This window comes from Ectopseudomonas guguanensis (genome assembly GCF_900104265.1).
Classification (GTDB): domain Bacteria; phylum Pseudomonadota; class Gammaproteobacteria; order Pseudomonadales; family Pseudomonadaceae; genus Aquipseudomonas; species Aquipseudomonas guguanensis.
Genome location: NZ_FNJJ01000010.1, coordinates 57,672 through 115,342, shown reverse-complemented (window position 1 = coordinate 115,342; position 57,671 = coordinate 57,672). Strand labels below are relative to the sequence as shown.

Sequence of the window (57,671 nt, the reverse complement as noted above, 5' to 3'; positions counted from 1 at the left end):
AGAGCGCTGTCGACGAGTCGATGCTCACCGGCGAGCCGGTGCCCGTCACCAAGCGGGCAGGGGATACCCTCATCGGTGCCACCCTGAACACCCACGGCAGCCTGGTGATGGAAGCGCAGAAGGTGGGCGCCGAAACCATGTTGTCGCAGATCGTCCAGATGGTGGCTAAGGCCCAGCGTTCCAAGGCGCCCATGCAGCGTATGGCCGATGCCGTGGCAGGGTATTTCGTGGTGGGGGTGATCCTGATCGCGATCCTGACATTTTTTGGCTGGGGGGTGTTCGGGCCGGAATCAGGTTGGGTATTTGGCCTGATCAACGCTGTGGCCGTACTGATCATTGCCTGCCCATGCGCCCTGGGCTTGGCAACGCCGATGTCGGTCATGGTCGCGACCGGCAAGGCCGCCAGCAGCGGTGTGTTGTTCCGCGATGCCAGCGCTATCGAGAACCTCTGCAAAATCGACACCTTGATCGTCGACAAGACCGGGACACTGACGCAGGGGCGGCCGGCCTTTCATAGTGCAGAGGGAACCGGGCCGTTCGACTCGGTCGAGGTTCTGCGCTTGGCCGCAAGCCTGGACCAGGGCAGCGAGCATCCGCTGGCGCATGCCATTGTCGATCATGCGCGTGAACAGGGTCTTGCCCTGGTGAAACCGGAGACCTTCGAATCTGGCTCAGGTATTGGTGTACGCGGACAGGTCGATGGCCATCAACTGCAGCTTGGGAACACAGCGTTGATGGAGGAGGCGGGCGTCGATATTACTCCGCTGCGTAACCGTGCAGAGCAACTGCGCCTGGAGGGCATCAGCATCATCTATCTGGCCGTCGATGGTCGCCTGGCGGGTCTCCTGGCCGTTTCCGATCCAATCAAACCGACCTCCCAACAGGCTGTTGCTCAACTCCAGAACGCTGACGTGAAGGTCATCATGGCCACTGGCGATGGCCTCACCACAGCAAGAGCCGTGGCGAAGCAGTTAGGCATCGAGGAGGTGCATGGCGAGGTGAAACCGCAGGACAAGGAGAAATTAGTCGCCGAACTGCAGAGCTATGGCCGGCGTGTTGCCATGGCGGGCGACGGCATCAACGATGCGCCGGCCTTGGCCAGGGCCGACGTAGGCATCGCTATGGGCACGGGCACCGACGTGGCGATGAACAGCGCCCAAGTGACCCTGGTCAAGGGAGACCTGATGGGCATCCTGCGGGCGCGCACCTTGTCGGTGGCCACGGTGAAGAACATGAGGCAGAACCTTGCCTTTGCATTCCTCTACAACGCGATGGGAATCCCGCTAGCGGCCGGGCTGCTGTATCCGCTGACAGGACATCTTCTGTCGCCCTTGATCGCTGCGCTGGCGATGAGTGTCAGCTCCGCGTCCGTGGTGTTTAACGCCTTACGGCTGCGGCAGTCACGGATCGATTAGACCTTGCGGTAGCTAACATCGTTTGCCTCGGTCGACGAAGGGCAAGCTGACGCCATTTCATCGTAGGGGCATTCCCCATCGCCCACGACATAGCAATCTAAGAGCCTCGCCATCAGGCGAGGCTCCTCTTGGGGCTAGCTCAGAGTATCGGCAGGCTGTAGCTGACGATCAGGCGGTTCTCGTCCTGGTCGGCGGCGCTGGTGTTGCCACGCAGGCTGGCGTTACGCCAGGAGAAACCGAGGCCTTTGAGGGCACCGTCCTGAAGCACGTAGTCGAGGCGGAAGTCGCGTTCCCATTCCTTCTTCTCGCCGTCGGCCGAATCGATGTTGTCGCCGGATAGATAGGTGACAGTGGCCTTCAGACCTGGTACGCCGGCCTTGGTGAAGTCGTAGCCGTACTCGGCCAGCCAGGTGCGCTCGCCGGCACTGGCGAACTTGCCGATCTGCCGGTCGGTGATCAGGTAGGCGGTGGCGCCGTCGCCCTGGTTCAGGTAGGGGAAGTTGCTGTCGCCGGAGACTTCCTGGTAGCCGGCGCTCAGCCCGTGGCCGCCGAGGCTGTAGGTGAACAGGGCGCTCCAGGTGTCGTTGTCCACTTCGCCCTTGGTGATCGCCTTGCCGGCCGCGTTCAGACCGTAGTAGCCAGTGCTGGCATAGCCTTTGGCCACCCCGGCGGCGCTGTCGTTCTTGCCGTCGGCGTCGCTCTTGAAGTAGCGCAGGTCGGATTTCAGCGCGCCCGGGCCGATGGCCAGGCTGTGGGTCAGGCCGAGGAAGTGCTGGCGGTAGAACTCGTTCAGCTCGCCGTAGTAGTACTGCGCCAGCAGGTCCTTGCCGATCTTGTAGTCGCCACCGGCGTAGTAGAACTTGTTGCTGAACTGGCCGGTCTTGGCGTTGTTGGCTCCGGAGATGGACAGGCCTTCGTTGTTGCTCGAACTGCGCCCCTTGGCGTGTTCCAGCTGGCCGCCGACCAGGGTCAGGTTGTCGATCTCGGCTGAAGTGATCTGGCCACCCTCGAAGGTCTGCGGTAGCAGGCGACCGTCGCTGAAGGTGACCACCGGCAGCTTGGGCTGCAGGGTACCGATGCGTGCCTCGGTCTTCGACAGACGCACCTTGCCGGTCAGCCCCAGGCTGCCGAAGTTGTCCACCGCGCGACCGTTCTCGTCGGTGGGGAACACGGTGCCGCCGTATTTGCTGGAGTCGGGGTTGTAATGGCGACCCTTGCCGGAATCCAGCTTGACGCCGAGCAGGCCGAGAGCGTCGACGCCGAAGCCGACGGTCCCCTCGGTGTAGCCGGAGATGTAGTTGAACTGGAAGCCCTGACCCCATTCTTCCTGGGTGGCGCCGTCCGCGTTGCGGGTGTCCTGGTTGATGTAGAAATTGCGCAGGCCGAGGCTGGCCTTGCTGTCTTCGATGAAGCCGGCGGCGTATACATGCTGGCTCAAAAGTCCCAGTGCTAGGGAGGCACTTATTTTTTTCATGGTGATGCTCCGGGGTAAAGGCGGCTCAGCCGTATGTGAGATCACAGCGGCTAAGGCGATAGAAGTCAGCTCAGCTGTCTTCTCTGCTTTCCGATTCCGGCACGCACCAGGCTCGTTGGAGTTTCTGGCGCGCGAGGGAACAACAATCGGAAAACGGTGTAGTTGCCCGGCACGCTGGACACATCGACGGTGCCTTGGTGCAGGCTCATGATGGAGCGCACGATGGCCAATCCCAGGCCCGTGCCTCCCTCTGCTCGGGATCTACTGGTATCTACTCTGTAGAAGCGCTCGAACAGATGAGGAATGTGCTGGGCTGGGATACCAATCCCTGGATTGCCAACAGACAGCGAGACCGTCTCATGCTGCTTTTCAATCAGCAGCGAGATGCTGCTGTTGCGGGGGCTGTGACGTATGGCGTTCGACAAGAGGTTCGAGACGGCCCTTTGGATCATCAATCGATCACCGAAGGTGTGGCCTGCCCCACTGATGTCTATCGCAATCTGCTTTTCCTCGGCGGAGATAGAGAAGAGGTCTACAACTCGCCGTGCTTCGTCGTCTAAATCAATTCGCTCGAAAGGCACCAACGAAGCGGGGTGACTTACCTGAGCGAGGAAGAGCATGTCCGAGACAATGCGTGTCACGCGCCCAAGCTCCTCGGTACAGCATTCAAGGACCGCCTTGTACTCTTCTGGTGGACGCTCTCGTGAAAGCGTTACTTGAGCCTTACCCATCAGATTGCTGATGGGGGAACGTAGCTCGTGGGCCAGGTCGTCAGAAAACTGCGAGAGCTGTTGAACGCCACTGTCCAGGCGATGGAGCATGAAGTTGATGCCGTGTGCCAGCTCGCTTAGCTCTTGAGGCAGTCGATCTATTGGTATGCGATGGGTCAGGTCCTGAGTGGAAACCTGTGACGCTATTTTTCTGAACTGGCGCAGCGGTGACAATCCGCGTTGGACAATCCACCAAGCTCCAACGCCAATGAAGAGCAGAAGAAAAGGCAAGGCGATCATGGTGGATCGCAGGTACGCCGTTAGCAGTGCGTCGTCTGCAGAGCGATCTATAGAGAGCTGGATCGTGACTTCATTGCCATCTTTCAAGCGCACATGCTTCGAGGCCGTCAGAAAACTGTGCTTGGTGCTATCCAGCCATTCGTGGAAGAAAACGCCCACGGCGCCTTCAGAATGCAGTTTCGGAGCGTTCGACCTGTTGCTAACGCTCAGCAGCTTCTTCCCTTCAGGCCCTCGCTCATAGATGGCAAGTTGTAGGTTGTCGTGGCCTACAACAAGGTCGAGCAGTCCATGCGGTTGCTTGGCGATGTCGGCACTCGATATCGAATCTTCTTTGAGTCGGTGCTGGATCTGCTCAAGCTTGCCGTTCAGGCTGCTTCGGGCCAGCGAGGCCAGCTCGTGCGTCAGCGAGAAGTAAGCAAGGGCGGCCAGGAGCACCACCAATGCGGCTCCCATCAGGGCGACAGATAGCCCTAATCGCATGGAGAGGCTGGCAGGTTTCATTCCCGCTCCTCGAGTACATAACCAACCCCTCTGAGGGTATGGATGAGCTTCCTTTCAAAGGCGTCATCGATTTTGGCGCGCAAGCGGCGGATGGAGACTTCGACCACATTGGTGTCGCAATCGAAGTTCATGTCCCACACCAACGAAATGATCTGAGTGCGTGAAAGCACCTCACCCGAACGCCTCATCAACAAGTGCAGCAGCGCAAACTCTTTGGTCGTCAGGTCTATCCGTTGCTCACCGCGGAAGGCTCGATGTCTGGCAGGGTCCAGCTCTAGGTCTGCTACACGTAGAGTTTCTGGTGCCGGAGCCTGCTCGCTGCGACGCAGAAGGGTGCGAACTCGGGCCAGCAGCTCAGGAAACTCAAAGGGCTTCACCAAGTAGTCATCCGCACCTAGGTCCAGGCCCTTGATCTTGTCTGCCAGCCTTCCTCTGGCGGTGAGCATCATGACCCTTGTGTTGTTATCACGGCGAAGGTTTTCTAATACGCCCCAGCCATCTATCTCTGGAAGGTTTACATCCAGAATGACCAAGTCGTAAGTGTGTTGGCGCACAAGATGAAGACCATCTAATCCAGTAGAGGCCTTGTCGACTACATAGCCACTCTCGGTCAGTCCTTGATGCAGATATTCGGCAGTTTTGGGCTCGTCCTCGATAACTAGGATTCGCATATTAAATTTACCCAGGCAGGCGGCATATTGTTGTTTATTGGGCCGCGTAAAGTTTCATAAATTAATAATGACGTGGCATGAAGAGGCTTTTAGCGCACGATAGGAGTAGACAATCCTAAAGCCTGTAGCGGCTACAGGGTCAATGCGCAAGCCTTGCTGTGACTGGCATTGCGACAAGCTGTCACATTTAGCGAGTATTTCAGGCAGATTTCCCTGGTGGGGTTACTGATTTCCCTAAAGGTTCCTTCGCTGACGCTATATTTGTATCAGCATGTAACTTCACAGGACTCTCTGATGGGGGCATCTTAATACAGCGAAATAGCCTGTAGGCCTTGATTACATATTTGTAATTTTCCAGTCACCTTGGCGATATGAACTGATATCTAAATTCTGCGGCTAACTCATTTCCTGTCTTCATCAGCTGACCGCTACTGCCGGGTCGAGCCGTTTTAGTCAGGGATGATCATTGGTTGCGGAGGATTAACCCTTGCTCTCTTGCGATGGTGGTGTTGCAGGTTTTTATCGGAAGTTGCTTCCGGTGTTACTGGTGTCCCTATGGGTGGTTGGCCGGCCAGCAGTCGCTGCGTCCTCGGAGCTGTCGCTGGCTGAAGCATTGCGCCAGGCGCAAGACAACAGTCCGACTCTCTCGGCTGCGAGCCGATTGGTAGACATCTCTTTGGGCGAGCGGCAGCAAGCCGGCCTGCTGCCAAACCCAGAGCTGTCATGGGAGGTGGAAGACACCCGCAGCAACACGCGGACCACTACCACCCAGATTACGCAGCCGATTGAGCTTGGGGGAAAGCGAGGGGCACGCATCGAGCTAGCGGAGAAGGGGCAGAGTGCGGCATCGGTCGAGCTAGAGCGCAGCCAGAATGAGCTGCGCGCCGATGTCATCCAGTCGTTCTACGACAACCTGCAAGCAAGGATGCGCGTCGAGCTGGCGGAGCAATCTCTCGCGCTGGCTGAGCGAGGAGTTCAGGGGGCCGAGGGGCGAGTCAAGGCGGGCAAGGTTTCACCAGTTGAGCTAACTCGGGCCCAGGTGCAGCTCTCTGAGGTCCGACTTGAGCTACGTCGAGCTCAACGGGATCAGGCTAGAGCCCATTCTCGACTGCAGGCTGTCATCGGTGGCAACGCAGACATCAGGGTTGTTGGGAGTGCGACCAGCATCCCAGAACCGCCAACAGTCAATCAGCTGTGGTCTGCCTTGGAGACAACCGCAGAAATGCGCCTAGCCCGGCTGTCTGTGGATCAGCAAGAGGCTTCATTCGAGCTGGAAAAGACCCAGCGCATTCCAGACCTGAATGTGAGCCTGGGCAGCCAATACAGCGCTGAAGATCGGGAGCGAGTCAACGTAGTTGGCCTATCGATGCCGATCCCTCTCTTCAATCGTAACCAGGGCAACATTCTCTCCGCTGCACGTCGCGCCGACCAAGCCCGCGACCTGCGCAACGCGACCGAGCTACGCCTCAGGGCAGATGTAGAGCAAGCCATGGATCAGTGGGTCGTTGCGAAGGAGGAGATCAACTCGTTCGACCAGACGATTCTCCCATCGGCCAAGAGCGCTGTTGATAGCGCTACCCGCGGATTTGAGATGGGCAAATTCGCTTTTCTCGATGTGCTGGATGCTCAGCGCACGTTGATTGGTGCCCGCACGCAGTATGTCGACGCCCTGGCCTCAGCCACCGCGGCATGGGTGCAGTTAGAGCGCGTGTATGGCGATGTATCAGCCATCCCCGCTGCACGTTGAGCCGCCGAGTTCCTACCGACCGTCTTGGTGACCCGCATCTGGAGTGCGGGTCGCTGCATTTCCTTTAGGAGTTGCTTATGAGCAAAAAATTACCCCTCGTACTCGCGATCATTGCGGGCATAGGGCTTATTGGTGGCGGAGTAACCCTCATGAATGAGGAGAAAGGCCATGAATCGGATGAGCACGCCGAGACAAGCAGCCATCAGGACACAGAGCACCATGGCGAAGAAGCAAAGCAGGGTCACGGCGATGCTGATGAACATGGAGATACCGAGCATCACTCTCGCGGTCCAAACGGAGGAACGCTGTTCAGTCAGGACAACTTCAGTGCCGAGCTAGTTGCGCCAGAGAGTCAGGATGGAAGTGCTCCCATGTCGCTGTATCTAGCACAGGAAGGGCAGCAGATTGTGCCCGGGGAGAATACCCGGGTGTCCATGGAGGTCAGACGTCCTTCAGGTGAAGTGAATACGCTCCGATTCGAGCCCAAGGGCGATGCCTTTGTCAGTGCCATGGGTATCGCCGAGCCGCACTACTTCGAGGCTCGCATTCTGATTGAGCGAGAAGGAAGGGCCTATCGTTTCAGCTACGCCAAAGAGGAGGGACTCATCGAGCTCAGCAACGAGCAAATCGATGCCGCCGGAATCCAGTTGGTGAAGGCTACTGCCGGAGCTATGAGCACTACCATCAGCCTTCCCGGTGAGATTCGCTTCGATGAGGACCATACGGCTCACGTGGTTCCTCGAACTGCTGGTGTCGTGGAAAGCGTCCAGGTCAACCTGGGAGAGTCAGTTAAGAAGGGGCAACTCCTGGCTGTTATCGCAAGCCAGCAAATATCAGATCAGCGTAGTGAGTTTGCTGCGGCCCAGCGCAGGGTCGAACTGGCCCGCACAACCTTTGAGCGAGAGCAGCAACTGTGGAAGGAGATGATTTCTGCAGAACAGGATTACCTGCAGGCCCGCCAGGCGCTACAGGAGGCAGAAATTGCTCTCAGCAATGCTCGTCAGAAAATGGGAGCCCTGGGCGAAAACGTTGCTCTTGCGGGGGGGAACCGCTACGAGCTAAGGGCCCCGTTCGATGGCATCGTGGTGGAAAAGCACCTAGTGCTTGGCGAGGTTGTGAACGAGGCGAGCAACGCCTTCACCATTTCAGATCTCGGCCGTGTCTGGGCAACCTTCAGTGTTGCACCGCGGGACTTGGGCAAGGTCCAGGTCGGCAAGCCGGTCAAGATCAGTGCCCCGGAGCTGGAGGCTGAGGTTGTAGGCAACGTTTCGTACGTGGGTAACTTGCTTGGCGAGCAGACACGCACGGCGACTGCCCGCGCCACTCTCGAAAATCCAAATGGCGCATGGCGCCCAGGCCTCTTCGTATCCGTCGCGTTGTCAGCCGACTCCCGCCAGGCCAACGTCACCGTTCCAGTCCAGGCAATTCAGACCATCGAAGAGAAACCCACGGTTTTCGTTCGCGTGGACGATGGATTCGTGGCGCTTCCCGTGGTGCTAGGCGCCCGTAGCGAAGGGGCTGTGGAAATTACCCAAGGCTTGGCCGCCGGAGCGCAGGTAGCGACAGAAGGGAGCTTCATCCTCAAGTCCGAGCTGGGCAAAGGCTCCGCCGACCACGCCCACTGACCTGCCATTGACGGGAAATTCGTATGTTCGAACGCATAATTCAGTTCGCTATCGAGCAGCGCATCATCGTGATGCTTGCCGTACTGGCGATGGCTGGCTTAGGTATTGCCAGCTACCAGAAGCTCCCCATAGACGCTGTCCCTGATATCACCAACGTTCAGGTACAGATCAATACCGCAGCAGCAGGCTTCTCACCTCTAGAAACCGAGCAGCGCATTACCTTTCCGATCGAGACGGCCATGGCCGGCTTACCGCACCTCAAACAGACCAGGTCGCTATCGCGCTCTGGTTTGTCGCAGGTGACCGTAATCTTCGAAGACGGCACGGATCTCTACTTTGCCCGCCAGCTCGTCAATGAGCGCCTGCAGGTTGCCCGCGAACAACTGCCAGAAGGAGCAGAGGCAATCATGGGCCCAATCTCGACAGGATTGGGTGAGATCTTCTTGTGGACGGTCGAGGCTAGAGAGGGGGCGTTGAAGGAGGACGGCACGCCATACACGCCCACCGACCTGCGGGTAATCCAGGATTGGATCATCAAACCTCAGCTGCGCAATGTTCCAGGCGTGGCCGAGATCAACACCATCGGTGGCTTCGCGAAGGAATACCAGATCGCCCCGGACCCCAAGCGTTTGGCCGCTTATAAGCTCACCTTGGGAGACCTGGTCACTGCGCTTGAACGCAACAATGCCAACGTTGGTGCCGGTTATATCGAGCGCAGTGGCGAGCAGCTGCTGATTCGGGCTCCCGGTCAGGTCGCCACTGCAGCGGACATCGCCAACATTGTCATTAGCAACGTCGACGGGACCTCCATTCGGGTCAGCCATATTGCGGATGTGCAGATTGGCCGAGAGTTGCGTACTGGCGCTGCCACCGAGAACGGTCGCGAAGTTGTGCTCGGCACGGTGTTCATGCTCATTGGCGAGAACAGCCGCAGCGTCTCGCAGGCAGTTGCCGCCAAGCTGGAGCAAATCAATCGATCGCTCCCTGATGGGGTAGTAGCCATCGCGGTCTACGACCGAACCGATCTGGTGGACAAGGCCATCGCCACGGTTAAGAAAAACCTCATCGAGGGCGCGATCCTGGTAATCGCCATCCTCTTCCTGTTCCTCGGCAATATTCGTGCAGCGATCATCACCGCGATGGTGATCCCGCTGTCGATGCTCTTCACCTTCACTGGCATGTTCACCTACAAGGTGAGCGCTAACCTGATGAGCCTCGGTGCTTTGGACTTCGGCATCATCGTTGACGGCGCGGTGGTCATTGTCGAGAACGCCATTCGCCGGTTGGCTCATGCACAACAGCACCATGGCCGGATGCTTACCCGCTCCGAACGCTTGCATGAAGTGTTTGCCGCCTCACGAGAGGCGCGCAGAGCCCTGATCTTCGGCCAACTGATCATCATGGTGGTCTACCTTCCGATCTTTGCGCTGACAGGGGTTGAAGGGAAGATGTTCCACCCCATGGCGTTCACTGTGGTGATTGCTCTGTTGGGAGCGATGATTCTTTCCGTGACCTTCGTTCCAGCTGCGATTGCGCTCTTCATCACCGGCAAGGTCAAAGAGGAAGAGAACTTCGTTATGCGTGCCGCCCGCAAAGGCTACGAGCCGGTACTGGGCTGGGTCATGGGCAACCGAACCGCAGTATTTACCGGTGCAGTTACCTTGGTGGTGTTGTCCGGTGTATTGGCAGGTCGCATGGGCAGCGAGTTCATCCCTAGCCTCAGCGAGGGGGACTTTGCTTTGCAGGCGTTGCGGGTACCAGGAACTAGCCTGACGCAGTCGGTGGAGATGCAGGCGCGCTTGGAAAAGAGACTGGTAGAGAAAGTGCCGGAGATCGAGAGGGTATTTGCCCGGACCGGTACCGCTGAGATCGCCTCTGACCCAATGCCGCCGAATATCTCGGATGCCTACGTCATGCTCAAGCCCAAGGACCAGTGGCCTGATCCGGACAAGTCGCGAGAAGAGTTGATAGCTGACCTGCAGCGTGTGAGTGCGGAAGTTCCAGGTAGCAACTACGAGCTTTCTCAACCCATCCAGTTGCGCTTCAACGAGCTGATTTCAGGTGTGCGCAGTGACGTCGCGGTGAAGGTGTTTGGTGACGATATGGGTGTGCTCAACAGCACTGCTGCTGAGATTGCGGAAACCTTGGAGAAAGTAGAGGGCGCTTCCGAGGTAAAGGTGGAGCAAACCACTGGGCTGCCCGTGCTGACCATCAACATTGATCGTGACAAGGCTGCTCGCTTTGGCCTGAACGTAGGCGATGTTCAAGACACTATCGCTTTCGCGGTGGGAGGCCAGCGTGCAGGCACCTTGTTCGATGGCGACCGCCGCTTTGACATGGTGGTGCGGCTCTCGGATCGGCTGCGTACGGATATCGAGGGCCTTTCCCGCCTGCTGATTCCTGTTCCTGCGCTATCAGGCGGAGCGGCAGAACAGATATCGTTCATCTCACTATCTGAAGTCGCCAGCCTCGACCTGGTACTTGGCCCCAACCAAGTCAGCCGTGAGAACGGTAAACGCCTGGTGGTGGTCAGTGCCAACGTGCGGGGACGGGATATCGGATCCTTTGTTCAAGAGGCCAGCGATCGCCTGCTGCAGGATGTGAAGGTTCCGGCTGGATATTGGACCACCTGGGGTGGCCAGTTTGAGCAGCTGCAGTCAGCAGCCAAGCGGCTTCAGATCGTAGTCCCGGTCGCTCTGCTCTTGGTCTTCACCTTGCTATTCATGATGTTCAATAACGTCAAGGATGGCCTAGTGGTGTTCACAGGCATTCCCTTCGCGTTGACTGGTGGTGTACTCGCCCTTTGGCTGCGAGATATTCCCCTGTCCATCTCGGCTGGCGTCGGCTTCATTGCCTTGTCGGGCGTCGCGGTTCTGAACGGCTTGGTGATGATTTCCTTTATCCGTAATCTGCGCGAGGAAGGAAAGACGCTGCACGAGGCAATCATTGAAGGCGCTCTGACTCGCTTGCGGCCGGTCTTGATGACAGCGTTGGTGGCGTCGCTGGGTTTTGTGCCAATGGCGCTGGCGACAGGTACCGGGGCCGAAGTGCAGCGACCTCTGGCATCAGTCGTCATCGGAGGGATCCTATCCTCCACGACCCTCACGCTCTTGGTACTGCCGGTGCTATATCAGTGGGTACACCGGCGGGATGAGGAAGAGGATGCTGAGTCGTCGGAAACCGATGGAGATGTAGCCTTGCACAAGGGCTGACGTTACTCGAATGAACCAGGTGGTCCGTACCCCGGAGGGTATCGGACCACCACATGGTCAACTCACTTTTGCTTTCGCAATCTCATCGAGAGCCATTTTGCGCAGGACTCCTGGGCCGAACTTCTGCAGCAGCTAGCCGTTCAAGAGCGCGGGCGCACCTGAAACACAGATCCCCGATACAGCCTGCAATCGGCTTCGAGCGTGTCATCGATGTCAGATGAGCTCGTCTCAGCCGTGGTCTGCTCCACATCTAGACCCGCTGCAACCGCCCAAATCTTTAGTCTTCTCGCATCGGATCGTCAAACCAATCAGGTTGGGCTGCCCAGGAAGATTCAAACATTTCTGGGTATGCATCTGCCCCATCTATTGCATCCAGCGCAAGGCGTAATCCGTCAGGTAGCGCAGCACATCAGCCTCCGCTTGCCCTTGGCTGGCATATCCATGCTCCGGCAACCATTCCGTTTTCAGGCTTCTGAAAAACGCTCCATCGGCGCGTTATCCCAGCAGTTACCGCGGCGGCTCATGCACTGCTTGATACGGTAGCGCCAGAGCATCTGGCGAAATTCAATGCTGGTGTAGTGGCAACCCTGGTCAGAGTGAAACATTAGCTGCTGCGGGCAACCTCGGGACTCGTAGGCCACGCGTAACGCGCGTGTCGTGAGCTGCGAGTCAGGTCGATTGGGCAGTGCCCAACCGACGATGCGGCGCGCATACAAATCCATGACTGCTGCCAGGTAGATCCAACGATTACCCGCCCAGATGTATGTCACATCACCGCACCACACTTGGTTGGGGCTGCTCACTGTGAACTGCCGATCCAGTGTGTTGGCCGCAATGGCACCTTCACCATCGGCCTTGCGGTGGCGATGCTTGCGACATTGCCAGCTGTATAGCCTGGCTTCTTTCATCAGGCGTCCAGCCAGAAAGTGACCAACCTGCACACCCTGTATTCGCAGCGCTGCCGATAATGTTCTGGCTCCTGCGGAACCACGACTTTGGGCGAAGCTTAACGCCTTATCGGGGTGTCCAGAATCATTGAGCCACAACAGGGATAAAAAAGCGCCCTAGGAAGGGCGCAAAGTGTACACATCTTTCCAAAGGAGCTCGTGGAGCCTTTAGAGGTGAACTCGGCAGGGAAAAGGCTATCAGCGTTCGTTTGCTGTATTTTTATCTTGGGCTGTATCTTTCTTAGTGCTGCTATTTTTCTGGCTTTCTGCTTGTGCCGCCTGGTTGTCTTTTTCGTAAATCTTTTTCTGATTCTCTTTGAATCGCTTTACCATTTCGTGACGGTTATGGCTATCACCTCGCGCAAGCACGGGAGCTGTAACGCTGAGGGCAAGAATTCCAATAAGTGCTGCATGTGCAATCTTCATAAGCTGGGTCTCTCTCAGTTGGTGATGAGCTATTGGGTTTCGCTCTTTGAACACGCCTAAATCTTAGAAAGATGAAACTAACCGGAGCGTGAGCTCAAAATTAAAATGTTGACATCCAGGACTATAAAGAAGGGGCAGATCTGGCTGAACCTACAACTGACCCTCAAGTAAGTGCAGGAGCTCTCATGGTCGCGCGCCATGATGACAAAGAAATGCATAAAAAAGCGCCCTTAAAGGGCGCTTAGGGTACACCTCTTTCCAAAGGAGCTCGTGGAGCTTCTAGAGGTGGACTCGGTAGGGGAAAAACAATCAGTCTTCGTTGGTTGTGTTGTTGCTTTTGGCGGCGTCTTCTTCAGTAACTCCACTTTTCTGGCTTTCTACTTGAAATGCCTTGTTGTCTTTCCCGTGAATTTTTTCTTGGTTTTCCCGAAATTTTTTCACCGCTTCCAAAGAGCGGCCGTAGCCATCTTCTGCAAGTGCAGAAGTAGCAGTACCGAGTGCGAGAATTCCAATAAGTGCAATATTTGCGATCTTCATAAATCAGGCCTCGTTCAGTTTGTAATGAGCTATTTGCTTGCGCTCTGTGAAGATGCCTAGATTTTACGAAAATGAAGCTAACGGCAGCATGAGCTCAAAATTACAATATTGACATGCAGCGCTAGAGAGAGCGGGCAAGTAGTTACCCGCTCCACTTTCTAGTCAGAGCACTTCCAGTGGGTACTCGACAATCAGGCGAACTTCATCCAGATCGGACTCGTAGTCGGTCGCACGAGTGGTCATCTGGCGAACGCGGAAGGACATATCCTTCAGCGAGCCAGACTGAACTACGTACTTCGCTTCGATGTTTCGCTCCCAGCGCTTCTGATCGGTCAGCGGGTTGCCGTTTTCATCACGACGCATGTACACGTTGTTCGCATCGGAGTAGTCGGCGTCGGTACCGAAGGCGTAGCGGGTCATGAAGCTCAGGCCAGGGACACCGAAGGTGGCCATGTCGAGATCGTAGCGAAGCATCCAGGAACGCTCATTCGGGGAGTTGAAGTCGCTGTACTGGATCGAGTTATCGAGGAAGATCGAGTCAGACTGACGCAGATAGTCGAAGTCATCGTCGCCGTTGTTGCGCTGATGAGACAACGCCAGGGAGTGGGCACCGAACTTCACACCGACCTTGCCGCTGTAGATGTCGTTGTCGAACTCGCCCAGCAGCTTCTGCCCCTGGTCAACGGCTTTGTAGTAGTTCAGGCCGCCGAACAACGAGACGCTCTCAGAAAGCGGGTGGCTCCAGGACATGCCGGCATAGTGCTGATTCCAGGCATCTTCCAGGCGGCTGGTGTAAAGGCTAAACGCCAGGTTGTCATTCAGGGTGTAGTCGCCGCCAAAGTAGGCCGCCCAAGGTGCATCCACGCCGCCGGCGTAGAAGGTGGCGAAGTCTTCGCTCATGCCACTCTGCTGCGGTTGGCTCATCGCATGAACTCGACCACCCTGCAGGGTCAGACCATCAACGCTGTTATTGACGACGGTGACACCCTTGAAGGTTTCCGGAAGGAGGCGAGAGTCACCATAGTGAAGAACCGGGGTCATCGGGAACACATCGCCGGCCTTAATGACCGTATCGAAGAGCTGAGCTTTTACAGCTCCGCCCAGCTTGGAGTACTCGTCTTCCGCTTCCCCATCGCTGTTCACGGGAAGCAGGTTGATGCTGCCGCCAGGGCCAAAGCGACCATCACCGGTATCCAGTTTGATGCCCAGCATGGCGAACGCGTCGATACCCACCCCGACGGTTCCCTCGGTAAAGCCGGACTCAAAGTTCACCATGACGCCATGCGCCCATGCTTCGGAATAGCCATTTCCAGTTGAGCTGGACTGACCATCTCGGAAGTCACGGTTCATGTAGAAATTTCGATTGAGGATATTAAGGCTGCTTCCTTCAACGAAACCCTCGCCTTTTGTTTCCTCAGCAGTGGCCACCATGGGGCTGATTCCAATGATTGCCGAAAATACTGCAAGAGATAATTTGGTCTTGCTCATTAATTGCTCCTTTATTCTTGGCAGAATTGGATATTTGCCATGACTGTTCTTGTAGGTATTGAGCCCCGGTGCGAGAGCAGCCAGAGGCGGTCGCACCTATCGTTGCAAGCCGTAGATAACTTGAAGATGATTGGAAAATTACAATTTTGTAATCTTCGAAAAGATGAGGGATGGGCTGCTTAATTTGACATTTTTTGCACAAACGACACCCAGCGGCGCACTCGAATGGTGCGCAGAGTCGAGGGAGTCAGTTCTGGTTTAGTTACCGTTTGCGAGGAGCTGCTGCAGATCTTCTGGGACGGTCATGGGGAGGAATGCGCTAACTCGTGCACGCCCAGTATTGCCAATGGGGACCCAGATGCGTGAGAAAAGTAGTGCAGCCACTATGCGAGGTATTTGCCCAAGGACCTCCCGATAGTTCTTGGTCTGCAGGCCTAGGCGTAGCATCAGCCAATGTGACTTTGCATGCAGGTAGGGATGCCGTTGAGTCAGGATGTGGGCGCGCTCTAACCACTCAAATGCTCTACCAGGCTGCTTCAGCCGCAGGTTCGTATCGGCTTGCGCAAAGGCCTCTGCAATTGCTGATTTCAGTTGAGATTGCATGGCTACCTCCCATTATTGTCTGAGCAGCCTCAGGCCGTTAAACACCACGAGCAGGCTGACGCCCATGTCAGCGAAGACAGCCATCCACATAGTGGCGCCTCCTGTGATGGTTATGCCCAGGAAGATAGCCTTGATGCCAAGTGCCAGGGCGATGTTCTGCTTGAGGATGGCAGCAGTACTACGAGATAGACGGACGAACGTAGCGACCTTGCGCAAGTCGTCATCCATCAGTGCAACGTCCGCGGTTTCTATCGCCGTGTCGGTCCCTGCGCTACCCATGGCAAAGCCAATCTGAGCTTTTGCCAGCGCTGGGGCATCGTTAATTCCGTCTCCCACCATGCCAACCGTTAAACCTTGGGCCTGCATTTCAGCGATGACTGTGAGCTTGTCTGCCGGCAACAGGTTGCCACGAGCCTCATCAATACCCACCTGCTGGGCTATCGCCAGGGCTGTGTGCTCGTTATCGCCACTGAGCATACATGTCTTTACCCCAAGCTCGTGGAGCTGCCGCATGGCATCGGCACTGGTCTCTTTCACGGTGTCTGCGACTGCGAATAGAACAAGGGGCTGTTGGCCGTCGCACAGGATGACGACGGTCTTACCCTGACGCTCCAGCCGCTCCAGCGTAAGCTCCAGCTCCTTAGAACAGAGCCCCAGCTCCTCAACCAGACGATGGTTGCCTAGATACAACAGTTGGCCTTTCACACGGCCTTTGACTCCCCGTCCAGGAAGCGCTTCAAACTCCTTGACGTCCAGTAGCGACACATCGTTATCCATCGCATGTCGAGCGAGTGCTTTTGATACCGGGTGATCAGAGCGAGCAGCTAGGCTAGCGGCACTGACACGATGCATTTCGATATCTGTTTCTTTGAGCGGCAGGAAGTCTGTCTGAACCGGCCTCCCTTGAGTGATGGTTCCAGTCTTGTCGAGTGCAAGCAGTGCCAGATCTTTGCCGCTCTCCAGATAGACCCCACCTTTGATGAGGATGCCTTTGCGAGCCGCCGCTGCCAGGCCGCTGACGATGGTAACGGGAGTGGAAATGACCAGCGCGCATGGGCACGCGACGACCAGCAATACCAGCGCTCGATAGATCCACTCCTGCCATGCGCCACTCAGCAATAGCGGTGGGAGCAAGGCGACCCCTAGGGACACCAAGAACACGGCGGGGGTGTAGATCTGAGAAAAGCGGTCAACGAAACGTTGGGTCGGCGCCCGAGAGCCCTGAGCCTCCTCCACCGCATGAATGATCCGAGCCAGGGTAGTGTTGGTAGACGCTGCTGTTACCCTGAACTCCAACGACCCTGCCTCGTTTATCGTGCCCGCAAAAACCTGATCTCCAATGCTCTTATCTACCGGCAAGCTCTCGCCGGTTATAGGTGCTTGATTGACGGTGGAGGTGCCTGCCGTCACCTCGCCATCCAAGCCAATTCGCTCACCTGGCCGTACCCGAACAACAGCGCCAAGTGCTACCGCCTTGATGTCCGCATCTAGCCAGGATCCATCCGCCTGCAAAACAGTGGCCCGCTCGGGGCTTAAGTCCATGAGTCCACGGATGGCGTTACGTGCACGCTCCAGTGAGCGCGCTTCAATAACCTCGGCTACCGCGAAGAGCACCATAACCATGGCCGCTTCGGGCCATTGGCCAATCAATACGGCACCGGTTACAGCAATGCTCATGAGGGCATTGATGTTCAGGTTGCGGTTCTTGAGCGCAATCCAGCCCTTCTTGTAGGTACCGAGCCCACTTAGCGCTATCCCCACTATTGCTAAGGCTGCAACCGCCCATTCGGGGGCCAACTGCCCAAAGTGGATTATTTCGGCTGAAACCGCAGCGATCCCCGCGATCGCCAGCGGCCACCAATGCTTCTTCTTCGTTGGGGTAGGTTCCTGGCGGTCGGCACTCTCCTCGACAACCGGTGAAAGCCCGAGCTCCTGGATGGCTGCCATGAGCTGAGGTAACAGCTCTGGAACATGGTCTACGACCAGAGTGCGTTGCAGCAGGTTGAACTGCAGATTGCTGATGCCTTTCTGGTTAGCGAGCTTGTCGCGAATGAGCTTCTCCTCAGTAGGACAGTCCATCTGCTCGATGCGAATTCGTGTTTGTACATGAGCGTCCGTGGGCTCGGCCTGCATACCCAGGGAGGCGATCACATCAATGATGGGGGTGACCGAAGGGAGACTGTGCTGTACCCCTAGAACGCGAGTCATCAAGTTAAAGTCGAGCTGGTGTATCCCGGCCAGCGAGCCAAGCTTGCTCTGAATCAGGCTCTGCTCTGTCGGACAGTCCATCGCCTGGATGTGGAAAGCGCTGAATGTCGTTCCTGGTGGCGCTGGCTCGCGCTTTTGGTCTTCAGGTTTATGATGATCCGAGTGGTCGTGACTGCAGCAACTGCTCATGGCGGGACCTCTTATCTAAGTCATTGCAGAGTCAACACCCTGAAGCCACTATAGGGTCAAGCATTGATCAGGAGATTCGTCCCATGAAGATTGGTGAGCTCGGAAAGCAGGCTGACTGTCAGGTGGAGACTATTCGTTACTATGAACGTGAAGGGCTGCTGCCTGTTCCTGGTCGAAGCGAGGGGAACTACCGGGTCTACGGGAAGGAGCACCTAGAGCGGCTCGTATTCATCCGTAACTGCCGAACCCTGGACATGACGCTTGATGAAATACGGCGGCTGCTTTTGCTCATCGATCGTCCGGAGGAGAGCTGCGATAGCGTTAACGGCTTGGTAGACGAGCACATTCGCCATGTGGAGCTTCGGATCAACAGTCTGTTAGCTCTGCAGAAGCAGCTCGTTGAGTTGCGCCATCGATGCGCCGCGGAGAGAAGTGTCGATGCATGCGCAATCATCCAGCAACTTAGTTCGAGCGGAGGGGTTCAACCTTTGCCTGAGGCAGAGCATACGCACGTTGGCAAGAGCCATCGCCACTGAAGCATCAATCAACTCGTTGCTGTGTTTCCCCACATGGAATGAGGTGTTCTGGGCCTATTCATAGCAAGGATCTTCATTGGCCTTCCTTGAGCGGACCAGTAGCTCGTCACTTCAGCCAGATCGCAGCCTGCATTGGCGCTTGAACCTCTTGTAGAGTACGGGCTTGACCTTGCCATCGTGTCAAGGTCGATGCTGTCCGTGCGGTAACTTGAGCCGCGGACGAAATGAGGTGAAAGACATGTTTAGTCTGAGTGTTGCGGGGATGGGCTGTGGCAGTTGCGTGAGCAAAATCACGAAGGCCATTCAAGCTCTGGATCAGGATGCACGAGTAGAAGTGGATCGAGCGGCCGGCAAGGTCACCGTTGAGAGCACAGAAAGTGCCGAATCGATCCGCGAACTCATCCAGGAGCTTGGCTATTCGGCCCAGGTCAGCGCTTGAGCGCTGACCTGCTATCCCACTAAATCTCCAGTTCTGAGAGCTCTTTTAGCCCTGGGATACTGGTGACCTCGTTGGTCATACCTTCTGAACCATCTCGGCCGCGAAGCCAGTTTGAGTGATCGCCTGGCTCGCGCATTTCCAGCGTGTCATAGGAGTACCGCTTGCGCTTGAACAGGCTTTTCAATGCAGCGAACTCGTGGCTTTTTTCGTCTTCTATGCCGACGACTTCTCCTGCAAGCCGCTCCCAGTGACCAACGCCGTCGGCCAGCATTGCCTGATAGGTCTCCGGGTCAAGCAAGGCTTGCTGTTTGAAATGAATGATGCGGTGAGTCATAGAAGCGCTCGGAGTGGCCAAAGAGAGAGCGCTAGCCTAAAGGTTCCGGGTCATTCGTGTAATAGCTGGCCGCGCTTTAGCAAACCGTCGTTGACCCACAACTTCAACCAGGTCGCGGCTTGCAAGGGAGCTTGCTCGCCATGCGTGGCGCTCAACGACTCGCAGAGTTCAGCGAACGATCCGCCCTCGATGAGAAACTGCAATGCCGAAGCCTCCGCTGGCTCCAGGCTCCGGTACTGGCAGACGAGTTCATGACGCCAAACAAGACAGGCTAGGTTCGTTGGCAGGCGGGTAATATCAGGCAGCAAGCTGCCGGACTTGGCGGCTTTCCACAACTCCAGCGTGTTGTACTGCAGCTGCAACCACCGGGCAGATGCAGTCAGGGAAACCCTGAGTGAAATCCAGTCTTCAGCCGAAAAATCACTGATGGCCTGCAGTGAAAGCACTTCGACGTCCTGAGCATCGAAAGCCAGTGTAAAAGCCCACTCAAGCTCCGCGAGTTCGCGCATCGGCGATAGTTGGGGTTCTTCGACGTAGCTGCTAATGAACTCGGGCAGCTTCTCGCCCAGCCAGCGAATGCTGAAATGTCGTGGTGGCCAGGCGGCCAAGTAGGCCAGTGCGAGCTGCTCGAATGATTCGTTGCCGATCCAGTGAAGCAGGGCAGGGAAGTCTTCTCGCAAGACCGCAAGCAGGCGCGAACGGTAAGCGTTGTGGTAGATCTGCAGGCCTTCGAGAGCACTCAGCGCTGTGCTACCTCGGATCTGCTCCAAAAGCTCGTTGGAGGGCAGGGCACTGCCACCTGTCAGGTAAGTTTCAAATGCAGTCTGTAGGGCGATCAGGCTCAAGGGGTGGCCCCCGATATCACAGATTTGGCGATAGCACGGGCATGTGCTAATTCGGACAACAGCTCTTCCAGCGGCGGAAACTGGTCATCCCGCTCGATCAAGGTCGATGTCGGGCCCAAGTAGCTCAAAGTCTTGCTGTAGAGAGACCAAACCGGATCAGCGATGGGCTGGTCATGGGTGTCGATGAGGTACTGCCCGTAATCGCTGTGCCCGGCCAGATGAATTTGACGAATCCGCTCGTGCGGCAATTCCAAGATGAACTGCCATGGGTCGAAATCCTGATTTCGTGCGCTGACGTAGACGTTGTTCACGTCAAGGAGCAATTCGCAACCGGTCAGGAAACTCAGTTCCGAGAGAAACTGCGATTCGCTCATGCTGGACGTCTTCCACTGCACGTAAGAAGAAACGTTCTCCAGCACAATGGGACGTTCCAGAACATCCTGCACTAGACGCACCCGCGCGGCGACATGCAGCAGGCTTTCTTGGGTAAACGGCAGCGGCAGCAGGTCGTGGAGTTGATGGGCGTTGCCGCGACTCCAGCACAAGTGGTCGGAAACCCACTGGGGCTGTATCCGGTCCGCCAGTTGCTTGAGCTGTCGTAGGTAGCCCATGTCCAGGTTATGCGAACCGCCGATCGACAGCGATACTCCGTGCATCACCAACGGGTATTGCTCGCCAATCGCATCGAGAAAGTAGAGGGCCTTGCCACCGCCCACCAGGTAATTCTCGGAAATGATCTCAAACCAGTCGACCGCAGGTCGCTGTTCAAGAATCTGCTGGTAATACTCACTGCGAAGGCCAAGACCGAAACCCAGTGTTTTGCGCTTACTCATTCAAGACTCCAGCAGGGGAGTGGCAGGCACTCCCCGCAACGGCATTATTCGCTGGTCTTGCCACCGGCCTCATCGCACTTGGCCTGAGTCATCAGCTTGAAGCCCTGGCCTTTGCATTCTCCCTGGCCTTTGCAGGCATTTTTGGCGGTCATGCAGTCGTTCTGGCCCTTGCAACCGTTGACGCCGAAGCACTTCACTTCAGCTGCTTTGGTGTCCTGGGCGGCCTGGACAGGCAGGGTAGCAAACAGGCTGGCGGCCACGAGAGCCAGAGCGGCACCGGTAGCGACGTTGGATTTATTCGACATAGTGACAATCTCTCTTAATTGTTGGTGGTCTTATCCGCGGGTGCGAATGACCCTGAGTAGCTTAGGCATCGCTGCCGAGCATGCCCTCTCAAGAAATTCGCAAGGCTTTATGAGGGCATGAAAGACAGTACCGAGCCTTCTGGATGGGCTACAAGAAAGAAATAGCAACCTGACAGAACTGTAATGTTCGGCTCAGGTTGCTGACAGGCCCTCTTAGTTAACGTGACATCGAGCCTAAAGCTCGGCCTCTGCAGTTGCAGGGACCACTTAACTTACGAGGAATACCCAAAATGAAATCGATCAAAGCTCTGCTTGTAGTTACTGCTCTGAGCATCTCCAGCTTGGCAATGGCTGAAGGTGGTGCTGACCGAACCTTCGCGCGCATGGAGCAGGCACGCCAGACGTCTCTGGAGGCCTACCGGGTGGCCCAGCAGCAGAAAGTTGAGGCTCCTGTAGCCAGCAGTCCAACCGAGCAAGCAGAGCACACCAACTGCTGAAGTCATCTACCTTACAGAAATGTAATCACCCGGATGGTTGGGATATGGCAGTTTCATACTGCTCATCGTCGGTAAGGCTTGTGCAATGCACCGACGTGGAAAGTTGAGGGGTAAATCCCCGACATTGAAGCAGCCATGAACCCGAGACCGGGCACACCATCACCGGCTCATTTGACGGATTGGACAAAACGGCATGCAAAGCAAAACCACAAGGCGCACCTTCGTCAAAGGCCTGGCAGCCACCGGTATTATCGGCGGACTTGGCCTGTGGCGCACGCCGGTCTGGGCGGTGAACAGCCCCGGCCAGCCCAACGTACTGACTGGTAACGAATTCGACCTATTCATCGGTGAAACCCCGGTGAACATCACCGGCGCAGCGCGCACGGCCATGACCATCAACGGCTCGCTCCCTGGGCCGATTCTTCGTTGGCGCGAAGGCGATACCGTCACATTGCGCGTGCGCAACCGCCTCAAGGAGGACACCTCCATCCATTGGCACGGCATCATCCTGCCGGCGAACATGGATGGTGTTCCTGGCCTGAGCTTCCATGGCATCGCCCCTGACGGCATGTATGAGTACAAGTTCAAGGTCAACCAGAACGGTACCTACTGGTATCACAGTCACTCGGGGCTGCAGGAGCAGGTCGGCGTATACGGCGCGCTGGTCATCGATGCCAAGGAGCCCGAGCCCTTCAGTTACGACCGTGATTACGTCGTGTTGCTGAGCGACTGGACGGATGAAAATCCAACGCGGGTACTGGCCAAGCTCAAGAAACAGTCGGACTACTACAACCAGCACAAACGCACCGTTGGTGACTTCATCGATGACGTAAGCGAGATGGGTTGGTCCGCCGCCGTAGCCGATCGCAAGATGTGGGCCGAGATGAAGATGAGCCCGACGGATCTCGCTGACGTCAGTGGCTACACCTACACCTACCTGATGAATGGCCAGGCACCCAATGGCAACTGGACCGGCATATTCAAACCAGGCGAAAAGATCCGCCTGCGCTTCATCAACGCCTCGGCGATGACCTATTTCGATGTGCGCATCCCGGGCCTGAAGATGACTGTGGTTGCGGCCGATGGTCTGCACGTCAAACCGGTCAGCGTCGACGAGTTCCGTATCGCCGTGGCCGAGACCTACGACGTGATCGTCGAACCAGACAGCGAACAGGCGTATACCGTGTTTGCACAATCCATGGATCGCACTGGCTATGCGCGCGGCACCCTTGCTGTACAGGAGGGGTTGAGTGCACCAGTACCCAGCCCCGACCCGCGTCCGCTGATTGCCATGGGCGACATGGGTATGGATCACGGCAGCATGGGCGGTATGGATCACGGGAACATGGCCGGGATGGATCAGGGCAATATGGCGGGAATGGATCATGGCAGCATGCAGGGTGGCATGGCTGGTATGGATCACAGCCAGATGGCCGGAATGGATCATTCAAACATGGCTGGCATGGCTGGCATGGCTGGCATGGCTGGCAACATGCAGGCACACCCGGCCTCAGAGACCAACAATCCTTTGGTCGACATGCAGACCATGACGCCGACGCACAAGCTGGACGACCCAGGTATCGGCCTGCGTGATAACGGCCGGCGCGTGCTGACGTACTCTGACCTGCGCAGCACCTTCCCTGATCCGGACGGGCGTGAGCCAAGTCGCACCATCGAGCTGCACCTCACCGGGCATATGGAGAAATTCTCCTGGTCCTTCGATGGAATCAAGTTCTCTGACGCCGAGCCTCTACGCCTCAAGTACGGCGAGCGTGTTCGCATCACGCTGGTCAACGACACCATGATGACTCACCCGATCCATCTTCATGGCATGTGGAGTGATCTGGAGGATGCGAACGGCAATTTCCTGGTGCGTAAACACACCATCGACATGCCGCCAGGTTCCAAGCGCAGCTATCGGGTGACCGCCGATGCGTTGGGGCGTTGGGCCTACCACTGCCACCTGTTGCTCCACATGGAAATGGGCATGTTCCGTGAAGTCCGTGTGGATGAGTAAAGGAGATTTCTGATGAGTACTTTTATGAAGCGTAATGCCCTGTTTGGCAGCGCAGCGATGTTCAGTTTTTTGGCTGCTTTGTATGCGCCGACGTCATTGGCAGGTGAGGGGCACAGCGAGCACGAACAACATGCTGCCGAGTCGGCTGCGCCCGAGGCCATCAGTGACAAGCCTGCAGATCAATCGAAAGGCAAGGCCGCTGGCCAGCAGATGGATCATGGCACCATGGATCATGAGGGCATGAACCATGACGATATGGGGCACGAGAAGATGATGGATAAGCATGGCGGCACCGAAGCCGAAGCAGGTTCGAACCATGACCACTAGGTTTTCACGCCCGTCCCTCATAGCGCTGGTCGTGTCGCTGAGTGCACTCAGCGGCGGCGTTACCCAGGCTGCGGAAGAAATGGATCATTCGGCAATGGGGCACGGCTCCATGTCGATGGACCACAGCCAGATGGGCCACGGTTCCGCCAAAGCGCCGATGGAGGGCATGGATCACAGCAAGATGGATCATGGTGCCATGCAGAGCGAATCGGGCAGCATGGACCATAGCCAGATGGGCCACAGCCAGAGCCAAGAGAAGGCCCCAGCCATGGACCACAGCAAGATGGGACACGGCACCATGCAGGGACAGATGGAGGGCATGGATCATTCGAAGATGAACCATGGCTCCGCTGAAGCCCCGAGAACTACCAGTCGTACGCCGATTCCCGTTCTGACGGATGCTGATCGCCAAGCGGCTTTCCCGCCACTGCCTGGCCACAAGGTGCATGACAGCGCCATCAACAGCTTTTTCCTGCTCGATCAGCTCGAATACCAAGACGCAGATGAGGGCAGCACCCTGGCCTGGGATGCGTCGGGTTGGGTAGGCGGTGATATCAACCGGGTCTGGTTCCGCTCCGAAGGCGAGCGTACCAACGGCGTTACCGAGGACGCTGAATTACAGCTGCTGTACGGCCGCTCGATCGGCCCTTGGTGGGATGTCGTCGCGGGCGTCCGCCAGGACTTCAAACCGGAGTCGCCGCAGACTTGGGCCGCCTTCGGTATCCAGGGCATGGCGCTTTACGCCTTTGAGGCCGAAGCCACGGCCTTCGTCGGCGAGAATGGCCAAACTGCTGCCCGACTGGAGGGCGAGTACGACATTCTGCTGACCAACCGGCTGATTCTCCAGCCAACTGCCGAAATGAACTTCTACGGCAAGAACGATCCTGAGCGAGGTGTGGGGTCCGGGTTGGCCAATACCGAGCTCGGTTTACGTCTGCGTTACGAGATTGTCCGGCAGTTTGCCCCCTATATCGGGGTTTCTTGGAGCCGCTCCTATGGCAACACGGCAGACATGGTGCGCGACGAGGGCGGTGATGTAGACGAGGCGCGTTTTGTCGCCGGTATCCGGATGTGGTTTTGAGAACCTGACATGAAAAGAACAATTAAAACTTTGGTGGCGGCCGGCGTGGTCGGTAGCACAGCTGTCCTGGCCGGTGCCTACTTTGGCGTGGTCAACGTGGGGGCCGACGATCCCCATTTTCCTGCAGTGAATGCGTTTCTCACGATGGCCCGTGACCGCTCTATCGAAGTCCGTTCGCGGAACATCGAGGTTCCCAACCTGGATGATCAAGCTCTTATTCGCGCCGGTGCGGGCAACTACAACTCCATGTGTATCGGCTGTCATTTGGCGCCAGGTGTGGCGGAGACCGAGCTAAGCCAATCGCTTTATCCTGCGCCCCCCAACCTCGCCAAGATCGGTGTCGATGGCAATCCGTCAGCAGCGTTCTGGGTGATCAAGCATGGCATCAAGGCAACGGGTATGCCTGCGTGGGGCAAGAGCATGGGCGATGAGTACATCTGGGGCATGGTTGCCTTCATTGACCAATTGCCGACGATGGATGCCAAGCAATACCAAGCACTCGTCGCATCCAGTGGCGGCCATCAGCATGGTGGTGGGGAAACGCAAATGCACAATCATGAAGGTCAGCACGGCGACAACAAGCCTGGCCATCATGGCAATAGCGGCGGTGGCGAAGACCATCATGGAACAGGTGATGCCGGAGAGCCTGGCCATCACGATGCCGCGGCTACTGATAGCGAGGGTGGCTCCGCACCTGAGGCAGGTCACCATTCGGACATGAGTGGCGATGATCACCATGCCGGGGATGAGGCCGCCCCAAGCGGCGGAGACCATCATTCCGAGCAAACTCCGAATGCCTCGCCCAAGACCCACACCCACGCCGATGGCAAAGAGCACGTGCATGAAAGCTAAATATCTGGCCTTGCTGGCCGCTCTCTCCGTCACATCTGCAGTTCAAGCAGCTGATGCCCTGACGATTGATGTCCATCGTGATGCCAATTGCGGATGTTGCAAGAAGTGGATTTCACACCTCGAAGCGAATGGCTTCAAAGTCGTCGACCATGTCGAAAGCAACATGTCGGCAGTGAAGCAAAGTCTGGGCGTTGCGCCGCGGTTGGCGTCTTGTCACACCGCGGTGATTGACGGCAAGTTCGTCGAAGGTCATGTGCCGGCGGCTCAGGTCATCGAGCTCACCAAGCGCGATGATCTCGTGGGCATCGCTGTTCCCGGGATGCCGGCGGGCTCCCCCGGTATGGAAGTCGATGGCGTACAGCATGCCTACCAGGTCATTGGCTTGACCAAGGCGGGGTCTGATCAGGTCGTTGCAGAATATCCCGCTCAGTAGTACTGCCTGCCAGCACGGCCGCTTGTGTGTAGTGGCCGACTCTTTTTCATACGCCCTTTAACCTAAGTAAAAAAGGCGCCCGAGGGCGCCAAGGGCTGTCTCCAAACCAAAGGAGCACTATGAGGGGACAGCAGGACCAAGGCGCGAGCGGGCAATCAACCCGCCCGCTTGCCAGGGTTAGAGAACTTCCAGCGGGTACTCGACAATCAGGCGGACTTCATCCAGATCCGACTCGTAATCGGTCGCGCGAGTGGTCATTTGGCGAACACGGAAAGACATATCCTTCAGTGATCCAGTCTGCACAACGTACTTGGCCTCGATGTCCCGCTCCCAGCGCTTCTGGTTGGTCAACGGATCGCCGTTGTCATCACGGCGCATATAGACTTCGTTGGCCTTGCTGTAGTCGGCATCCCAGCCTTGGGCATATCGAGTCATGAAGCTCAACCCAGGCACACCGAAAGGCTCCATATCCAGGTCATAGCGCACTTGCCATGACTTCTCCTTCGGCGAGTTGAAGTCGCTGTACTGGATGGAGTTGTCGAGGTAGATGGAGTCCGATTGGCGCAAGTAGTCGAAGTCATCATCGCCATTGTTGCGCTGGAGACCCACCAGCACTGTGTGAGCGCCGAATTGGATGCCGACCTTGCCGCTCCAGATGTTGTTATCGAAGCTCCCGAGGAGCTGCTTCCCTTCATCGACCGCCTTGTAGTAGTTCAGCCCGCCGATCAAGGCGACATCGTCCGCAAGCGGGTAGCTCAGCGTGGTGCCCGCGTAATATTGATTCCAGGCATCCTTGAGGCGGCTGGTGTAGAGACTAAAGCCGACGTTGTCATTAAGCGTGTAATCACCACCGAAATAGGCGATCCATGGCGAGTCCACTTCGCCTGCGTAGAAGGTAGCGAAGCCGTCGCGCATGCTGCTGGTATTGGGTTGGCTCATCGAGTGGAGGCGACCACCTTGAAGCGACAGTCCTTCCACGCTGCTGTTGAGCACGGTGATACCTCGGAAACTCTCCGGTAAAAGCCGCGCATCACCGTATTGGACGACAGGGCTGACAGGAAAGACGTCGCCTACCTTGATCTCGGTATCCATGAACCGAGCTTTCACCGCGCCACCCAGTTTGGAGTAGTTATCCTCAGCCTGCCCGAGGCTGTTGTAAGGCAGCACATCGACTGAGCCACCGGCTCCTGAACGGCCGTCGCCGGTGTCAAGTTTGAGTCCTAGCATGGCAAAGGCATCGACACCGAAGCCTATGGTGCCCTCGGTGAAGCCAGACTCGAATCGGCCTATCACGCCATGCGCCCACTCTTCCGAATAGCCATTACCCGAGCTGCTGGACTGGCCTTTGCGGAAGTCACGGTTGAAGTAGAGATTTCGATTGAGGATGGTCAGGCTGCTGCCTTCGATAAATCCCTCGCCTTTCTCGTCGGCGGCCATTGCAGCTTGCCCGGTACTGATGCTCAGAGCGAGTAGAGAAAGTCCTAACAGGGTTCTGTTATTCATAAATGCTCCTGATGTTATTGGCAGTTGTCATGGTGTGGTTGCATATATGTGCCAAGCGCGCCGGGCATAACCAGGCGCGCCTTGGCCATATTTCCACATGCCAAATAACGTCAGGGTGACTTGAAAATTACTTTTCAGTCAGCGCGATGTCATTTATTAGTTTTGGTTCCGGCAACCTGTTCCGGCTGCACGGTATTCAAGAATATTCAGATCGCCGTTGGAGTCCTCGTAGGTCATCTGGGCTGGCATCACATTGCAGCTAGAGTCCGTTGAGGTAGTGGCCACGACCCTGGCGATATCGAGCTTCATGCCGTAGCGGTAATGAATAACTTCAGGCGGATTCTTTCCGTTAGCGGCAGCATACTCTTGCATGGCCTGCTCATTGGCCTGAATCATCCGACCATAAACACGATCAGCGCCGCCTTCTGCCAGAGTGGCAGAGGAAACAACCATAGCGGCAAGGGCTGCAATAACTTTGAGGCTTTTCATGTTTAATCACTCCTTCAAGGTGGTGATTAAAATATATCCGCTCAACCTGTCATAAAAATGAAGTCAAAGTTACATCGCCGTAATGCTTCCTGCCGCGTTACCCGGGCGAGTCAGCTTGGCGCGTGGCTTGCCCGGGTTTGTAAAGCTATAGCTCCTGCGGTGCGCGAACCTTCTGTGTACGCTGCCTTCGCATCAGCCAGTACGCGGCCGGCAAAACCAACATGGACATCAGCGGCGCGGTAATCATGCCGCCGACCATGGGCGCGGCGATGCGCTTCATCACTTCAGATCCGGCACCTCCGCCCCAGAGGATTGGCAACAGGCCGGCGATGATCACGGCCACCGTCATCACCTTGGGCCGCACGCGCAGCACTGCGCCTTCACGAATTGCCTCCAGTAGTGCCGGGTCACCGCTGCGCCCGGCATCCATACGTGCATGCCAGGCATTCTTCAGGTACAGCAGCATGATCACCCCAAATTCCGCCGAGACGCCGGCCAAGGCGATAAAGCCGACCCCAGTGGCAACCGACAGGTTGAAGCCGAACCAGTAGAGCAGCCAGATGCCGCCCGATAGGGCGAAGGGCAGGGTTGCCATGATCAGTAGGGCCTCACCGAAGCGGCTGAAGGTCAGGTAAAGCAGCACGAAGATGATCAACAAGGTCGCCGGTACCACCCAGGCCAGCCGTGCATTGGCGCGCTCCAGGAACTCGAACTGACCGGAGTAGGAGACGGTCATGCCAGCATCGAGTTGTACCTGCTCAGCTACGCGTTGCTGCAACTCGCGCACGGTCGATGCCAGGTCGCGCCCACGGACATCGACATAGACCCAACCGGACAGACGCCCGTTCTCGCTGCGCAGCATTGGCGGCCCTTCGGTCAGACTAACCTGGGCGACGGTGCCCAAGGTGATCTGCTGGCCGGCTTGCGTGAGGATCGGCATACGCCGTAGTGCCTGCGGACTGTCTCGCCACTCCTTGGGATAGCGCAGGTTGATCGGGAAGCGGGCCAGTCCTTCAACCGTCTCACCAATATTGCTGCCGCCGATGGCGCCCGATACCACCGCCTGCACATCGGCGATGCTCAGGCCATAGCGCGCCGCGGCCAGTCGATCGATCTGGATGTCCACGTAACGGCCGCCAGTAAGGCGTTCTGCCAAGGCCGAACTCACCCCAGGCACCTCTTTGGCCACGGCCTCGATATCGCGCGTTATGCGCTCGATGTCGACCAAGGAGGTTCCGGACACTTTCACCCCAATGGGGCTCTTGATCCCCGTCGCCAGCATGTCGATGCGGTTGCGGATGGGCGGCACCCAGATATTGGACAGCCCCGGAACTTTTACCGCGCGATCCAGTTCCTCGATCAGCTTTTCGGGTGTCATCCCCGCGCGCCATTGATCGCGTGGTTTGAACTGCACCGTGGTCTCGAACATTTCCAGCGGTGCTGGATCGGTGGCGGTCTCTGCTCGCCCGGCCTTGCCGAATACCCGTGCCACTTCGGGCACCGTGAGGATCATCCGGTTGGTTTGCTGCAGCAGCTGGGTGGCCTTGCTGGCCGGCAAGCCGGGCAGGGCTGATGGCATGTACAACAAGTCGCCCTCGTCCATCGGCGGTAGAAACTCTCCTCCGAGTCTGCTGAGGGGCCAGAGACTGGACAAAAACACTAGCAAGGCCAGCGCTAGGGTCACCTTAGGCCAAGCCAGCACCCACTCCAGCACCGGCCGGTATGCACCGATCAGCCAACGATTCAAGGGGTTCTGTTGTTCGCTGGGGATATGCCCACGAATCCAATAGCCCATCAGCACCGGTACCAAGGTGATCGAGAGGCCAGCAGCGGCAGCCATGGCATAGGTCTTGGTGAATGCCAGCGGGCCAAACAGGCGACCCTCCTGGGCCTCCAGGGTGAAGACCGGGAGGAAAGACAGGGTGATGATCAAAAGGCTGAAGAACAGCGCCGGCCCGACCTCGGCCGCAGCTTCGCCGATCACCCGCCAGTGCGCCTCGCCCTGAAGCGGTTCACCGGGGTGTCGAGCCTTCCAGGCCTCGATGTGCTTGTGCGCGTTCTCGATCATCACCACGGCGGCATCGACCATGGCGCCGATGGCGATTGCGATCCCGCCGAGCGACATGATGTTGGCATTGACGCCCTGGTAGCGCATGACGATGAAGGCCATCAGGATGCCCAGGGGCAGGGTGATGATCGCGACCAGCGACGAGCGCAGGTGCCAGAGGAAGATCAGGCAAACCAGGGCAACCACCGCGAACTCTTCCAGCAGCTTGTAGCTGAGGTTATCGATGGCGCGGTCGATCAATTGCGAACGGTCATAGGTGGTGACCACCTCGACGCCGGCCGGCAAGCTGCCCTTCAGGCTGTCCAGCTTGGTCTTCACCGCGGCGATGGTATCGCGGGCATTCTTTCCGGAGCGCAAGATGACCACGCCGCCTACCACTTCACCCTGGCCATCCAGCTCGGCAATGCCACGACGCATCTCTGGCCCCAGCTGAATGGTGGCCACCTGACCCAGCAGCACCGGAACTCCGCTGGCCGAAGCCCGCAGCGGCACATTGCGGAAATCCGCCAGGCTCTCTAGATAGCCTGAAGCCCGCACCATGTACTCGCGCTCTGCCAGCTCCAGGATGGCGCCGCCGGTTTCCTGATTGGCGCTCTTCAGCGCCGCTTCGACCTCCTGCTGAGTTACCCCATAAGCCACCAGCTTCTGCGGATCGAGCAGCACTTGGTATTGCTTGACCATGCCGCCGAGGGTGGCCACTTCGGCTACGTTGGGCAGGCTCTTGAGTTCGTACTTGAGGAACCAGTCCTGCAGTGCCCGCAGCTGGGCAAGATCATGCTGGCCGCTGCGGTCGACCAAGGCGTACTGGTAGATCCAGCCCACGCCGGTGGCATCCGGCCCAAGGGTGGTGGTAACACCCTCGGGCAGGCGTTCCTGCGCCTGGTTGAGGTACTCCAGCACCCGCGAGCGCGCCCAGTAGAGGTCGGTGTCGTCCTCGAACAGCACGTAGACGAAGGAGTCGCCGAAGAACGAGTAGCCGCGCACCGTCTTCGCCCCCGGTACCGAGAGCATGGTTGTGGCCAGTGGGTAGGTCACCTGGTTCTCGACGATCTGCGGTGCCTGTCCGGGAAAGCTGGTTCTGATGATGACCTGGGTGTCAGATAGGTCCGGCAGTGCATCCAACGGCGTGTTGCGCAGCGACCAGAGGCCCAGGGCGGTGATGAACAGGGTGGCCAGCAGTACCAGGAAGCGGTTGCCGATCGACCAATGGATCAGGCGCGCGATCATGGCTGGTCTCCTTCCTTGCGGAGCTGCTCGATCAGCAGGCCGGAGTTTGTCTGACGTGCGGCGATGCGTACGTGATCTCCTGGCTTAAGTCCCACAGCTACTTCGGAGCTGACCAGAGGAAAAGCCATGGTCATACCTGGCATATTCAGGCTCTCGAAGGGGCCATGCTCCAGGGTGACTTGTTTCCCGTCCAGTGCGCGAATAACGCCGTGAGACACATGCAGCCCATCCGTGCTGTCCTGTTCTGCATTGCCGGCCAGGATGCCCTGCAGGCTGGCTTCCGAATCGATGAGGAACTGGCCGGAGGTAACGACCGCCTGACCTTCCTCAAGACCGGAAAACACCTCCAGACGCCCATCGGCCTCGCGGCCCAAGGTGATTTCCTGGGGACGGTAGCGTCCGTCGCCTTCGGCCAGCATCACCAATGCACGCTTCCCGGTGCGAATCACGGCTTCACTCGGCACAAGAAGCGTGGATTGTTCGACGGCACTGTTCAGGCGTACGGCGGCGAACATGCCGGGGCGCAACTTACCGGCAGGGTTGGGTAGCTCGCTGCGTACCGTGAGCGTGCGCGTTTGCGGATCGGCACTCGGCAGCAAGGCTATGACGCGGCCCAGCAGCGGTCGATCAGGAAAGGCCGTCAGGTTGGCGCGGATCTCGTCCCCGACCTGGATACTTCCGGCCATGGCCTCGGGTATCGCCGCATCGAGCCAGACACTGGACAGCCCGTTGATCAACGCCAGATCCTGCCCGGCTTCAACGGTCATCCCGGCGCGTACCTGCAAGGCTTGGAGCTCGCCGCTGATAGGTGTGGTGAGGGTTTGCACTGCCCGCGGTTTGCCGCTGCGGCGAACCTGCTCTATCAACGCTTGTGGCATGCCGAGCAGGCGGAGGCGCTCTTGGGCCGCAGTGATCAAGCGGGCGTCACCGGTACGCAGTACCGCGAGGAACTCCAACTGCGCGGCGGACCACTCGGGAATCAGCAGGTCGACCAGGGGTGTTCCAGCTGGCAGTACATCGCCAGGGGCACGCCCGTAAACCCGCTCGACGAATCCGCCAGCGCGGGCCTGGAGGTTCGCTACCTCTCGCTGGTTATAGGCCAGGGAGCCGACCACCTCGATATCCGAGGGCAGTACACCGCGGATCACCGTCGAGGTCCGCATTCCGAGGTTCTGCACGGCTTGAGCGGGGACGCTCAGGACAGACGGATCTTGCTCGGATCCTGCGTATTTAGGGACAAGCTCCATATCCATGAAAGGTGACTTGCCCGGTTTATCGAAGCGCTGCTCAGGCTGCATCGGGTCGTACCAATAGAGCACCTTGCGCTCGTCCGTCGGTGCGGAGCTAGGCAGTAGCTCGTGTTTGGCTTGCCGCTGGGCCAGCCAGTAGCCACCGCCCGCCGCGCCAATGCCCACGGTCAGCACGGCGACCGCAAAACCAAATGTCGATATCTTCATTTCAGGCCCTCCACATAGGCGTAGTACAGGCTTGCGGAGAGCTGGCTCAACTTGCGCTGTTGTTCAATCTGCCGCAGTTGCGCATCAATCAGGTCGCGCTGGGCAGTAATAACGGATGTGAGCTGGCTGTTACCGGCTTGGTAGGCGGCCAGTTCGAGATCGGCACGTTTGCTTGCAAGCGGGATCAAGGTTTTTTCGGTGCGTGACAAGGTCCTGCGCAGTTGCTCAAGCTCGGCAATACCGCCTTCCAGCTCAGCCTGATGGGCGCGCAGTAATGCTTCCTGCTCGGCTTCCATCTGCGACACGCTTTGTTGTCTGGCGTTGATCTTGGGCCCCTGACGTGTGCCTACGAACAACGGCAGGTCGAAGGTAAATTGCACCATCACCATATCGCCGAACTGGTTGTCGCGATTGTTGTAGGCAAACTCAACACCCCAGTCGGGGGTCTTCTCGGCGATGGCCTCGTTCAGCTCGGCGCTAGCCTCGCCGACTCGGGCGGAGGCAGCGCGCAACTCAGGGTGTGAGGCAATGCGTTGCTGCAGGTGCGGTGCCACCAGGTTCAGACTGGGAACACCTCCTTGCAAAGGCTGGTCAGCCTCGTTGCCTATCCAGCGGCGCAGCTTGGCACGAGCTACTGCCACATCGCGATTCAGTTCATCTCGCCGATCTTGTAACGCCAAAGCTTCCTGGTCGGCCTGCAACAGCTCGCCAGGCTGAGCACTACCGCCGGCAATCAGCGATTGCACGGTCGAGCGGAGCATCTCGATCTGACGGTCCAGTTGATCGAAGAGGCCAACACTGCGTTCGGCGTAGTACACATCCAGCCAGCTCACTGCCGTCTGGCGCTTGATCTCCAACTGCATGGCACGCTGCTCGGCCTCGGCTCGGCCTACTGAAGCCTCGGCCAACTGGCGCCGAGCCTGACGCTTGTCACTGTTGGGGACTTCCTGCATGAACCCAATGCGGCGCATGGTCATGGAGTCACGATTAAGCGTGTAACGGTCAGGGCCTTCGATCGGCAGGTTGTCGATGCCTAGAATCAGCTTGGGATCGGGCAGGGCGTCTGCGGGCTCGACAGCCTGCTGTGCCGATGCCATCTGCGCCTGGCGCGCGAGGTTCTCAGGGGCACTCTGCTCGGCCAGAGCTTGGGCTCGTTCGAAAGTTAGGGGCTGCGCCTGCGCGGCAAGCCAGGGAGCTGCCCAGAATGCGGCAGCCAACACACCGAGAAAGCCACGGCGTGGAAAAAGGAAAGCGGACATGCTTTCGCCTCCATTGCGATTGATCGAAGTCGCGACTACGAAACGTGACCGCGACGATGCGCCTGACTGTAAGGCGCGGGATGATCACTGCATTAGACGAAACGAGGAGGGCGCCAGAGTCCTGCGGGCTCTCGCTTAATCACCGACTGGGTCAGCAATATCTCGGGGCGTGAGGGGAGAGGGGATATGCTCTTGATCACGGTGGTCTGGAGAAGTCCTCCGGTCTTGCATTCCTGGCCGGGTTTGCAAGGGGACTTCTTGGCCACCCCATCAGACTTGTCCATTTGCTCGCAGCACGGAGCATCGGCCATTGCATGGCCCTGATGATCGGCGCTCTGCATCGGGCAAGGTTGTGCCGGCATGCTGAAAGCCACACCGCCGAAGGTCGGCAGCACGAGGCTAGCAATCATTAGCAGGATCAATCCAATCCGACGCACAGCAATTCACCAGGCGGGGCAATAGGCCGACGATAGCAGATTGCCCCCGAGCCATGAATGCTCCTTTTGACGATAACAGCACTTCGTTGATTTGGATCAAATAGAGTGTCTAGTCTCACAGGGCGAGCTGATTTTGTAGCGGGTGAGATTTCAATCGAGCAAGCGATAGAGTTCAGGCCAAAGAGGATTCTATAATCACTCTATAATTAGCTATAAAGCTCATTAGTGCACAAAATGCAGCGGGATGTGGAACCCTGAGGTGCCGCTGAATGAACGCAACGCAGGGTATCGGCTGGCATGGCAGAGCCTGGATTTCACCCGGGCTGGGCATTTTTCTGGGGCAGGCGGGTAGCCAAGATTGGCATAGCCACATGGCGCATCAAATTACCGTCAGCTTGAACGGCAGCTTGACTGTGAAGTGTACATCCTCGTCGGTGACGGCAAGGGCCATCTGCATCAGGGCAGGGGTGGCCCATCAGATCGAAGCTGACGAAGTGTTGTCGATCTACCTCGACGCGCTGTCCGATGAGGCGCGAGCACTTCCCGATAACATCGGGGAGGGCATCACTCCGATTCAGATGGGCGATACAGCATCGCTGCGAAAATTGCTGAGCAGCTCCGATCCGTCAGCCCAGCAAATTCGGGAAATGGTGCGCCTTGTTCTCAACCTTACGACTCCGCCGGCCTCCGATCCGCGACTGCAGTCGGTCCTCGCTGCGTTAAAAGAGCCGATTAATGGCAGGCAGGCGTTGGCCAAGCGCGTTCATCTGTCGCCTACCCGATTCTCACATTGGTTCGTCGAACAGACCGGTCTGCCGCTGCGCAGCTACCGGAAATGGAATCGCCTGGTCATAGCGCTCCAGCATATCGCCAGCGGCGCCAACCTGACTGCGGCCGCCCACGCTGCCGGCTTCGCTGACGCTGCCCACTTTTCCCGCACCTTCCGCGACCTGTTTGGCCTCGACCCCTCATCTGCCTTGGGTCATGTCAGTCTGAAAGGCTGAATTCAGCTTTTCTGTTCAAGCGCCATCACAGGTGATTGGCACAAAGTGGAGTCATCTCAGGGAGGGCTTCACGATGGGCAATTCACTCAGGTTCATGATCCGCTGGCTCAGCTACCCAACAATCTTGGGCGGGGCCGCAGCTTGGATGATCTGGTTGCTCTACACGGGTATTCCGTATTGGCCCAGCACGCCGATCATTGCCGCCCTAGGGATTCTGCTGGTGGCGCTGCTGGAACGCGTGCAGCCGTTCCGTGACGACTGGTTGGAGGACCACCAGGATACCCTTACTGATATCATCCATATGGTCGTGAACCTGTCCGTGATCCAGATTACGGCGACCGTGCTGGCCCGGCTGGGCGATTGGGTGCCCGCAGAGTTCCGTGTCTTCCCAACAGAGTTACCGCTGTGGGCTCAGCTAGTCATTGTCGCCGCCGTGCTGGACCTTAGCTTGTACGCCATGCACCGCTTCAGCCATCAGGTTCCATGGCTGTGGCGCTTGCATGAGCCACATCATAGCGCTGAGCGGCTCTACTGGATGAACGGCGAGCGCCGGCACCCGTTGCATGCCGCCATCATGGCAGGGCCTGGGCTGCTCGTGCTCTTTGCGATGGGCACTCCTTCTGCACTCGTGGCCACCTGGTTCGGCATCCTGACGGTACATTTGGCCTTCCAGCACTCAAATCTGGACTACTCGTTGGGCTGGCTACGGCGCGTCATCGGCGTTGCAGAAACACACCGCTGGCATCACAAACGCGACTTCGAGGATGCGCAGGTCAATTTTGGTGAGTTCTTGCTGGTGTGGGATCAACTGCTTGGAACCTTCTATGACAGCGCAAGCAAGCCCAGCAGCGCCGAAGTAGGACTGCGTGACCGGGACTATCCGACAGGCTATGTGGGTCAGATTGTCGAGCCGTTCAGAAGTCAGTAGCTTGCTCGGTGTCGCTGGCGACTAGCTGGTTAATGAGGATCGACCGGCATGAGTTCGATCAAGGGTTTCAGTTGAACTCTGACACTGGCCAGCCAATTGCCCAGTTCCACCAGATCCTCATCAAGCGACTCGGCTTCCTCCCAGATACTGCCGCCTTCCGTCACAGACACCGATAGTGCCGCACCATCGAGCACCGTTTTCGCCATGGCATGTACCCGCAGGAGGCCATCCCTGAGGCCGCCGATGTTGTTCATTTCCTTCAGCAGCAGATCCAGCCCATCGACTAGACGCAGCAACTGGATGGTGTCGTAGTCGTCATGCAAACGCTCCAGCGCCTCGGCATCTACCTCGCCGTAGGGCGTGACGCGAAATGACGCAGGAGGAATGTTCATCAGGTCATCTCCTCGGTTTCCGCAGTACCGAGCTTGCCAGTGCGGATGGACCCGGCTGCCTGCTGGAACACCGAGTCTTTGATCCAGGGCTCCGGCGGCCGGTTGAGCTTGAGGTTGAACTCGCCGAAACGCTTGACGTTGCTGGTCAGGTAGGGGCTGAGGAAGGACACATCTTCATCGGTGAACTGCCAGCCCTCGCGGGCCAATTTCTGCAGGATCCGCATCATGTCCACAGTGTTCTGCAGGATCACCGACGAGGCCACCATGTCGTTGTAGCGCAGTCGCTTCTGTTGCTCGTCCGGATCGTTCTCGGCGATCACGTCGCCACCGAAGGACTGGGCGCGAAGGTTTCTCATAGTACGGAGCTTCGCGCTCCGTACTGGTGACTGGCTGTAGGCTTACCCCTCAAAACCGCAAGGGCATCTTCGGAATGCAAACCGGGCATGGCCGAAGCGCAACCCGTACACAGGAAGAGTATTTAGCTCCAAGCACAGAGAAGATGGTTCACTACGTCTAACCAGATCTGAGTTGCGTCAGCTGTGGACGACTGAGGCGTTCCGTGATTTTTGCCGGTCGCACATCATGTGGTACGCGGAGCAACATCCCCATCATGTCTTCGGTGTTCGATATCCGTTTCGCTTTCCCCGCTGGTAAGCGCTTACCAGCAGGTATCCGACAGTTGGTAAAGGGGGCAGGGGAGCAGTCCCATAGCAAACCCCACAGATGTGCAACACTGAGTGCAGGGTCTTTAGCGCAGGTGCCCGACCATGAACCAGGAATTGCTAAAGCTCGTCACTGAGAAGGTGCTGTTGGCAGGGAAGCTCCTTGCAGCCGAGTGGGATCTTCCAGGCGGGCCGCGTGGCTACGGCGACAAGGCAGAAGTAGACGCCGAAATCGAAGTGGTACTGCGCAGGGGGCTCCTTGACCTTCTGCCATGCGATTTCTGGGGAGAAGAAACAGGCTCCAGCCTGGCTGGCCACGAGTATTGTTGGGTTGTAGACCCCAACGATGGAACCAGCGATTTTCTACAAGGGCATAAAGGATCTGCAGTTTCAGTAGGGCTTCTGCGCAATGCGACGCCCGTTCTCGGTGTGGTCTACGCACCGGTCACTCCAGATCTGGGGCCCGATTGCATCTCATGGGCGGAAGGCTGCGGAAGCGTTATCCGCAATAACCACAAAGTGAGCGCTCAGCTTGCGCATCGAGCTCTGGACGCGGGCTGCCAGGTCCTGGTGAGCACTGCGGCAATTAACAAGCCAGAACTCAACGCCGAGCTGTGCGCGCCCGCAGCTTTTGTTCCTTCCCCCAGCATTGCGTATCGCTTGGCTCGCGTAGCCGCCGGCGACGCTATTGCGGGAATTTCTCTCGTGCCGGTCTCGGCTCATGACGTCGTTGGTGGCCATGCTCTGCTAATCGGGGCTGGCGGTGTGTTGCTTAACGAAGATGGCGTAACAGTGACTTACGACTCAGAGGCCCGGATGAAAATAGTGTCGCTACGTTGCTTTGGTGGCGCCCCCAGTGTGTGTAGCGCGTTAGCCCACAGAGAGTGGGGAAAGCTCTTTTGAGGGCTCGGACGAACGATCTTTACTGATGAATATGCATATATTTTTGCACTTTTCACCATGACAGCTTAAGGCCTCTAGAATAAGGGTTCCAGTGCCGGCAGATGTGCTGTTCTGCAGATTTATTTGCAGATTTAGGCGGGCAGCAGGTCCCTTAGCTGTCACTTTCTTCATTAGGCACCTTGGCGGTGTAGCGGATTACATCACGGATGCGAAGAGCGGCTTGTAACTCCAAAACATTGAGGTTCGGTGAGGCAAGCCTGGCAGAGGTGTTACGGATCCACTGGAGCGATGCCGATCGTAACTGATCAACCTCCATTTCACTCCACCCGTCCTGCCGCATTCGAACAAGGGCTAAATCAAACACCGGCTGGAGGAGTCCGCGGATGTGGTGGTCGGACAATCCCGGTCGCCCTCTCAGGGTACATAGTAGAGGTACGGCCTCGTCGTCGGAGGGCAGGGGAGGTAGGTTTAAAATGCGCCGGTAACGTGCAAGGTAAACATCCAGGTACTCCTGCGGCGCACGAACTCTGTCTATCAACCGGCCGCCTTTACGCAAATAGAGCCACCAGAGACCAGCAGCGTCCCTGCGAAAATCCTTCATCGCCGGAGCGTCGCGCCCTGTACCTGATAAATCGGATACGTTCAGGTACATGGCGTAAACGGTGGCGAGGATGAATAACGTCCGCTCATGTCGGACGTCTTCTGAAGCCATACCAGCTGCTGTATCAATCACGTATAGCCATTGATCCTTGCTCAGCGAACGCGCTCCATCGTTCCGCAGGATACGGCCTCCACGAGTAGGAAGGCGTCTAGATGCGAATGGGTTGACGTTGGTTAGATCCTCACCAACGGCATAGACAAAGAGGCATTTGCACACAGATATGCACTTATTAAGGCTTGCCTGAGATAGGCCCACTGGTGGACCGGATAGCGGAGGAGGTGCGGATCCTGAGGAGGCAGATCGATCGCGTTTTGGACTGTGCCAATTGAACGGCCGCCAGTCTCCATTGACCATGTAGCTGTCTGACTCATGCGCCATCCTACTGCCAATGCGAGTGAACCTACCCCTTACGACCGGCCCAACCCAGCTGTTCGGCGGTTTAAGGCAGAATGCTATGAAGCTCTTGCTATCCGAGTGGTTTAACTCGAGGAGCGGCTTCTGGGCCTCCAGGAGCGACCAAAGAAGTAAGCACTCTGCATGATTTCGGTAGCTGTTGAATGTTGTCTCGTTGTCGCTGCGGGTTTTTAGGAAAGCACCTACTGCAGCGTATCCCTCCTTGGCGCGAAGCGCCGCCGGAAACCCTTCCAGGAACGCGCGCACCTCAGGTAGCTCATATCGCAGCTCTGGGGATTTAAACTCGAGCTTCTTGAAACGAGTGAGTACCTCAAAAAGAGGTTGTGGCGCGATCTTCATGACGTTAATCCCGGCTCTGAGCCCTAAGAGCCATAAGGGAATCGGCGTGCGTACCTGAGCGCGACGTGAGTCGTACTGATTCAGGCTAGTTCCGGGTGTCTAGGGGATCAACTGATCGAGAGATGCGTGGCCGAATCGAATGGACGCGCTGGCGAACTGAAGATTAGAAACGGAGAGGCAGGTGAACCAAAGATTCGAAATGGAAAGGTCATCCATGAGCTGAAGATTAGAAATGGGATTATTTCGTGAACCAAAGATTGGAAACGGGAGGGCATGGAGTGAACTGAAGGTTAGAAACGGAGAGCTCACTCCCGTTTCTAATCTGTAGTTACCAGAAATTCGAATCTTTAGTTCAGATCACTCGTGGGCGCAGCGCAGGGACTCATGGATATACGTAATTTAACATAATATACATTATGCGAAGTATGCTAGGATGAGTCTCGGGCCGAGTTCGACGCTTTACCCCAGGTTGAATCCGAACCTAATCTGCTTCCTGGCATTCCAAGCTCTAGCAAGCCACCAAGAGGATTTCATGGATCTGGTCGTTGCCCGTCCCGAAGGTCTTTACTGCCCGCCCGGTGACTTCTACATCGATCCGTGGCGACCGGTGGAACGCTCGATCATCACCCATGCCCATGGCGATCACGCCCGCCGCGGCAATGGTCATTATCTGGCGGCGGCACCCGGCGAAGGCATTCTGCGCTCGCGCCTGGGCGACGATATCCGCCTGCAGACCCTGGCCTACGGCGAACGCCTCGAGCACCACGGCGTAACCCTGAGCTTTCATCCCGCCGGGCACGTGCTCGGTTCGGCGCAGGTGCGTCTGGAATACCAGGGCGAAGTCTGGGTCGCCTCAGGTGATTACAAGGTCGAGCCGGACGGCACCTGCGCACCCTTCGAGCCGGTGCGCTGTCATACCTTCATCAGCGAATCCACCTTCGGCCTGCCGATCTACCGCTGGCCATCCCAGGCCGAGATCTTCGCCGGTATCGACGCCTGGTGGCGCGCCAATGCCGCCGACGGCAAGGCCAGCGTGCTGTTCGCCTACGCCTTCGGCAAGGCCCAGCGCATTCTCCACGGCATCGACGCCAGCATCGGGCCGATCCTGGTGCACGGCGCCGTCGAGCCGCTGAACGAGGTGTATCGCGCCGGCGGCGTACACCTGCCGCCAACCCGTTACGCCGGTGATATCGCCAGGAACGACCCGCTGCTGCGCCAGGCGCTGATCCTCGCACCGCCCTCGGCCGGCGGCAGCACCTGGATGCGCCGTTTCGGCGACTACAGCGACGCCTTCGCCAGCGGCTGGATGCTGCTGCGCGGCACCCGCCGGCGGCGTGGCGTGGACCGCGGCTTCGCCCTCTCCGACCACGCCGACTGGCCCGGTCTGCTGTGGGCCATCGAGCAGACCGGCGCCGAACGAGTGATGGTCACCCACGGCCAGGTCAACGTGCTGGTGCGTCATCTGCGCGAGCAAGGCCTCGATGCCCGCGCCTTCCAGACCGAATACGGCGATGAAGACGACGTGGAGCCGAGCCCATGAAAGCCTTCGCCGAACTCTACGCGCGGCTGGACGCCACCACCTCGAGCAACGCCAAGCTGCAGGCGATGCAGGAGTATTTCGCCGAAGCGCCGCCAGCGGATGCGGCCTGGGCGGTGTACTTTCTGGCCGGTGGCCGCCCCCGTCAGGTGGTGCCGACGCGGGTGCTGCGCGAGCTGGCCACCCGGCTGTCCGGCCTGTCCGACTGGCTGTTCGAGGAGAGCTACCAGGCCGTCGGCGATCTGGCGGAAACCATCGCACTGCTCCTGCCCGAATCGCAGCACGCCTCCGAACAGGGGCTGGCCTGGTGGCTGGAAGAACAACTGCTGCCCCTGCGCGGCCTGCCGCCCGCGGAGCTGGCCGAGCGTCTTCCACCTTTATGGGCGCAGCTGGATCGACCAAGCCTGATGGTCAGCCTCAAGCTGCTCACCGGCGCCTTTCGCGTCGGCGTCTCCAAGCTGCTGGTGACCCGTGCCCTGGCCGGCCTGGCGCAGATCGACGCCAAGCGTGTGGCGCAGCGGCTGGTGGGGTACACCGATCTGTCGCATCGGCCGTCCGCACAGCGCTACCTGGCGCTGATCGCCGCCGAGTCGGAGGACGAACACGCCCAGCGCGGCGGCCAGCCCTACCCCTTCTTCCTCGCCCATCCGCTGCAGCATCCGCTGGAACAGTTCGACGCTCAGCTGGGTCCGGCCAGCGACTGGCTGGTGGAATGGAAGTGGGACGGCATTCGCGCGCAGCTGGTCAAGCGCGACGGGCGTCTGTGGCTGTGGTCCCGCGGCGAGGAGCTGATCACCGAGCGCTTCCCCGAGCTGCACGAACTGGCCGAGGCGCTGCCGGACGGCAGCGTGCTCGATGGCGAGCTGGTGGCCTGGAAGGAGCCCGCCACAGGCAGCGGCGCGGTGTTCGGCATTCAGCCCTTCGCCCTGCTGCAACAACGCATCGGCCGCAAGACCCTGAGCAAGAAACTGCTGGAAGAAGTGCCCGCCGCGCTGCTGGCCTACGACCTGCTGGAATGGCGTGGCGAAGACTGGCGTTCGCGCCCCCAGGACGAGCGCCGCGCCCGTCTGGAGCTGCTGGTGGCGGAAGTGGGCGATGCCCGTCTGCAGCTCTCGCCGCAACTCACCGGGCGCGACTGGCAGGACTTTGCCCGCCAGCGCGAAGCCTCCCGTGAGCTGGGCGTAGAAGGCATGATGCTCAAGCGCCGCGACTCCCTGTACGGGGTCGGCCGCACCCGCGACCTGGGCCTGTGGTGGAAATGGAAAATCGACCCGTTCAGCGTCGACGCGGTGCTGATCTATGCCCAGCGCGGCCACGGTCGCCGGGCCAGCCTGTACAGCGACTACACCTTCGCCGTGTGGGACGACTCCACGCCCGGCGAGCGCGTGCTGGTGCCGTTTGCCAAGGCCTACTCGGGCCTCACCGACGACGAGATGCGCAAGGTCGATGCGATCATCCGCAAGACCACCGTGGAGAAATTCGGCCCGGTGCGCAGCGTCACTCCGACCCTGGTGTTCGAGCTGGGTTTCGAGGGCATCGCCCTGTCCAAGCGGCACAAGAGCGGCGTCGCCGTACGCTTTCCACGCATGCTGCGCTGGCGTACCGACAAGCGGGTGGAGGACGCCGACACCCTGGCCACGCTGCAAGGCCTGCTCTGATGAATCAACCCGTTCGCCGCCACAGCCTGTCCAGCGCCTGGTTCGCCCTGCGCGGCTGGAAGCCCTTCGCCTTTCAGAAGGAAGTCTGGCAGGCGGTCAAGGCAGGCGAGTCCGGCCTGCTGCATGCCTCCACCGGCGCCGGCAAGACCTACGCCCTGTGGTTCGCGGCCCTGGAGCGTTTCGCCACGCCCTCTCCTGCCGTTACCACCAGCCCTCGCCCGCGTAAAAAGCCGGTCATGGCGCCGCTGACGGTGCTGTGGATCACCCCGATGCGCGCCCTCGCCGCCGATACCGCGCGCGCCCTGCAGGCGCCGCTGGATGACCTGCAGGTTCCCTGGGACATCGGCCTGCGCACCGGCGATACCAGTAGTGCCGAACGTGCCCGGCAGAGCCGCAAGCTGCCGAGCACGCTGATCACCACGCCGGAAAGCCTGACCCTGCTGCTGACCCGCGCCGATGCCCGCGAGGCCTTCGCCCACCTGCGCATGGTGGTGATCGACGAGTGGCACGAGCTGCTCGGCAACAAGCGCGGCGTGCAGCTGCAACTGGCCCTCGCGCGCCTGCGCCTGTGGCATCCGCCGCTGCTGGTATGGGCGCTGTCCGCCACTCTCGGCAATCTTGAACATGCCCTTGAGGTGCTGATGCCCGCCGGGCGCCTGGTGCAGGGCAAGCTGGCCAAGGATCTGCGCATCGACAGCCTGCTGCCGGCCGGCCTGGAGCGCTTTCCCTGGGCCGGGCATCTGGGGCTGCGCATGCTGCCGCAGGTGGTCGAGGAGCTGGAGGCCAGCAGCACCGCACTGGTGTTCACCAACACCCGCTCGCAGGCGGAAAGCTGGTACCAGGCCCTGCTCGAGGCGCGCCCGGACTGGGCCGGCCTGCTCGCCCTGCACCACGGCTCGCTGTCGCAGGAGGTGCGCGACTGGGTCGAACAGGCGCTCAAGGAAGGCCGACTGAAAGCCGTGGTCTGCACCTCGAGCCTGGACCTCGGGGTGGATTTCCTGCCGGTGGAACGGGTGCTGCAGATCGGCTCGCCCAAGGGCGTGGCCCGTCTCATGCAGCGCGCCGGCCGCTCCGGCCACGCTCCGGGGCGCCCGTCCCGCGCCACGCTGGTGCCCACCCATAGCCTGGAAGTGCTGGAAGCGGCCGCCGCGCAAAGCGCCGTGGCCGAGCGCAAGGTCGAGGCACGGCTTTCGCCGGACAAACCGCTCGACGTGCTGGTCCAGCACCTGGTGAGCATGGCCCTGGGCGGCGGTTTCCACGCCGATGCCATGCTGGCCGAGGTGCGCAGCGCCTGGGCCTACCGCAGCCTCAGCGATGACGAGTGGCAGTGGGCATTGGCCTTCATCCGCCACGGCGGCCATTCGCTGACCGCCTACCCCGATTACCGCCGCGCCGAGCCGGACGCCAGCGGCCTGTGGCAGGTGCCCGATGCGCGCCTGGCGCGGCGCCATCGCATGAGCATCGGCACCATCGTCAGCGACGCCAGCCTGGCGGTGAAATACTGGAGCAAGGGCGGCGGCGGAGGCTCTCTGGGCAGCGTCGAGGAAGGTTTCATCGCCAGGCTGCGCCCCGGCGATACCTTCCTTTTCGCCGGTCGCCCGCTGGAACTGGTGCGGGTGGAAAACATGACCGTCTACGTGCGCCGCGCCACCAGCCGCAAGGCCGCGATCCCGCGCTGGAACGGCGGACGCATGCCGCTCTCCAGCGAACTGGCGGACGCCGTGCTGGCCAAGCTCGACGCCGCTGCCCAGGAAGAATACGTCGGCCCGGAGATGCAGCTGCTGCGCCCATTGCTCGACGTGCAGCAGGCCTGGTCCGCCCTGCCCGGTGCCGCCACCCTGCTGGCGGAGGTGCTCAAGTCCCGCGAAGGCTGGCATCTGTTCCTCTACCCCTTCGCCGGTCGTTCGGTGCATCTGGGGCTGGCCAGCCTGCTGGCCTGGCGCCTGGCCCGCGAACAACCGCTGAGTGTCTCCATTGCGGTCAACGACTATGGCCTGGAGCTGCTGTGCCCCAGCGAGGTGGATTTCGCCGCGCGGCTCACGCCCGCGCTGTTCAGCACCGACGACTTGCTCTCCGACGTGCTCGCCAGCCTCAACGCCGGGGAGCTGGCGCGCCGGCGCTTTCGCGAGATCGCCCGCATCGCCGGCCTGGTGTTCAGCGGCTACCCCGGCGCGCCGAAGAGCACCCGCCAGCTACAGGCCTCCAGTGCACTGTTCTTCGACGTGTTCAGCCAATACGACCCGGGCAACCTGCTGCTCGGCCAGGCCCAGGAAGAAGTGCTGCGCCAGGAGCTGGACGTGCAGGGGGTCATGCCGAGATAAAGGGAAAATTCACTCACTTCGCGCGTAATGCATTGATTATTCGATATTTTCTAAATCATGCGCGCCTCGCCTGATCGTGGACTATCTTTTCTGATTCGTCAGGAAAGGAGGTCCTATGGCTTCATTAGAGCGCACGGCGTACCCCACTCTGTCAAAGGCGTATTCGAAAGCTGAGCTGCAGCGTGATTTCTCCTTCTCAGATGATGAGATTAAGTGGGTACGAAGCAAGTCCAAGGCCCCCTTTCACCTCAATCTCGCCGTTCTCCTGAAGACCTTTCAGGTACTCCGATATTTTCCTGATATCACCGACATACCTGATCAACTGGTGGAGTTCATTCGCGGAGAGTTAGGTCAGCGTAGCAAGGTCAAACTCGCGGAGTACAAGTGGTTTCAGCAGTATCGCCACATGAACGCGATCCGATCTCGCCTCGGTGTGACTGCATTCTACGGATCTGATGCTATCGAGCTTGCCGAGCGGCATGCCAAAGCAATGTCGTTCGTGCTTGATCAGCGTGCCGACCTCATCAACTCCGTGATCGAAGAACTGATCCGTCAGGATTATGAGCTTCCTGCGTACTCGACCCTGAATGATCTCGCTGAGCGGATTCATGCCGAATCCCAAGAGGCAATATTCAACCTGGTGGTAACCCGAACGCCAATCGAGGTGATCCATAAGCTAAAGGATCTGCTGGACACTGACTTCGGGCGACGCCAGAGCGACTTTAATGCACTGAAACAGGCGCCCAAGAAGCCATCTCGCAAACACCTGGAAGTGTTGATCGACCACTTGACCTGGTTAGAGAGCTTCGGGGATCTGGAAGCTATTTTTGAAGGGATAGTCGACACCAAGATCCGCCACTTCGCTGCCCAGGCAGCAGCATCGGACGTCTCCGAGCTGAAGGACTGCTCGCTACCGAAGCGCTACACGTTGATGCTGGCTCTGATCTACCGCATGCGTGTACGGACACGGGATCACCTGGCCGAGATGTTCATCCGACGGATTTCGACGATTCATAAACGCGCCAAGGAGGAGTTGGAGCAAATACAGGCACGGCAACGCCAGAAGCTGGAGCAGTTGGCGGCGACCCTGGACGGTGTAGTGCAGATTCTGGTTCAAGAACCGGATGACCAGGAGGCCGGCAGCCTGATTCGGGAATACCTCTCCCCCGATGGCAATCTGGATCGGTTGCGTGAGACTTGTGCCGAAGTCCAGGCGACCGGTGGTAACAACTACCTGCCGCTGATCTGGAAGCACTTCAGGTCCCATCGATCGCTGTTGTTCCGCCTCAGCCATCTTCTTCAACTGGAGCCCACGACTCAGGATCGGTCGCTGATCCAGGCGCTTCAATTGATCCAGGACAGCGAAAACCTACACCGCGAATGGATCGACGAGCATGTTGACTTGTCATTTGCGTCGGAGCGCTGGGTCAAGGTCGTTCGCCGTCCTTCCAGTGAGGGGCCACCGACCAATCGGCGCTATCTGGAGGTTTGCGTTTTCTCCTACCTGGCCAGCGAGCTACGATCCGGTGACATGTGCGTACAAGGGTCGGAATCCTTCGCCGACTATCGCAAGCAGTTGCTGCCGTGGGAAGAATGTCTCCAGCGACTACCGGCTTACTGTGAAAAGGTGGGACTGCCTGGCACAGCGAAGGAGTTCGTTGCCTCCCTCAAGACCCAGTTGGAAGAAACCGCGCAGCAGCTGGATGACAAGTTCCCTTCATGCCGAGGTGACGTATCGATCAACGACGCCGGCGAGCCGGTGCTACGTCGCGTGATAGCTCGTGACATCCCGCCTTCGGCCATCTCGCTGCAGACGGCACTTATGCAGCGCATGCCGGCCAGGCACGTACTCGACATCATGGCCAACATCGAGCACTGGATTCAGTTCACCCGGCATTTTGGCCCCATGTCAGGCAACGAGCCGAAGCTCAAGGAGCCGGCCGAGCGCTACCTGATGACCATCTTCGCCATGGGCTGCAATCTTGGCCCCAACCAGGCGGCCCGGCACTTGGCCGGCAATGTCACGCCGCACATGCTGTCCTATACCAATCGCCGCCACCTCTCGCTGGAGAAGTTGGACAAGGCCAACCGCGAGCTGGTGGAGCTCTACCTACAGCTCGATCTGCCCAAGCTCTGGGGCGACGGCAAGGCCGTGGCCGCGGACGGCACCCAGTTCGATTTCTACGATGACAACCTGCTGGCCGGCTATCACTTCCGCTACCGCAAGATGGGCGCCGTGGCCTATCGGCACGTGGCCAACAACTACATCGCGGTGTTCCAACACTTCATCCCTCCGGGCATCTGGGAGGCGATCTATGTGATCGAGGGGCTGCTCAAGGCCGACCTCAGTGTCGAGGCCGACACTGTGTATTCCGATACTCAGGGGCAGTCGGCGACAGTCTTTGCCTTCACCCATCTGTTGGGCATCAACCTGATGCCACGTATTCGCAATTGGCGCGACCTGGTGATGTGCCGTCCCGATCGCGGCGTCTCGTACAAACATATCAACCGCCTGTTCACTGACACTGCCGACTGGAACCTGATTGAAACCCATTGGCAGGATCTGATGCAGGTCGCGCTGTCTATCCAGGCCGGCAAAATCTCCTCACCCATGCTGCTGCGAAAACTCGGTTCCTACAGCCGGCGCAACAAGCTCTACCATGCGGCGCAGGCACTGGGCAGCGTGATCCGTACGATCTTCCTGCTCAACTGGATCGGCAGTCGCGAGTTGCGCCAGGAGGTCACCGCGAACACCAACAAGATTGAGTCCTACAACGGTTTCTCCAAGTGGCTGTCCTTCGGCGGCGATGTGATTGCCGAGAACGATCCGGACGAGCAGCAGAAGCGGCTGCGCTACAACGATATGGTGGCCTCGTCGGTAATCCTGCAGAACACCGTGGACATGATGCGCATCCTGCAGAAACTGGCCCGCGAGGGCTGGCAGTTCACCGATGAGGACGTGTCGTTCCTCAGCCCCTACCTGACCAGCAACGTCAAGCGCTTCGGCGAGTTCAACCTCAAGCTCAACCGGCCACCGGAGCCCTGGATCAAGGATACGGTGTTTCAACAAGCCGCCGGCTCGCTGCGGGTCAGCACGACCCGCCAGGCCGATACCGAGAGGGCCACATGATCAACATTCCTCCCGCATCCTTTCGCGTTACGCCGTGCGGAGAGGTGGACGCCGCCGCATTGGAGAAGCTTCGCAACAGCTTCGACACGTCACAGCTACTCGGACTGGTCGATCGACTGGACACTAGCCTGGCTGAGATGGGGGGGATGATTGCTCTACGCGACGACTTGCTGAAGCTGCATACGATGGCACTGGCGTTGGTCGAAGGCACTCTACCGCCGGTTACGACCGAGGAATCCTGCGTCTGGGAGGTAGCTGAATCCGTGCAGCTCGATCTTGAGACGTTGAGCTCTTGGATTCGCACTGCTCAGATGATGATCGCGCCGTTGGTCGATCTGGTACCAAAGCATAGAGTCAGTGGGTTGCCAGATCGCGAAGGCAACTGAGCAGGTAGTTACCTGAGATAGATCAGCGTTCTGGCTGATGCGGGCTATTACACTGCGCAATCGGTCTGTTTGGGGTGCCTCAGTGGAAGCTCGCTCTGAAAATAAGTGGGATGTAGTCATCATCGGCGGCGGCCAGGCCGCGCTGGCCACCGCGTACTTTCTGCGGCGTACGGGGTTGTCGTTTGTGATGCTCGATGCCGAGGATGGCCCCGGCGGGGCCTGGCGTCATGGCTGGGACTCCTTGCGACTGTTCTCGCCGGCGACTTGGAGTTCGATTGCCGGCTGGATGATGCCGCCAGTTCAAGAGGGCTACCCCTCACGCGATCACGTCATCGACTACCTGACACGCTATGAGACGCGCTACCAGCTCCCCATCCAGCGTCCCGTGCGCGTCACCTCGATCGAACGCATCAATGGCGCGCTGCGTGTCCATGCAGAGCAAGGGCATTGGGATGCCAAGGCAGTGGTCAGCGCCACTGGTACCTGGAGCAATCCCCATATCCCCAGCTATCCGGGTAGCGAGTTGTTCCGCGGCCAGCAGCTGCATTCGGCCCACTATGTCGATGCCCAGGCTTTCGTAGGCAAACGAGTGCTGGTCGTAGGCGGCGGCAACTCGGGTGCGCAGATTCTGGCGGAGGTTTCGAAAGCGGCTGACGCTATCTGGGTGACACCTACCGAGCCCTTGTTCCTGCCCGATGATGTTGATGGTCGCGTGTTGTTTGAGCGAGCCACCGAGCGCTGGAAAGCTCAACAGGAAGGTCGCGTCATCGAACAGCCGGCGGGTGGCCTGGGCGATGTCGTGATGGTGCCACCCGTTGTCGAGGCGCGCGAACGCGGCGTCCTGCATGCCGTGCGCCCCTTCGAGCGCTTCACTCGCGATGGCGTGATCTGGCCCGATGGCTCAGAGAGCGCCGCCGATGCGGTGATCTGGTGCACCGGCTTTAAACCAGCGCTGGGACACCTGGCCGGACTAGGGCTGGTGACTGAAGAAGGCCGAGTGGCGGTCGAGGGTACTCGCGCGATCAACGAGCCCAGGCTGTGGCTGGTGGGCTATGGCGAGTGGACGGGCTCGGCTTCCGCGACGCTGATCGGGGTGACCCGTACGGCTCGCAGCACGGCCGCCGAGATAGAGCAATGTCTTGCCAAGACGGAGGCTTGAGTGCTCCGCCTTGTCACTGCCTGATCAATCTGGCTGCTGCGTAGCGTCGCCGTGCTTGGGCAAGGCAATGGAGATAAGTGCGGCTGCCAGTACGAAGATGCTCGATATCCAGAGGCAGGCCACCAGCCCATAGGCCTGAAATACCCAGCCCGAGAGCAGCGTGCCAATCAACCGGCCCATGGCGTTGGACATGTAGTAGAAGCCCACGTCCAGGGACACCCCGTCCTCCTTGGCATAGCTGACGATCAAGTAGCTGTGCAGCGAGGAGTTCACCGCGAACAGCACGCCGAACAGCATCAACCCGCCCAGCAGCACGGCCTGTGCTGGCCAGCCGGCACCCAGGCCCAAGGCAATCAGCGCCGGCAGCCCCGCCAGGGCCAGAGCCCAGGCGAAGGCGGCACGGCCATCCGGTACGTGCCCGCTCTTCTTACCGGTGATGTTGGGCGCGAAGGACTGGACGATGCCGTAGCCGATGATCCAGGCGGCGAGGAAGCCCCCGACCAGCCAAAAGTCCCAGCCGAACACCGTACTCAGGTACACCGGCAGCGCCACCACGAACCACACGTCGCGGGCACCGAACAGGAACAGGCGCGCAGCCGAGAGGATGTTGATCGCCCGGCTCTTGGACAGCATGTCGCGAAACTTCGGTTTGGCCTTGGCCTTGCCCAGGTCTTTCTTCAACAGGAACAGGCTGGCAATCCAGATCAGGGCCAGCACCGACGCCATGGCCAGCACGGCACCCGTGAAGCCCAGCAGGGCCAGCAGGGCGCCGCCAAGGAAGAAGCCCACACCCTTGAGCGCATTCTTCGAGCCGGTGAGGATGGCCACCCACTTGTACAGCATGCCCTGTTGGCTGTCCGGTACCAGGAGCTTGATCGAGCTCTTGGCGCTCATCTTGTTCAGATCCTTGGCGATACCCGACAGCGCCTGTGCCCCCATCACCCAGGGAATGGTCAGCCAGGCGGCGGGCACCGTCAGCATCAGCAAGGCCAGCACCTGCAGGCCCAGACCGATATTCATAGTGCGATTCAGGCCCAGCCGAGCCCCGAGATAGCCGCCTACCAGGTTGGTGATAACGCCAAAAATCTCGTAGAACAGGAACAGCGCCGCGATCTGCAGCGGCGTGTAGCCCAATGTGTGGAAGTGCAGCACAACCAACATGCGCAACGCGCCGTCGGTGAGGGTAAAGGCCCAGTAATTGCCGGTGACCAGCAGGTACTGGCGCACTTCCGGGGAAAGGGAAGACAACGCCTTCATGATCGCTCCCTGTTAACCGGCCAAGCCGACCAGTTTGGCCAGCTCGACAGCGCGGTTGGCGTATCCCCACTCGTTGTCATACCAGGCGTAGATCTTCACTTGGGTGTCATTCACCACCATGGTCGACAGCGCATCGATGATCGAAGAGCGCGGATCGGTGCGGTAGTCGATTGAGACCAAGGGACGCTCCTCGTAACCAAGGATGTTCATTAGGGGGCCATCGGCGGCCGCCTTGAGCAGCGCGTTGACCTCCTCGGCCGTGGTCGCACGCTCCACCTCGAACACGCAGTCGGTCAGCGAGGCGTTCGCCAGCGGCACGCGCACGGCGTGGCCATTCAGCTTGCCGCGCAGCTCGGGGAAGATTTCGGCAATCGCGGTAGCAGAACCCGTGGTGGTCGGGATCAGGCTCATGCCCGAGGCACGGGCACGACGCAGATCCTTGTGCGGCTGGTCGAGGATGCTCTGGGTGTTGGTCAGGTCGTGAATGGTGGTGATTGAGCCGTGGCGAATGCTCAGGTTCTCGTGGATCACCTTGACCACTGGAGCCAGGCAGTTGGTGGTGCACGACGCCGCGGTAACGATGCGGTGCTGGGTCGGATCGAACAGGTGCTGATTGACGCCCATGACCACGTTTAGCGCGCCTTTCTCCTTGACCGGTGCGCAGACCACCACGCGCTTCACCCCCTGATCTAGGTAGGCCTGAAGCACAGCGACGGTCTTCATCTTGCCACTGGCCTCGATCACCAGGTCGCAATCGCTCCAGTCGGTGTCGGCGATAGCCTTATTGGCGCTGACACGAATGTGCTTGCCGTCGATCACCACGTTCTCGCCATCGCTGCTCGCCTCATGCTGCCAGCGGCCGTGCACCGAGTCGAAGTTCAGCAGATGGGCGTGGGTGGCGGCGTCGCCGGCCGGGTCGTTGATCTGGACGAATTCGAACTCCGGCCAACTCCACGCTGCACGCAGAGCGAGACGACCAATACGACCGAAACCGTTGATACCTACTTTGATGCTCATGTTTTGTTCTCTCGGGGCGGCTAGCTGCGGGCAATTACGACTTGGCTATGTCGAACTGGCTTATGTAGTTGATATGCGCGGGATGTTGAATCGCACGGGGGCGCAGCGCCTGCACTTCACTGACCGCCTCGCGAAATGGCACACCGCACTCGATCAGCAGCTGTGCGGCAATCAGCCCGGTGCGACCCGAACCGCCTTTGCAGTGAATGGAGATGTTCTTGCCTTCCGTGAGCAACTGCTTGATCCGCTCGCGGTTGGCATCCCAGGCCACCTGGAACGGCTCGCCGGGTGCCTGGTCGTCTTCCACCGGCAGGTGGAACCACTCGATGCCGCGCTGCTGGCACTGCCCAGGCAGATTCTCGACTTCGTTCTGGGTCAGTTCTTCGGTGGGCATCAAGGTCAGCAAGGCCGAAGCACCGGCTTCCTTGAGGGTGTCCAGCGCTTCAGCGACCGATGTGTCTTTGGTGCCAGGGCACGGCGTGAAGATCAGTTGGCCCTTAACCTGCTCGGAGGTCAGCACGGAGTACGGATGTTGTTGCACGATCAAAAATCCTTCAGATGGAACGTTGATTAACGCGTTTGGAGAGTTCTTCCGCCGATTCCTTTCGCTCGGAATAGCGGTCAACCAGGTAGTCGGAACGCTCACGCAGCAGCAGGGTGAACTTCACCAACTCCTCCATCACGTCCACTACGCGGTCATAGAAGGCCGAGGGTTTCATGCGGCCAGCCTCATCGAACTCTAGGAAGGCCTTCGGTACGGACGACTGGTTGGGGATGGTGAACATGCGCATCCAGCGGCCTAGCACGCGCAACTGGTTGACCACGTTGAAGGATTGCGAGCCACCACAGACCTGCATCACTGCCAGGGTCTTGCCCTGCGTCGGGCGTACCGCGCCCATTGCCAGCGGTACCCAGTCGATCTGTGCCTTGAATACGGCGGTCATCGAGCCGTGACGCTCGGGCGAGCACCAGACCTGTCCTTCCGACCACTGCATCAAGTCGCGCAGCTCCTGCACCTTGGGGTGGCTGTCCGGTGCATCGTCCGGCAGCGGCAAGCCAGCAGGGTGAAAGATGCGCGTCTCCGCGCCGAAGCGTTCGAGCAGGCGCGCGGCTTCCATGGTCAGCAAGCGGCTGAACGAACGCTCGCGGTTGGAGCCATACAGCAGCAGGATGCGCGGCTTGTGGTTGAACTGCTGGGCGACGCCGAGGCGCTCGGCGCTGGGCAGTTCGGCCAGGTCAGCATCGAGTTGGGGGATGTGATCGTCGTTCATCGGCTTTGCTCCTGGGCCAGATCGGCCTGCTCGGTGTCGAACCAGCAGCGTTTGAGCCACAGCGCCACCCCGACCAGGGCAATTAGTACCGGCACTTCCACCAGCGGGCCGATTACCGTGGCAAAGGCCACCGGCGAAGCCAGGCCGAACGTGGCAATAGCTACCGCAATAGCCAGTTCGAAGTTGTTACTGGCAGCGGTGAAGGCCAGTGCGGTAGCGCGGGGGTAGTCAGCCTCCAGCAGCTTGCCCATCCAGAAGCTGATGAAAAACATCACCACGAAGTAGATGGTCAGCGGGATGGCGATGCGTAGCACATCCAGCGGCAGTTGCAGCACCAAGTCGCCCTTGAGGCTGAACATCGCCACGATGGTCAGCAGCAGAGCGACCAGAGTCAGCGGGCTGATGCGTGGGATGAAACGCTTGTTGAACCACTCTTCGCCTTTGCGGCTGATCAGTATCTTGCGCGTCAGGAAACCAGCCAGAAACGGAATGCCGAGGTAGATCAGCACGGACTCGGCGATGCTGACAAAGCTTACGTCGATCACGCTGCCCTGTAGCCCGAATAAAGGTGGCAGCAGGCCGAGGAAAATCCACGCATACAGGCTGAAAAACACGATCTGGAAGATGCTATTGAACGCGACCAGGCCGGCAACGTATTGGTTGTTGCCGCCTGCGATCTGGTTCCACACCAGCACCATGGCAATGCAGCGTGCAAGGCCGATAAGGATCAGGCCTGTCATGTATTCGGGGTAATCGCGCAGGAAGATCACCGCGAGGGTGAACATCAGTACCGGGCCGATCACCCAGTTCTGGATCAGCGACAGCGCCAGAATGCGCTTGTCCTTGAACACCTCGGGCAGCTCTTCATACCTGACCTTAGCCAGCGGCGGGTACATCATCACAATCAGGCCAATGGCAATCGGGATATTGGTCGACCCTACCGACAGACTGTTGAGCCAGACCGGCAGGCCTTCGAACAGGCTACCCAGGCTGACGCCAATCGCCATGGCGAGAAAGATCCAGAGCGTCAGGTAACGATCCAGAAATGAAAGGCGGCTTTTGCTCATCGTCATGCCTCCAGTGTTAGAGCGTGCCGATCAAGGCCAACTCGGCCTTGAGCTGCTCGGCATCCATCTGCTTGAGCGGTAATGCCAGGAAGGCTTCGATACGGGTTCTGATCTGCTCCAAGGTGGTGGCAAAAGCGGCTTCGATCTCCTCTTCACTGCCCTGGTATTCCGACGGATCAGCCAGCCCCCAGTGAGCCTTGGTTGCGGGACCGAAAAACACCGGGCAGGCTTCGCCGGCAGCCTTGTCGCAGACCGTGATGACGAAGTCAGGGGCGAGGCCCTCGTGAACATCGCTGGACTTGCTGGCGAGCCCTGCGGTCGAGATGCCGGCGTTTTCCAGCGTTTTCAGGCTCAGTGGGTGCACGACACCTTTAGGCTGACTGCCGGCGCTGTAGGCTTTCATGCCAGCCGGTGCCAAGTGATTGAACACAGCCTCGCTGAGAATGCTGCGGCAGCTGTTGGCGGTGCAGAGAAACAAAATCTTCATCAGGCTATCTCGTTAAGGCAGAGCGCTGCTCAGCAGCAGACGGCAAGGCGCTGCGGGCGGTCGCCCATCACATCGAGGCGTTTGGCATCTGGGCTGAGCCAATGCTGATTGGCATCCAGAGTGGTTTTCAGGATGGCGATCACCCAGTCCGGCAGGTTGGGATGCAGGCGGTAATAGACCCACTGACCTTGCCGGCGATCTTCCAGCAGGCCGCAGTTGCGCAGTTGCGCCAGGTGGCGAGAAACCTTCGGCTGGCTTTCATCCAGCGCGCAGGTCAGCTCACAGACGCACAACTCATCCTCACGGGTGATGAGCAGCATCAGGCGAACACGGGTCTCGTCAGCCAGGCATTTGAATACGGTTGTCGGTGTCAGGTGGTCAGCCATAGAGGTCTCAACGTTTGGTTTTCACCAGCACGAACATCTTGATGCGCTCGTGTATCTCGTGAAGGGTGTGGCGGAATGCGTCGGGCTGGGTGCTGGTCACCGGGTCTTCAAAGTTCCACGCCAGTACCTCACCAGCACCTGGCAGGGCCTGGCACTCCAAAGACGACTTATCGCACAGCGTGATGACGTATTCGAAACGCTCGCCGGCAAACTCATCGATGGACTTACTGCGCAGCCCCTCGGTGTTTACGCCAAGGTGCTCAAGCGCAGCCAGGGTGCGCGGATCAACCTCACCAGGCTCAGTGCCGGCACTGAATGCCTCGAAGCGTTCGGAATCAGTGTGTCGCAGCAGCGCTTCAGCCAGCTGCGAGCGAGCAGCGTTAGCCACACAAACGAACAGCACGCGGGTTTTGTAAGCCATTGCTAAATCTCGAACCGAATATGGTTTAAGGAATATACGTTTTAGCGAATATTCAGTAAAGCGGAAATGACCAATCCAGGGGGTAGAGTCACGTATATTGCGTTTGAATGGCTCATACCTACTGGCTTACGGAAGCAAGCGGGCCGAAGTCTGGAGCTGGAAACACCCTGAAACATCTGAATAAACGTATATTCAAATCTTGTAATCTTTCCGTCATCAGAGGAGCTTTAGGCTTCATCGCATCTCTAACCCAAGCAGGAACCTTGCGATGAAAAAACTGACTTTGACTGCAATGCTGTTGACCAGCCTATTCGCCACCGCCGCCTTCGCGAGTCAGTACGACAAGCCTGGTTTTGTCACCGAGGTCGAAGATGGTCGCCTGTGGGTATTCCGCGAAGGCTCCAAGGAACTGGAAGAGTTCAAGAAAACCGGCGAGCCGGCCAAGCAGTTCACCGACATCGGTAGCGGCCCGAACGGCATGACGGTTAAAGCCGCTGACGATCAGACTCTGAAGGACTACCTGCAATCGCTGAAGAAGTAAGCGGAACCAAGAGTCCGAGTGTTCCGGAAGGTCATCCATCTGTCGCTCAATGCCGCCTTCGGGCGGCTTTCTTTTTGGGTCCAATTCGAGTCGACCCAGCCCAGCCCTCCACGCTAGCAACCGGTTATTTGCAGCAATCGGTCTCGATGCCGTAACGTTTTTCGGTCGCCTGGGTAATCTGCTCAAGCACGGCGATAGCTCCTTGTCGGGTCGCCGGCGACAGCCAACTTGAACCCCCGAAGCCAGGGTCGTAGCGCTTCAGGAGCGCCTGATGCGTGCTGTTGGGCTCATTTAACCTACAACCCTACATGGCGGAACAGCCACCTGTGGTCAGGCCTTCCGCCAGTGGTCATTCAAGTGGGGCTCTCGGGCTGATAGTGCCGGTAACAGAGTCGCGTCCTCGGCAACGGGGTCACTGTAGACCTTGGTTGGGATCGGGCTCAAAAAGCCAGATTCTATAATCGCTCTATAATCACTTTATAATTGCCTATAAAGCTCATTCTAGAGCGCTCCGGCAACCTGCAAGGCCAGCAGGGCCGTCGTCACTGCTGGGAGGCTGGAAGTTGCCCTGCCGGGCCAACATGACGCTCAAGGGCGGGTTTCGCTGCAAGGCCACCAAAGGATATGGCGGGGTCGATGTAGCGCATGGCGGACTTGATGTCCTTCCAGCCCACGTAGGTCATCAGCGCCTTGAGATCCCAGCCATTGGCCGTGGCCCAGGTGGCGAAGCCGCGGCGC

50 protein-coding genes and 2 pseudogenes (2 of these 52 cut by a window edge) are annotated in these 57,671 nt (G+C 58.8%); 22 read left to right on the top strand and 30 right to left on the bottom strand.

Features of this window, described 5'->3' with window-relative positions; translation table 11 throughout:
• On the top strand, window positions 1-1,415 hold the 3' portion of the coding sequence (locus BLS61_RS15595) for a heavy metal translocating P-type ATPase (RefSeq protein WP_090432326.1). 955 nt of this gene lie to the left of the window's left edge; only the last 1,415 of its 2,370 coding nucleotides appear in the window; its start codon lies off the left edge, out of view; it ends in the stop codon at window positions 1,413-1,415.
• Between the two features lie 139 nt (window positions 1,416-1,554).
• Here BLS61_RS15595 and BLS61_RS15590 read toward each other — a convergent pair whose 3' ends face one another.
• The 3 genes from BLS61_RS15590 to BLS61_RS15580 form a co-directional block, all read right to left on the bottom strand.
• Window positions 1,555-2,889: an OprD family porin gene (locus BLS61_RS15590; RefSeq protein ID WP_021703182.1), complete on the bottom strand. Its 1,335-nt coding sequence runs from the start codon at window positions 2,887-2,889 to the stop codon at window positions 1,555-1,557.
• A gap of 65 nt (window positions 2,890-2,954) precedes the next feature.
• Entirely contained in the window at window positions 2,955-4,400 is a 1,446-nt protein-coding gene (locus BLS61_RS15585) for a heavy metal sensor histidine kinase (protein ID WP_090432324.1), read from the bottom strand.
• Window positions 4,397-5,071, bottom strand: coding sequence for a heavy metal response regulator transcription factor (locus BLS61_RS15580; protein ID WP_021703097.1), 675 nt, complete (start codon window positions 5,069-5,071; stop codon window positions 4,397-4,399). Before BLS61_RS15580 ends, BLS61_RS15585 begins: the two co-directional genes overlap by 4 nt.
• Before the next feature lie 538 nt (window positions 5,072-5,609).
• On the opposite strand from BLS61_RS15580, the gene BLS61_RS15575 reads away from it, so the two are divergent.
• From BLS61_RS15575 to BLS61_RS15560, 3 genes are all read left to right on the top strand, one after another.
• Complete coding sequence (locus BLS61_RS15575) at window positions 5,610-6,818, top strand: TolC family protein (protein WP_228723613.1); 1,209 nt, start codon at window positions 5,610-5,612, stop codon at window positions 6,816-6,818.
• A 77-nt stretch (window positions 6,819-6,895) separates the two neighbouring features.
• On the top strand, window positions 6,896-8,443 hold the full coding sequence (locus BLS61_RS15565; protein ID WP_486598957.1) for an efflux RND transporter periplasmic adaptor subunit: 1,548 nt from the start codon (window positions 6,896-6,898) through the stop codon (window positions 8,441-8,443).
• Between the two features lie 23 nt (window positions 8,444-8,466).
• Window positions 8,467-11,655 (top strand): CusA/CzcA family heavy metal efflux RND transporter, encoded by a 3,189-nt coding sequence (locus BLS61_RS15560; protein WP_021703093.1) that lies wholly within the window; start codon window positions 8,467-8,469, stop codon window positions 11,653-11,655.
• A 464-nt stretch (window positions 11,656-12,119) separates the two neighbouring features.
• On the opposite strand, the gene BLS61_RS15555 is transcribed toward BLS61_RS15560, so the two are convergent.
• From BLS61_RS15555 to BLS61_RS15535, 6 genes are all read right to left on the bottom strand, one after another.
• Complete coding sequence (locus tag BLS61_RS15555) at window positions 12,120-12,701, bottom strand: IS3 family transposase (RefSeq protein WP_021703092.1); 582 nt, start codon at window positions 12,699-12,701, stop codon at window positions 12,120-12,122.
• Window positions 12,702-12,800: 99 nt separating this feature from the next.
• Window positions 12,801-13,028 (bottom strand): hypothetical protein, encoded by a 228-nt coding sequence (locus BLS61_RS23490; protein WP_021703091.1) that lies wholly within the window; start codon window positions 13,026-13,028, stop codon window positions 12,801-12,803.
• A 309-nt stretch (window positions 13,029-13,337) separates the two neighbouring features.
• A complete protein-coding gene (locus BLS61_RS23485) occupies window positions 13,338-13,565 on the bottom strand; it encodes a hypothetical protein (protein WP_021703090.1) in 228 nt (75 codons plus the stop codon).
• A gap of 162 nt (window positions 13,566-13,727) precedes the next feature.
• Window positions 13,728-14,996, bottom strand: coding sequence for an OprD family porin (locus tag BLS61_RS15545; protein WP_052520214.1), 1,269 nt, complete (start codon window positions 14,994-14,996; stop codon window positions 13,728-13,730).
• Window positions 14,997-15,311: 315 nt separating this feature from the next.
• Window positions 15,312-15,656, bottom strand: coding sequence for a DUF3703 domain-containing protein (locus BLS61_RS15540; RefSeq protein WP_021703088.1), 345 nt, complete (start codon window positions 15,654-15,656; stop codon window positions 15,312-15,314).
• Between the two features lie 12 nt (window positions 15,657-15,668).
• Window positions 15,669-17,945: a heavy metal translocating P-type ATPase gene (locus tag BLS61_RS15535; protein ID WP_043217286.1), complete on the bottom strand. Its 2,277-nt coding sequence runs from the start codon at window positions 17,943-17,945 to the stop codon at window positions 15,669-15,671.
• A gap of 191 nt (window positions 17,946-18,136) precedes the next feature.
• Here BLS61_RS15535 and cadR point away from each other — a divergent pair, with 191 nt between their 5' ends.
• Both cadR and BLS61_RS15525 read left to right on the top strand, forming a co-directional pair.
• Window positions 18,137-18,589, top strand: coding sequence for a Cd(II)/Pb(II)-responsive transcriptional regulator (gene cadR, locus BLS61_RS15530; protein ID WP_074918645.1), 453 nt, complete (start codon window positions 18,137-18,139; stop codon window positions 18,587-18,589).
• 238 nt (window positions 18,590-18,827) lie between these two features.
• Entirely contained in the window at window positions 18,828-19,028 is a 201-nt protein-coding gene (locus tag BLS61_RS15525) for a heavy-metal-associated domain-containing protein (RefSeq protein WP_003246756.1), read from the top strand.
• A 19-nt stretch (window positions 19,029-19,047) separates the two neighbouring features.
• On the opposite strand, the gene BLS61_RS15520 is transcribed toward BLS61_RS15525, so the two are convergent.
• From BLS61_RS15520 to bufA2, 4 genes are read right to left on the bottom strand one after another with little or no spacing between them, the layout of a single operon-like run.
• Window positions 19,048-19,362: a hypothetical protein gene (locus BLS61_RS15520; RefSeq protein ID WP_004374672.1), complete on the bottom strand. Its 315-nt coding sequence runs from the start codon at window positions 19,360-19,362 to the stop codon at window positions 19,048-19,050.
• A 50-nt stretch (window positions 19,363-19,412) separates the two neighbouring features.
• A complete protein-coding gene (locus BLS61_RS15515; protein ID WP_062832780.1) occupies window positions 19,413-20,207 on the bottom strand; it encodes an HvfC/BufC N-terminal domain-containing protein in 795 nt (264 codons plus the stop codon).
• Window positions 20,204-21,040 (bottom strand): MNIO family bufferin maturase, encoded by an 837-nt coding sequence (gene bufB / locus BLS61_RS15510; RefSeq protein WP_003452318.1) that lies wholly within the window; start codon window positions 21,038-21,040, stop codon window positions 20,204-20,206. The genes BLS61_RS15515 and bufB overlap by 4 nt, the downstream gene beginning before the upstream one ends.
• A 44-nt stretch (window positions 21,041-21,084) precedes the next feature.
• Entirely contained in the window at window positions 21,085-21,345 is a 261-nt protein-coding gene (gene bufA2, locus BLS61_RS15505; RefSeq protein WP_004577564.1) for a BufA2 family periplasmic bufferin-type metallophore, read from the bottom strand.
• A 290-nt stretch (window positions 21,346-21,635) separates the two neighbouring features.
• Between bufA2 and BLS61_RS15500 the strand changes: the two genes are divergently transcribed.
• From BLS61_RS15500 to BLS61_RS15475, 6 genes are all read left to right on the top strand, one after another.
• Window positions 21,636-21,842, top strand: coding sequence for a co-regulatory protein PtrA N-terminal domain-containing protein (locus BLS61_RS15500; protein WP_003139535.1), 207 nt, complete (start codon window positions 21,636-21,638; stop codon window positions 21,840-21,842).
• Window positions 21,843-22,035: 193 nt separating this feature from the next.
• Complete coding sequence (locus tag BLS61_RS15495; RefSeq protein ID WP_090432320.1) at window positions 22,036-23,859, top strand: copper resistance system multicopper oxidase; 1,824 nt, start codon at window positions 22,036-22,038, stop codon at window positions 23,857-23,859.
• Window positions 23,860-23,871: 12 nt separating this feature from the next.
• Complete coding sequence (locus tag BLS61_RS15490; RefSeq protein WP_024616826.1) at window positions 23,872-24,186, top strand: hypothetical protein; 315 nt, start codon at window positions 23,872-23,874, stop codon at window positions 24,184-24,186.
• Complete coding sequence (locus BLS61_RS15485; protein ID WP_024616827.1) at window positions 24,176-25,267, top strand: copper resistance protein B; 1,092 nt, start codon at window positions 24,176-24,178, stop codon at window positions 25,265-25,267. The genes BLS61_RS15490 and BLS61_RS15485 overlap by 11 nt, the downstream gene beginning before the upstream one ends.
• A 9-nt stretch (window positions 25,268-25,276) precedes the next feature.
• Window positions 25,277-26,119, top strand: coding sequence for a c-type cytochrome (locus BLS61_RS15480; RefSeq protein WP_090432318.1), 843 nt, complete (start codon window positions 25,277-25,279; stop codon window positions 26,117-26,119).
• Window positions 26,109-26,552 carry a DUF411 domain-containing protein gene (locus BLS61_RS15475; protein ID WP_009686151.1) on the top strand — a complete coding sequence of 148 codons (444 nt, stop codon included), beginning with the start codon at window positions 26,109-26,111 and terminating at the stop codon, window positions 26,550-26,552. Before BLS61_RS15480 ends, BLS61_RS15475 begins: the two co-directional genes overlap by 11 nt.
• 177 nt (window positions 26,553-26,729) lie before the next feature.
• On the opposite strand, the gene BLS61_RS15470 is transcribed toward BLS61_RS15475, so the two are convergent.
• The 5 genes from BLS61_RS15470 to BLS61_RS15450 form a co-directional block, all read right to left on the bottom strand.
• Complete coding sequence (locus BLS61_RS15470; protein WP_003452303.1) at window positions 26,730-28,055, bottom strand: OprD family porin; 1,326 nt, start codon at window positions 28,053-28,055, stop codon at window positions 26,730-26,732.
• Between the two features lie 156 nt (window positions 28,056-28,211).
• Window positions 28,212-28,544, bottom strand: a complete 333-nt coding sequence (locus tag BLS61_RS15465) for a DUF2790 domain-containing protein (RefSeq protein ID WP_003452302.1) — start codon at window positions 28,542-28,544, stop codon at window positions 28,212-28,214.
• Between the two features lie 145 nt (window positions 28,545-28,689).
• The gene (locus BLS61_RS15460; RefSeq protein WP_003452300.1) at window positions 28,690-31,839 is read right to left on the bottom strand and encodes an efflux RND transporter permease subunit; all 3,150 of its coding nucleotides are present in this window, start codon (window positions 31,837-31,839) and stop codon (window positions 28,690-28,692) included.
• Entirely contained in the window at window positions 31,836-33,296 is a 1,461-nt protein-coding gene (locus tag BLS61_RS15455; protein ID WP_090432316.1) for an efflux RND transporter periplasmic adaptor subunit, read from the bottom strand. The genes BLS61_RS15460 and BLS61_RS15455 overlap by 4 nt, the downstream gene beginning before the upstream one ends.
• Window positions 33,293-34,555: a TolC family protein gene (locus BLS61_RS15450; protein WP_090432314.1), complete on the bottom strand. Its 1,263-nt coding sequence runs from the start codon at window positions 34,553-34,555 to the stop codon at window positions 33,293-33,295. Before BLS61_RS15450 ends, BLS61_RS15455 begins: the two co-directional genes overlap by 4 nt.
• Before the next feature lie 706 nt (window positions 34,556-35,261).
• Here BLS61_RS15450 and BLS61_RS15440 point away from each other — a divergent pair.
• On the top strand, window positions 35,262-35,996 hold the full coding sequence (locus BLS61_RS15440; protein WP_003117280.1) for a helix-turn-helix domain-containing protein: 735 nt from the start codon (window positions 35,262-35,264) through the stop codon (window positions 35,994-35,996).
• Between the two features lie 73 nt (window positions 35,997-36,069).
• Window positions 36,070-36,924 (top strand): sterol desaturase family protein, encoded by an 855-nt coding sequence (locus BLS61_RS15435; protein ID WP_021221928.1) that lies wholly within the window; start codon window positions 36,070-36,072, stop codon window positions 36,922-36,924.
• Window positions 36,925-36,953: 29 nt separating this feature from the next.
• On the opposite strand, the gene tnpC (BLS61_RS15430) is transcribed toward BLS61_RS15435, so the two are convergent.
• Window positions 36,954-37,316 (bottom strand): Tn3 family transposase post-transcriptional regulator TnpC, encoded by a 363-nt coding sequence (tnpC, locus tag BLS61_RS15430; protein ID WP_003117279.1) that lies wholly within the window; start codon window positions 37,314-37,316, stop codon window positions 36,954-36,956.
• A pseudogene (locus BLS61_RS15425) lies at window positions 37,316-37,651 on the bottom strand (Tn3 family transposase); the annotation flags it as partial. The pseudogene BLS61_RS15425 and the gene tnpC (BLS61_RS15430), both read right to left, overlap by 1 nt.
• Before the next feature lie 432 nt (window positions 37,652-38,083).
• Between BLS61_RS15425 and BLS61_RS15420 the strand changes: the two are divergent.
• A complete protein-coding gene (locus BLS61_RS15420) occupies window positions 38,084-38,881 on the top strand; it encodes an inositol monophosphatase family protein (protein ID WP_081672366.1) in 798 nt (265 codons plus the stop codon).
• A gap of 151 nt (window positions 38,882-39,032) precedes the next feature.
• Here BLS61_RS15420 and BLS61_RS23880 read toward each other — a convergent pair whose 3' ends face one another.
• Entirely contained in the window at window positions 39,033-39,593 is a 561-nt protein-coding gene (locus tag BLS61_RS23880; protein WP_244157965.1) for a hypothetical protein, read from the bottom strand.
• 1,234 nt (window positions 39,594-40,827) lie between these two features.
• Between BLS61_RS23880 and BLS61_RS15410 the strand changes: the two genes are divergently transcribed.
• The 6 genes and pseudogenes from BLS61_RS15410 to BLS61_RS15385 all read left to right on the top strand — a co-directional run bounded on the left by BLS61_RS15410 (window position 40,828) and on the right by BLS61_RS15385 (window position 50,486).
• The gene (locus BLS61_RS15410; protein WP_090432310.1) at window positions 40,828-41,835 is read left to right on the top strand and encodes a ligase-associated DNA damage response exonuclease; all 1,008 of its coding nucleotides are present in this window, start codon (window positions 40,828-40,830) and stop codon (window positions 41,833-41,835) included.
• Entirely contained in the window at window positions 41,832-43,490 is a 1,659-nt protein-coding gene (locus BLS61_RS15405) for an ATP-dependent DNA ligase (protein WP_090432308.1), read from the top strand. The genes BLS61_RS15410 and BLS61_RS15405 overlap by 4 nt, the downstream gene beginning before the upstream one ends.
• Window positions 43,490-45,793: pseudogene (locus BLS61_RS15400) on the top strand (ligase-associated DNA damage response DEXH box helicase); the annotation flags it as partial. The gene BLS61_RS15405 and the pseudogene BLS61_RS15400, both read left to right, overlap by 1 nt.
• Window positions 45,794-45,926: 133 nt before the next feature.
• On the top strand, window positions 45,927-48,941 hold the full coding sequence (locus BLS61_RS15395; RefSeq protein ID WP_090432306.1) for a Tn3 family transposase: 3,015 nt from the start codon (window positions 45,927-45,929) through the stop codon (window positions 48,939-48,941).
• Entirely contained in the window at window positions 48,938-49,327 is a 390-nt protein-coding gene (tnpC, locus tag BLS61_RS15390) for a Tn3 family transposase post-transcriptional regulator TnpC (protein ID WP_090432304.1), read from the top strand. The genes BLS61_RS15395 and tnpC (BLS61_RS15390) overlap by 4 nt, the downstream gene beginning before the upstream one ends.
• Before the next feature lie 82 nt (window positions 49,328-49,409).
• The gene (locus tag BLS61_RS15385) at window positions 49,410-50,486 is read left to right on the top strand and encodes an ArsO family NAD(P)H-dependent flavin-containing monooxygenase (protein ID WP_244157963.1); all 1,077 of its coding nucleotides are present in this window, start codon (window positions 49,410-49,412) and stop codon (window positions 50,484-50,486) included.
• 24 nt (window positions 50,487-50,510) lie between these two features.
• On the opposite strand, the gene arsJ is transcribed toward BLS61_RS15385, so the two are convergent.
• Genes arsJ through BLS61_RS15345 form a run of 8 tightly spaced genes read right to left on the bottom strand, consistent with a single transcriptional unit; the run spans window position 50,511 to window position 56,392 of the window.
• A complete protein-coding gene (gene arsJ / locus BLS61_RS15380) occupies window positions 50,511-51,743 on the bottom strand; it encodes an organoarsenical effux MFS transporter ArsJ (RefSeq protein ID WP_090432300.1) in 1,233 nt (410 codons plus the stop codon).
• Window positions 51,744-51,755: 12 nt separating this feature from the next.
• On the bottom strand, window positions 51,756-52,760 hold the full coding sequence (locus BLS61_RS15375) for an ArsJ-associated glyceraldehyde-3-phosphate dehydrogenase (protein ID WP_090432298.1): 1,005 nt from the start codon (window positions 52,758-52,760) through the stop codon (window positions 51,756-51,758).
• A 34-nt stretch (window positions 52,761-52,794) separates the two neighbouring features.
• Window positions 52,795-53,301 carry a cyclin-dependent kinase inhibitor 3 family protein gene (locus tag BLS61_RS15370; RefSeq protein ID WP_090432296.1) on the bottom strand — a complete coding sequence of 169 codons (507 nt, stop codon included), beginning with the start codon at window positions 53,299-53,301 and terminating at the stop codon, window positions 52,795-52,797.
• A 13-nt stretch (window positions 53,302-53,314) separates the two neighbouring features.
• On the bottom strand, window positions 53,315-54,031 hold the full coding sequence (gene arsH, locus BLS61_RS15365; protein ID WP_090432293.1) for an arsenical resistance protein ArsH: 717 nt from the start codon (window positions 54,029-54,031) through the stop codon (window positions 53,315-53,317).
• Window positions 54,028-55,098 carry an ACR3 family arsenite efflux transporter gene (arsB, locus tag BLS61_RS15360; protein WP_090432291.1) on the bottom strand — a complete coding sequence of 357 codons (1,071 nt, stop codon included), beginning with the start codon at window positions 55,096-55,098 and terminating at the stop codon, window positions 54,028-54,030. Before arsB ends, arsH begins: the two co-directional genes overlap by 4 nt.
• Window positions 55,099-55,114: 16 nt before the next feature.
• Window positions 55,115-55,585 carry an arsenate reductase ArsC gene (locus BLS61_RS15355; protein WP_090432289.1) on the bottom strand — a complete coding sequence of 157 codons (471 nt, stop codon included), beginning with the start codon at window positions 55,583-55,585 and terminating at the stop codon, window positions 55,115-55,117.
• A gap of 29 nt (window positions 55,586-55,614) precedes the next feature.
• Entirely contained in the window at window positions 55,615-55,971 is a 357-nt protein-coding gene (locus tag BLS61_RS15350) for a metalloregulator ArsR/SmtB family transcription factor (RefSeq protein WP_090432287.1), read from the bottom strand.
• Between the two features lie 7 nt (window positions 55,972-55,978).
• On the bottom strand, window positions 55,979-56,392 hold the full coding sequence (locus tag BLS61_RS15345) for an arsenate reductase ArsC (RefSeq protein ID WP_090432285.1): 414 nt from the start codon (window positions 56,390-56,392) through the stop codon (window positions 55,979-55,981).
• A 268-nt stretch (window positions 56,393-56,660) separates the two neighbouring features.
• Here BLS61_RS15345 and BLS61_RS15340 point away from each other — a divergent pair, with 268 nt between their 5' ends.
• On the top strand, window positions 56,661-56,933 hold the full coding sequence (locus BLS61_RS15340; RefSeq protein ID WP_058019645.1) for a hypothetical protein: 273 nt from the start codon (window positions 56,661-56,663) through the stop codon (window positions 56,931-56,933).
• A 542-nt stretch (window positions 56,934-57,475) separates the two neighbouring features.
• Here the strand turns inward: BLS61_RS15340 and BLS61_RS15335 are convergent.
• On the bottom strand, window positions 57,476-57,671 hold the 3' portion of the coding sequence (locus BLS61_RS15335; RefSeq protein WP_090432283.1) for a site-specific integrase. Its footprint extends 779 nt past the window's final position; only the last 196 of its 975 coding nucleotides appear in the window; its start codon lies beyond the right edge, outside the window; the stop codon is at window positions 57,476-57,478.

Coding starts and splice junctions, on each gene's coding strand:
- BLS61_RS15590 (WP_021703182.1), bottom strand. CDS start 2,889: ATGAAAAAAATAAGTGCCTCCCTAGCACTGGGACTTTTGAGCCAGCAT.
- BLS61_RS15585 (WP_090432324.1), bottom strand. CDS start 4,400: ATGAAACCTGCCAGCCTCTCCATGCGATTAGGGCTATCTGTCGCCCTG.
- BLS61_RS15580 (WP_021703097.1), bottom strand. CDS start 5,071: ATGCGAATCCTAGTTATCGAGGACGAGCCCAAAACTGCCGAATATCTG.
- BLS61_RS15565 (WP_486598957.1), top strand. CDS start 6,896: ATGAGCAAAAAATTACCCCTCGTACTCGCGATCATTGCGGGCATAGGG.
- BLS61_RS15560 (WP_021703093.1), top strand. CDS start 8,467: ATGTTCGAACGCATAATTCAGTTCGCTATCGAGCAGCGCATCATCGTG.
- BLS61_RS23490 (WP_021703091.1), bottom strand. CDS start 13,028: ATGAAGATTGCACATGCAGCACTTATTGGAATTCTTGCCCTCAGCGTT.
- BLS61_RS23485 (WP_021703090.1), bottom strand. CDS start 13,565: ATGAAGATCGCAAATATTGCACTTATTGGAATTCTCGCACTCGGTACT.
- BLS61_RS15545 (WP_052520214.1), bottom strand. CDS start 14,996: ATGGTGGCCACTGCTGAGGAAACAAAAGGCGAGGGTTTCGTTGAAGGA.
- BLS61_RS15540 (WP_021703088.1), bottom strand. CDS start 15,656: ATGCAATCTCAACTGAAATCAGCAATTGCAGAGGCCTTTGCGCAAGCC.
- BLS61_RS15535 (WP_043217286.1), bottom strand. CDS start 17,945: ATGGACTGTCCGACAGAGCAGAGCCTGATTCAGAGCAAGCTTGGCTCG.
- cadR (WP_074918645.1), top strand. CDS start 18,137: ATGAAGATTGGTGAGCTCGGAAAGCAGGCTGACTGTCAGGTGGAGACT.
- BLS61_RS15525 (WP_003246756.1), top strand. CDS start 18,828: ATGTTTAGTCTGAGTGTTGCGGGGATGGGCTGTGGCAGTTGCGTGAGC.
- BLS61_RS15520 (WP_004374672.1), bottom strand. CDS start 19,362: ATGACTCACCGCATCATTCATTTCAAACAGCAAGCCTTGCTTGACCCG.
- bufB (WP_003452318.1), bottom strand. CDS start 21,040: ATGAGTAAGCGCAAAACACTGGGTTTCGGTCTTGGCCTTCGCAGTGAG.
- bufA2 (WP_004577564.1), bottom strand. CDS start 21,345: ATGTCGAATAAATCCAACGTCGCTACCGGTGCCGCTCTGGCTCTCGTG.
- BLS61_RS15500 (WP_003139535.1), top strand. CDS start 21,636: ATGAAATCGATCAAAGCTCTGCTTGTAGTTACTGCTCTGAGCATCTCC.
- BLS61_RS15495 (WP_090432320.1), top strand. CDS start 22,036: ATGCAAAGCAAAACCACAAGGCGCACCTTCGTCAAAGGCCTGGCAGCC.
- BLS61_RS15490 (WP_024616826.1), top strand. CDS start 23,872: ATGAGTACTTTTATGAAGCGTAATGCCCTGTTTGGCAGCGCAGCGATG.
- BLS61_RS15485 (WP_024616827.1), top strand. CDS start 24,176: ATGACCACTAGGTTTTCACGCCCGTCCCTCATAGCGCTGGTCGTGTCG.
- BLS61_RS15480 (WP_090432318.1), top strand. CDS start 25,277: ATGAAAAGAACAATTAAAACTTTGGTGGCGGCCGGCGTGGTCGGTAGC.
- BLS61_RS15475 (WP_009686151.1), top strand. CDS start 26,109: ATGAAAGCTAAATATCTGGCCTTGCTGGCCGCTCTCTCCGTCACATCT.
- BLS61_RS15470 (WP_003452303.1), bottom strand. CDS start 28,055: ATGAATAACAGAACCCTGTTAGGACTTTCTCTACTCGCTCTGAGCATC.
- BLS61_RS15465 (WP_003452302.1), bottom strand. CDS start 28,544: ATGAAAAGCCTCAAAGTTATTGCAGCCCTTGCCGCTATGGTTGTTTCC.
- BLS61_RS15460 (WP_003452300.1), bottom strand. CDS start 31,839: ATGATCGCGCGCCTGATCCATTGGTCGATCGGCAACCGCTTCCTGGTA.
- BLS61_RS15455 (WP_090432316.1), bottom strand. CDS start 33,296: ATGAAGATATCGACATTTGGTTTTGCGGTCGCCGTGCTGACCGTGGGC.
- BLS61_RS15450 (WP_090432314.1), bottom strand. CDS start 34,555: ATGTCCGCTTTCCTTTTTCCACGCCGTGGCTTTCTCGGTGTGTTGGCT.
- BLS61_RS15440 (WP_003117280.1), top strand. CDS start 35,262: ATGAACGCAACGCAGGGTATCGGCTGGCATGGCAGAGCCTGGATTTCA.
- BLS61_RS15435 (WP_021221928.1), top strand. CDS start 36,070: ATGGGCAATTCACTCAGGTTCATGATCCGCTGGCTCAGCTACCCAACA.
- tnpC (WP_003117279.1), bottom strand. CDS start 37,316: ATGAACATTCCTCCTGCGTCATTTCGCGTCACGCCCTACGGCGAGGTA.
- BLS61_RS15420 (WP_081672366.1), top strand. CDS start 38,084: ATGAACCAGGAATTGCTAAAGCTCGTCACTGAGAAGGTGCTGTTGGCA.
- BLS61_RS23880 (WP_244157965.1), bottom strand. CDS start 39,593: ATGGCTTCAGAAGACGTCCGACATGAGCGGACGTTATTCATCCTCGCC.
- BLS61_RS15410 (WP_090432310.1), top strand. CDS start 40,828: ATGGATCTGGTCGTTGCCCGTCCCGAAGGTCTTTACTGCCCGCCCGGT.
- BLS61_RS15405 (WP_090432308.1), top strand. CDS start 41,832: ATGAAAGCCTTCGCCGAACTCTACGCGCGGCTGGACGCCACCACCTCG.
- BLS61_RS15395 (WP_090432306.1), top strand. CDS start 45,927: ATGGCTTCATTAGAGCGCACGGCGTACCCCACTCTGTCAAAGGCGTAT.
- tnpC (WP_090432304.1), top strand. CDS start 48,938: ATGATCAACATTCCTCCCGCATCCTTTCGCGTTACGCCGTGCGGAGAG.
- arsJ (WP_090432300.1), bottom strand. CDS start 51,743: ATGAAGGCGTTGTCTTCCCTTTCCCCGGAAGTGCGCCAGTACCTGCTG.
- BLS61_RS15375 (WP_090432298.1), bottom strand. CDS start 52,760: ATGAGCATCAAAGTAGGTATCAACGGTTTCGGTCGTATTGGTCGTCTC.
- arsH (WP_090432293.1), bottom strand. CDS start 54,031: ATGAACGACGATCACATCCCCCAACTCGATGCTGACCTGGCCGAACTG.
- arsB (WP_090432291.1), bottom strand. CDS start 55,098: ATGAGCAAAAGCCGCCTTTCATTTCTGGATCGTTACCTGACGCTCTGG.
- BLS61_RS15355 (WP_090432289.1), bottom strand. CDS start 55,585: ATGAAGATTTTGTTTCTCTGCACCGCCAACAGCTGCCGCAGCATTCTC.
- BLS61_RS15350 (WP_090432287.1), bottom strand. CDS start 55,971: ATGGCTGACCACCTGACACCGACAACCGTATTCAAATGCCTGGCTGAC.
- BLS61_RS15345 (WP_090432285.1), bottom strand. CDS start 56,392: ATGGCTTACAAAACCCGCGTGCTGTTCGTTTGTGTGGCTAACGCTGCT.
- BLS61_RS15340 (WP_058019645.1), top strand. CDS start 56,661: ATGAAAAAACTGACTTTGACTGCAATGCTGTTGACCAGCCTATTCGCC.